This is a genomic window from Roseivirga seohaensis (genome assembly GCF_001592945.1).
Classification (GTDB): domain Bacteria; phylum Bacteroidota; class Bacteroidia; order Cytophagales; family Cyclobacteriaceae; genus Roseivirga; species Roseivirga seohaensis.
The window spans coordinates 1-57,545 of sequence record NZ_LRPB01000046.1 but is presented as its reverse complement, the minus strand read 5'-3'; the positions used below and the strand labels follow the sequence as shown (position 1 = coordinate 57,545).

Here is a 57,545-nt window from a genome sequence, read left to right as displayed (position 1 = left end):
GTGGCAATAAGGGTATAGAATATGACCCAATACGGTTGAAAAACCTGAGTTAACTGAAAAATCAGAATGGAGATAAGAAGCGTAGTCATTAGCAAAGGCCACCTGAAGTAGGTTTTGAAATGACTGAACACAATTTTTCGATAAGCCCGAGCATAAGCCTTGTGTCGTTCCCACACAATTTTCTTCATGCCATCCTCTCCGCCAAAGTCCTTTAAAACCTGTTTCAGGTGAGCGTTAATGTCCTGGCTTTTGTCTGCTCTCGCCTCGTATGAGCTGGCTATATGATCATAAAATTCAGCATACAACTCCTCAAAGAGCAGTCGATGATCTTTCATAAATACCGAAATGATCTTCTCTTCTTTTGCTGTCATGCCACCTCCAGTTTAAAAATGAACTGCTCTTTTAGGAGCTTAAGGTAAGTGAAGCCAAGAAGTAAAAATAGAGTAGACAAACAAACATTAACGATAGGGTAAGCACTTAAAAATCCTTTGACCATGTCTTCACCAAAAACATGAGGGATCAGGCCATTCAAAGATAAATTCAGAAGTGCTACTGGGAGATGGACGAAAGTCATCAACCAAGCGTTCAAATTACTACTGGTATAAGGGAGTTTTCGTCTTTTACAATTGCTGTAAAAACTGATTTGCCCATAGATAACCACAACGAGGGGAATTAATAAGCCTATAGCTAGAGAGAAGATGGTGATGAATTTTGTACCTAATAAGTCAGTACCAATTTGAATGAGAACAAATGAAACCATGACTAGACCAATAGCTGGCCAACCGAATAGGCTCAGGAAAATCTCTTTAGATCGTTTCCAAATCAGACTCTTTCTAATTTTATTCTGCTCATTTACAATTTTCAACATGCCCTTTGTTCCACCAAAAGCTGGCTCTGATATCTCACGAATATAAGTGCTTAGTTCAAGCGTTTGATTCTTCTCAAAGCCAGTGGCAATATGATCATAGAACTCTTCAAAGGGTTCTTGGTCTTTTATGCCTACATCCTTGAGGTACTTCACCAATATGTCGTGCTGTTCGGTAGTTAGGCTCATCTCACGGTTAATTTAAAAATGAACTGCTCTTTCATAAGCTTTAAGCAGGTAAAGCCATAAAGTAGCGCAATGGCGCATAGTGAAGTGTTGAACCAGAGATTTTCAGTTGCAAAAATCTTGAAGGCTTCTCTTCCTACAAGTACTGGTATTAAGAAGTTTCCAAAAATATTAATGAATGTAAAAGGCAAATGGATGAACAGCCATAAAGAGCTATTCAGATCAGAATTTCGATATCCTTTGTTTTTGTTTCTACAATCTTGATAAAAGCTAATGGTACCATAAGCAATGATTATATATGGCAGAATAAGGCCTAACCCAACAGTTATAAGTATTGTGAATTTTGTTCCGAGTTGAATAAAGCTGGTTTGGACGAGAATGAAGCTTACCATTACAATACCAATTGCGGGCCAGCCAAAAAGGCTAAAGAAGATTTGTTTAGCTCTCTTCCATATCATTCTTGTTCGTGCTTTTCTTTGGTTTAGCACTATTTTTTTGATCCCTTTTGTTCCTCCAAAAGAAGGTTGAATTACTTCTCTTAAAAAAGTATTTACATCTTCTGGTTTGTCTGTTTCTATTGCTGTGGCAATATGATCATAAAATTCCTCGAAAGGCTCTTGATGTCCAATGCCCACGTCTTTGAGGTACTTCACCAATATGTCATGCTGTGCGGTGGTTAGGCTCATTGGATGATTAGTTTAGGTGTCAGTTCTTCTTTAACCATCTGAAAACAACTAATAGCCCATATTATATAAATGACTAAACCTGATATTACTAGAGGGAGCCATTTTATGAGGCCCGCATTTAATTCAGAAATGTTTGTGTCTAGAAAAAGTAAGTTATGCAAGTTCAATGTTAGCATACCTACAATACTTAGTCTGTGCAACTCTTGGTGTTTTAAGGATGACTTGAAATTAGCGCCATTCTTTTTGCAGCTGCGTTGAAACCTGTAACCTATAATAATTGCGTAGAGCACGGGGGTGGCGCTCGCAACACTTAGAATAGCGGAGAAAGCATACTTAGGCACAGTAGTATTGAATAGGGTATAAAGCAAAAAATACAGAGAAATTGGAACAAGCATGTTAGGCCCTTTAAAGTAAAAGGCCATCTTTTGTCTTAGTACTCTTCTATAATGTCTTGTTAATGATTTAGAACCTTCTTTTAGCATGGTTTGAATTCCTTTTGTTCCACCAAATGCGGGCTCGGCAACTTTTCGAATATAGACTTGCAAATCGTCTGCATCGCTTTTCTCAAAAGCTGTAGCAATATGATCATAAAACTCCTCAAAGGGTTCTTGAAGGTTAATGCCTACATCTTTGAGGTACTTCACCAATATGTCATGCTGTGTAGTGGTTAGGCTCATGTGGTCAGCAGTTTGGTTTTGAAATCTTCCTTGATCAATTTTAGCAGTGATACTGAAAAGAGGGTAGAAAAGGCCATTAAAATTGTTGGAATAATAGGCAGTTGATTAAAGTACTTTTCAAAAAGAAGTATTTCACGCATACTTGTACTGAAATAGAATAAATAATAGGTGCTCAGCGCTGTGAAGCCACCAATCTCACTTATGGCACTGTTTCGCATATTTCTATAGTACCCTGGTTTCTGTACCTTAATATCTCTCTTAAATTTTACTTGATTCAGTAAAATGATGGCGTAAGGGGTGAGTAGGGATATCATAACAAATGTGTAGATAATTATAGGGGTGTTTGATATTTCTGCAATTCCCAAAAGCACAAGAAATATTAATGCAGTGTAGATTACAGAGGGCCATTTAAAATAAGATAGCGCTATGGCTAAAAACTTTTTGGTGACTTGCCAGTGAATTCCCTTTTGGTGTTTCTTTATCACCTCTTTAAAGCCGGTTACACCGCCAAACTCAATATGTAGGTGGTGCCAAATATGTGTTTTAATCTCCAACTCAGGTTCTTTTTTGAGCCTAGCTTCATAGGAACAAACAATATGATCGTAGAACTCCTCGAATAACTCTTGAGAGTCAATGTCTAAATGCTGAAGGTAGAAGACTACCTGTTCGTGCTGCTCTACCGTTAATTTCATCCCATACCTAATTTAGGGTTCAACAACTTTTGTAAATTCAACAGAAACTCTTCCAGTTCGGCCACTTTGCTTTGGGCTTCGGCATTACCCTCTTTGGTAAGGGAGTAGTATTTTCGGATGCGATTGTCTACCTTTTGTGTTTCGGTAGAAAGCATTCCTTCGGCTTCTAATTTATGAAGGGTAGGGTATAAGGCGCCTTCCGTGATTTTGAATTCACCTGCGGTAATTTCTTTTACCCGTTGCGTGATTTCATAGCCGTACATTTTTTCGTTCTCTTCCAGCAGCTTGAGAACAATGGTGGCCAGACTTCCTTTTAATAGTTTACTCGATGACATGCACAAGTATACATAATTTTCTTATGCATAAGAAAATTGGGTATGTTTTTTTTGATTATCAAAGACTAAATCGGAGACAAATTTGAGAGGTTTGAACTATCCCAAAGTTTCGAGGTGTTTCACAGGATTCGCCTGCTGAACGTTTGTTTGGATCACTTACAACAGAACCAAAAAGTATGAACCAATAAATCACTCTAAGTCACCCTGTAAGGGTCTTTTCAGTAACATAGACAGGCTTAATTGCGGAGCTCCTAACTGGTAAGTCAGTAATTATTTATGTTCCAATAAGCTTTCAATCTCACCTACAAATGCTGCATTTCCGATTTCCTTAAACTTAGAAAGAAATTTTTTTGGTTTATACCTTTGAGCAAAGCAATATCCTTTATTGTCGGTAATGTCAAACGAGTCCACCATAATGGCATCATATTTTGCCCCTTGAATTGTTAACATTCCATCATAAACTAAGACTACACAATCAAGCTCATTGGTCAAGTTTGCAATGTGTTTTCTTGCTTGCAGTAAGGAGTGTTCTAAGGTTTCTGCCAAAAACCTTTTCATTTCAATTTCTCCTTTAGTTTGAATCATTATAAATGGAATTAAAGGGCCGTCTCCATCTTTTATTGAATAGATTCCGTGATCTAATCCTTTAAAAGCTAACTCCATTAGTTTCTCACTTGCGGTTATCTCTGCCATAGTGTTTACTTTCCATGTAATTTATTAAAAGTACTTATTATGTTGACAGTGTGAAATTTTTTTGCTTCGGGCGTATGTGAGTTGAAAGGAAAGGGACACTAGAGTCCCTGTTTAATATGACGTCACAGGTTCGGAGAAGCCGCGACAGGAATTCACTCTCCTGATTAAGTTTACTAGAAGTTAAACTGCTTCTTTTCTTTCCCTGAGGTTACGAAGGGTCTAAATTGATTCTGCTAGAAAATACAGATGCTTTCAGTTTCGCTTCAGCATGGTGCTCCAAATGACACTTAAAATCAAATCTTCATCTCAGGAATATCACCTTCGATGATTAGTTTGCCTGCGGTGGCTGCTTTGATTTCTTCTAAAGTTACGCCAGGGGCGCGTTCTAAAAGTTTAAAACCTCCTTCGGGAAGTACATCCAAAACCGCCATATCGGTTACAATCTTCTTAACGCAACGCAAACCAGTGATGGGCAAACTACATTCACTTAAAAGTTTAGAGTCTCCACTGCGGCTGCAATGCTGCATGGCCACTATAATATTGTCGGCCGAGGCTACAAGGTCCATAGCCCCACCCATTCCTTTCACCATTTTACCTGGAATTTTCCAGTTGGCAATGTCTCCATTTTCAGACACTTCCATAGCGCCTAAAATAGTAAGATCAACATGGCCGCCTCTAATCATCTCGAAGCTCTGAGAAGAGCTGAATAGCGCAGAGCCTTTGGTAGTGGTTACCGTTTGCTTGCCTGCATTGATCAAATCTGCATCTACTTCATCTTCTTCCGGAAAAGGGCCAATGCCTAATAAACCATTTTCAGACTGAAGCACAACGCTGATGTTTTCAGGAATAAAATTGGCTACAAGGGTGGGAATGCCAATCCCCAAATTGATATAAGTACCATCTTGAACTTCCTGTGCTATTCTTTTCGCTATTCCGATTTTATCTAACATAATGATTTGAAGATTTGAGGATGTGTTGATTTGGTGATAACATAATTTGAAAATTTGAGGATGTGTTAATTTGATAATTATTCACTGAATCAGTTTTTCCGATTATTTTCAAATCATCAAATTAACCAATCATCAAATCACGGATCTTTACTGCTGGATATTATTTTTGAGATAATCTTCGAGATAGAAACTAGGTCTGTTTTGATTGTTTCATCAAAAGGATAACTAGGAGTCATTTCACAAAGTTTTAACCAGTACATTGTTTCGTCCGCTTCTTTTGCGGCAATTTTGAATTTATGAATAAAGTCTCTTTTGCTTTCGCTGTTCTGTGCTTCGTAAGTATTTGCTCCAATACTGGTGCCTGATTTTAGTAACTGATTGGCGATTACTCTTTTCCCTTTGCTTTCTAGAAGCTCAGTGAATTCGATAATTTTAACTGAAAATGCTAAGGTCAAATCCACTATCAAGTTTGGTTTATCATTCCTCATTTTTCTGGTCTTAAATCTTCAAATCACCAAATTATCACATCACCAAATCATCTAAGCCTAGTCGTTCTCTGTTCAATTCTTTTCTCGTAGTCCTTTCCTTGGAAAATGCGCTGCACGTAAATACCGGGAGTGTGAATGTGATTCGGATCCAACTCGCCAGGTTCTACCAGTTCTTCAACTTCGGCAATGGTGATTTTACCCGCTGCAGCCATCATTGGGTTGAAGTTTCTGGCGGTTCCTTTAAAGATTAGATTACCAGAAGTATCGCCTTTCCACGCTTTTACCAAAGCGAAATCAGCCTTCAACCAGTTTTCGAGTAAATACATTTTACCATCGTATTCTCTAGTTTCCTTGCCTTCGGCCACTTCGGTACCGTAACCTGCTGGTGTATAAAAAGCAGGAATTCCAGCCCCACCAGCCCTGATTCTTTCGGCCAAGGTGCCTTGTGGAATAAGGTCTACTTCCAATTCTCCAGAAAGCAATTGCCTTTCGAATTCAGCATTTTCTCCTACATAAGAAGAGATCATTTTCTTTACCTGACGGGTTTTAAGCATTAAGCCAATCCCAAAATCATCAACACCAGCGTTATTAGAAATACAGGTCAATCCGTTTACTCCCGTTTTAAGCAGGGCAGAAATACAGTTTTCTGGAATACCACAAAGCCCAAAACCACCCAACATCAATACTGCGTTGTTTGGAATGTCTTTTACAGCTTCATCAGCATTAGCAACTACCTTATTGATCATGATTTTTTGCTTTATAATTTGACAAACAGGCTTTCACAGCGATTTCATCTTGCTTCAGTTGGTTTTTAAGTGCTTCTACCGAACTGAATTTTTCTTCTCTACGAATCAAATCTATAAACTCTACACTAATTTCCGAATCGTAAATATCTTCATCAAAATCGAAAATATGTACTTCGATGGTTTTGTCATCGCCACCAATGGTTGGGCGGTTGCCAATGTTCAGCATACCGTCTCTTTTGGTGTACTTGTTACAAACCTGAACGGCATAAATGCCATCGGCTGGAATAAGTTTATAACTTTCTTTTACGTGAATGTTGGCGGTAGGAAAGCCAATGGTTCTTCCAATTTTTTGTCCGTGCACCACCATTCCTGCTACAGAATACGGACGGCCAAGATATTCGTTGGCGGTTTTTACATCTCCTATTTCTAGTGATCTTCTGATTTTGGTAGAAGAAACTCCGATTTCGTCAATGTCTTGTCTAGGAATTTCTTCCACTTCGTAACCGTATTTGGGAGCAAATTCTTGTAGCTCTTTCAGTCCACCATCTCTGTTTTTCCCAAAGCGATGGTCGTAGCCTATAATTAGTTTTTTGGTATGAACACGCTCAGTCAGAATAACTCGAATGTATTCTTCGCTGCTCATTTGGGCAAATTCTTGGGTAAAAGGGATTTTGACCAAATGGTCTACTCCATACTTTTCTAGAACGGTAGCTTTTTCAGGAAAAGTGGTCAGCAGTTTTAAAGAATTATCCCAAGGTTTGAGCACTTGGCGCGGATGTGGCCAGTAGGTAATTAACACTGTTTCTCCACCAATTCTGTCGGCTTCTTCGCGCAAGCGAGCAAGTATTTTCTGGTGGCCTACGTGTACGCCATCAAAAGTACCGCTGGTGACTACTGCATTGCGTAGTTCTGTAATGTCGTTTGTTCCGAGATGAATTTTCATTCTATCGTTTTCACGTAGTTTATAAAGTCTTCAAGTTGCCAGGCTTCATCAACTGAATGTTCACCAATTTTAGTTCGCCTTAATGCACTTAAATATGCGCCAACGCCTAACTTTTCTCCAAAGTCATTGGCCAGTGTACGAATATAGGTACCTTTTGAACAGACCACCCTGAAGTTGACTTTAGGTAAATCTAAGCTTACTATTTCAAATTCCGAAATTGTTACTTGTCTTGATTTTAATTCTACATCCTTACCCGCACGCGCTAAATCATAAGCACGCTTTCCATCTACTTTAATGGCAGAAAAAATAGGAGGGGTTTGGGTGATTTCTCCGATGAAATTTTCGGTGTTTTGCTGTATTTCCTCAGCTGTTAAATGCGATATATCAACAGCGGGAGTTGGTTCAGATTCCAAGTCATAACTAGGGGTAGTGCTGCCCAACGTAAAGCTGCCCGTGTATTCTTTTACATCGGCCATATAACTTTCAATAGACTTGGTTTTTTTCCCTGTACAAAGAATTAAAAGTCCAGAAGCAAGTGGATCCAAAGTGCCTGCATGGCCAATTTTCTTAATCCCTATGTTGTACCTGACTTTCTTAACTACCCCAAAAGATGTCCATTCTAAAGGCTTATCGATTAGAATGACCTGACCGTTTTTGAAATTTTCTTCTTTACTGAGGGATGGATCTATTTCTAAAGATTTCGGCATTATATGAAGGTGTAGATTATTGCACCTAAACCAACGGCAAAGCAATAGAATGAGAAATATTTCAATTGACTTTTCTTCACCAAGGCGATCATCCACTTACAAGCTACAAGGCCTGCGAGAAAAGCCGCTAAAAAGCCAACAATAAGTGAAGCACTTTCAATTTGGCTAGAAGCGATATCGCCACTCAGCATGTCTTTGGCTACTTTTCCTAGGATTAATGGAACCACCATTAGGAAAGAGAAACGAGCGGCTTTTTCTCTGTCGATGCCCAAAAGTACGGCAGTAGAAATGGTAGCGCCAGAGCGCGAAATGCCCGGTAAAATAGCAATGGCCTGTGCAATACCGATAGTGATTGCGTTGGGCATTGATACAGCTTTGTCGGTTTTTTTGGCTTTGTCGGCTAAGAATAGAAGACCAGCAGTAAGAATAAGCATACAGCCCACCAATAACAGTTGTCCGCCAAATAGCGATTCAATTTCTTCATCGAAGAGCACGCCAATAACGGCTGCAGGAATCATTGAGGCTACTATTTTTAAGGAATACTTGAACTGGTCGTTGTTCTTGAACTGGAAAAGGCCCATGACCAATTCACCAATTTCTTTTCTGAAAATTACAATGGTACTTAGGGCAGTGGCAGCGTGTAGCACTACTGTCATCAATAAACTTTCTTCAGGAACACTAGTGTCGCCTAAAATGGCTTTTACTATTTCTAAATGCCCACTACTACTTACAGGCAAAAACTCTGTTAACCCTTGAACGATGCCAAGAATAATCGATTCAATAATGGTCATTAATCGTTCTTATCTTTCTTGAAAATGGCAAAAAACTCAATAATGAAACCCGCAAGAATAATGATCGGTCCTAAAGTAAGCCCAAGAAAACCTTGGCCTTGTGGGTTGCTTTCTAAAGACATAACGATAAAGCCCAAGAGCAAAACGCCTAATCCAATGAGCATCCATTTGTAGTTTTCTTTCCCGAAGGCGAAGTTCTTTTTATTTTCAGACATATTAGTATAGTTCGTCTAGTGACATTTTTAAATACTTATTCATGGCCCTATAGGTGCTGATAAAGGCAATGAAACTTCCAAGGATAATGAGTAAGCCGTAAAGGGCCAAGATGAAAACTTCTTGCTGAAGTTCTACTAACCTTTCTATTTTGGTATTGGCAAATTGAAGCAGTCCATAAAGCAATAGCGATGAAACAACTCCTGCTATAGCACCATGAAAAATTGCTCTTTTTAGAAATGGTTTTTTAATAAAACCACTGGTAGCACCCACCAATTGCATACTTCTGATTAAGAATCGCTGAGAGAAAAGAGCGAGCTTAATGGTATTGTTAATTAACATGACCACTACAATCAGAAGGATTGTGGCAAAGCCCATCAGGATCAACCCGATGTTTCTAAGGTTTTTGTTGATGGAATCTACAAGACTTTCTACAAAAGTGACTTCATAAACACCGCTAATGGTTTCGATTTTATTGCCGATGCTATCAAGTTTAGCATTAGTTTGAAACTCAGGAGCAATGTTTACCACCAAGGCATCGCGCAGTGGGTTATCGCCTAAGAATTCAGAAAAATCTTCACCTGTGTCTTTTACGAACTGCTCGGCCGCATCCTCTTTCGAAATAAAGGTGATTTGAGGTTTGTCTTCTTTTTTGAGCACGTAAGGGCTTGTAGAAATCTCGCGCTGAATGCGGTTACGCTGATTTTCTGACGTGTTTTTGTTGAGGTATACCTGAATCTCAATATTCTCCTGAATCACCGAAGTGAGACGGTTGGTATGTAATAGGAGCATTCCGAAAAGTCCAACCACAAATAGAGCCAAGGTCACACTAAAAATGACACTGCCATATTGGTATGAACCAACCTTTTTCTTCCTTCTGACTTTCTTTTCTTGCTTATTCACGATTGCTTAAACTCGTTCAAAAATAGTAATTTATTCATTCAGAGAACTGTCTATTCCAGTTAATATTATTTAATGTGATATCGAATTGTCGGGCGAAGTGGAAGTCTTTGCTACAAACGGGTAAGACCAAAAATATGTCTGATAATTTTGAGCTCTATATTTAAGCCGATTATTTCGCAATGATTAAAGGTCTTGGCAGATTTTTTGAATACGCACAATCTTTGATCATAGCCTTCGTGTTTTAGAACAATAGATCGCTTGATGAGGTTGAAACAGAGTTATTACCTATGAAATTAATTGCTACCATATTTTTTTTAACGATGTCTGTTTTTAAAGCACCATCCGATACTGCCGATGCCATTTTGGGTGTTTGGTGGACGGAAGGAAAGAAGGCGAAAGTGAGGATTTATAAAGAAGCGGGTCGTTATTCTGGTGAAATTATTTGGCTGAAAGCAAGTGCCAATAGCGATCATGTCATCCGTGACGCTAATAATGAGATTGAAAGTTTGAAGAAAAGGCCACTCATTGGTATTGATTTGATCGAAGGTTTCACCTTCAAAGATTCAAAGTGGGTGGAAGGAAAAGTATACGACCCTGAAAAGGGAAAATCATACGATTGCATTCTCAAACTGGATGGCGACCAATTGGAGGTGAGGGGTTATATGAAAATGCCTATGTTCGGTAAATCGGTGTATTGGAAAAGGGTGAACGAGGCTGAATAATCAACTTACCAAGAAGTAGGTTTATAGTCTTTCAAGAATTTTCCGCACCAGTGTTTGCCCGTATTAATTCCATCAAACAAAGGATCCATTACCCTGGCAGCGCCATCTACAATATCTAAAGGTGGCTGAAAATCATGGAGTTCTTCTTTTCTTCTGGCCAATTCTGCTGGGTCTTCGTCTGTTATCCAACCCGTATCTACCGCATTGGTGTAAATTCCAAATTTAACCAAGTCCGATGCCGAAGTAAGCGTCATCATGTTCAAAGCGGCTTTGGCCATATTGGTGTGCGGATGCCGCGGTTCTTTATGGAATTGGTGGAATTTACCTTCCATGGCCGATACATTAATGATGTGCTTTATTCCAGTGTTTTCCTTTTTCATCAGGTTCACCAAACGGTTGCACAATACAAAAGGGGCAACGGAATTCACCAATTGTACTTCCAGCATTTCGTTGGTGTGCACTTCACCTAGCTTCAATCGCCAACTGTTCGTTTTTCTTAAGTCCACCTGCTGTAAATCCGCATCTAGTTTCCCTTCGGGGAAGACTTCTTTAGCAGTAAGTGAATTGTCGATGCTATATGGGATTTGGGAGAGCTGAGCCGAAGCACTGAGGCCAATGCCCAATTGTTTGCCATGCCAGCTCACAGGCAAGTTCTTGTTTTCGCCTTCGGCAAAGCCAGCACTTAAAGTTCTTAATTCTTGTATGCAGTCATTGTGATCAGCCAAAAGGTCTTGAGCGAAAGGTGTTAATTCTTCAAATTTGAGCCTTTCATTGGGCATTAAATGCGCATAAAAACCAGCAGGTCGTCTCACGGTTTGTGCCGCATTGTTGATTAGAATATCTAGCCTATCGTAAGTCTGTTCTATGAAATTGCAGAAGATTTCTACGCTCGGAATATGCCTTAAATCTAAGCCATGAATGTTCAAACGATGACCCCAATCTTTGAAATCGGCTTCTTTAGAAAAGCGCAAAGCCGAATCGATAGGGAAGCGGGTAGTGGCAATTACGGTAGCGCCAGCCCTCAGCATCATTAAAGTAATGTGGTAGCCGATTTTCAACCTAGAGCCTGTGACCAAGGCCACTTGGCCGGTGAGGTCTGCGGTTTGAAAACGTTTGGCATAATTGAAGTCACCACATTCTTTGCACATGGTGTCGTAGAAATGGTGAAGTTTATTGAAAGTGGTTTTGCAAACGTAGCACTCTCTTGGAGATTCCAGCTCAACTTCTTTCTCATGCTCTTTGCCCGTGAGGTCAATCATAGTAGGGGCAATGAAGATGGAGGCTTCCCGCGCACTTCTAATACCAGTGGCGTTTCTTGCTTCCTTATCTTTGGCTGCTATTTTCTTCTTGATTACTTTTTTAGCGCCTCTTTTGCGCTTCAAAAGTTCTTCTTTACTCGGACGCGAAAAAGTACCTGCCGCTATAATCAAAGCCAGTCGTTCTTCTTTGGGAATATCGAAGATTTGGTTGGTATTGTTATTTAGACTCTCCAATACCTCAATGCACTGGCGAATCTGTTCTGGACTTAATTTGGTGGGCTCCTCTTTCGCCATGTTTGTTGCTTAGTTCAGCAAAAGTAAGATTATAAGCGTTGATTTTCATTCATAGGAGAGTGAATGATTTCAATGGAAGGAAATAAAAAGCCCTCCAAACTAATCTTGTTTAGCTTTGGAGGGCTGATTTTGAAGATCGTTATTCGCTTCTAAGGCTCTTTACTGGGTTTGCTCTGGCGGCCTTAAAGGTTTGTAAGCCTACGGTAAGCCATGCAATGACGAGCGCAGCAAGGCCAGCCAATAAGAAATACCAGATTTCAAGATCGATATGATAGGCGAATTCATCCAACCATGATTTCAGTAAGAAATAGCTTAAAGGAAGCGCAATCAGAATGGCCAATACAATCATTTGGTTAAAATCGACAGAGAGTAACCTAACGATGTTTGAATTACTGGCGCCCAAAGCTTTTCTTACGCCAATTTCTTTAGAACGTCTTTCTGCGGTAAAAGCAGCCAATCCAAAAATACCTAGGCAAGAAATGATAATGGCTATTCCTCCAAAGTATTTAGAAAGTGTAGCAACACGTCCTTCTGCAGCATATTGAATCGCGTAATCTTGGTCTAAAAAGGTGTAATTGAAATCGAAGCCAGCATTGTATTCTTTATAAAGCTTTGAGATTCTATCAATGGTATTGCGCTCTTGTCCGGGTTCAATCCGAACCAAAATGTTCATCATTCTTTGGTCTTCTAATTTGAAGAACATTGGGGTGATTGGTTCGTGTAAAGAACTGAAATTGAAGTCTTTTACCACACCAATAATCTGCATGTCTTTGCCCCAAAGCCTTACGATTTGCCCTATTGGATTGGTCAACCTCATTACCTTAACTGCCTCCTGATTTATGATGAGTTTAGAAATGTCTGTGGTTAGTTCTCTAGAAAAACTTCTGCCTTCAATAATATCTACTCCAAGCGTTTCTATAAAATCATAAGTCACCGTCATATTGCCGAACCGGGTTTGCACTGCCTCATTTTTTTCTGGCCAGTGCACATCGGTGGTGTAACTTCCTCCACTAATAATGGTATGTTGCGTGCCGCCCGCATTGATTACCCCAGGGGTGTTTTTCAGCTGATCGAAAAAAACATCTAGGTTCTCCGTCACTTTGCCTTCGTTGGCAAAGAGAATCAGGTTTTCCTTATTGTAGCCTATGTTTTTGTTCTGAACGAATTCAATCTGTTTTGAAACCACCAATACGGCTGCAATAAGTACTACAGATAAAGTGAACTGAAAAACAACCAAGCCTTTTCTGACCCAAAGTTCACCCAATGAATTCTTGATTTTCCCTTTAAGAATGGTAGTTACTTTGAATCCCGACAAGTAAAGCGCAGGATAACTTCCTGCTATCAATCCAGTGATTACTAGAATGGCGAAAAGCAAAATGAGCAAATTAGAACTGAGTTGAAAAACGATCTGCTTGCCCGTAATCACATTGAACTGAGGAAGAATAAGCACCACCAACACCAAGGCTACTAGAATAGAAATGAAGGTCATGAGAAATGCCTCTTCTAAATACTGCCAAATTAGGGCTTCGCGTCTGGCACCAATGGCTTTTTTAACGCCAATTTCTTTGGTTCTTCGTGAGGCTTTGGCCGTAGAAAGGTTCATAAAGTTGATGCAGGCAATCAGCAGAATGAAAATTGAAATAATAGAGAAGAGTCTTACATATTCTATTCTACCACCCGATTGTACACCATTTTCATAATTGGAGTACAGGTACTTATCGGAATAGGGGCGAACGAACGGAGTTACATTAGATTTAGGCGCTTTCTCTTTTACAAATGGCGTAAGCTTTTGATTGAGCTGGTCAACATCTGTTCCTTTGGCCAATTTGACATAGGTAAGCGCATTATAATTGCCCCAATGTTTACCTTCGCCCAGTATATCAGCGAAGATATCGAAGGGTAAAACAAAGTCGAATTCTTCTGTTGAATTGGCAGGTACATCTTCGAAAACTCCCGAAACCTGAAGGTCTTTGCTGAATTCTAGCACTTGCCATTTTACGTTTTTGCCCATGGCTTTTCCTGGGTTTCCAAATAAGCTTGTGGCCAAGCTTTCAGAAATAGCAATCGACTCTTTATTTTCTAATGCGCTTGTGGCTGAGCCATAAATCAGCGGAAATGTAAAAAGCTCGAAATAGCGTTTTCCGGCAAATCTGCCCGAAGCTTTAATCGTTTTCTCAGAAGTCGTTAGTGGCATTTTACCGAACCAAAAGGAAGGAGTGGCCTGTAAACCAATTTCTATTTCTGGCACTTCTTGCTCCAAGGCTTCGGCCAGTATGGCTTGTGTGTCTTCTTGCGTATTGAGCGTGCCCGACTCTTCATGGTGAAGCATGACTTGATAAAGCTGGTCATCGAGCTTGTGGAATTTGTCTACGCTGAGTTCATCGGTTACCCAAAGGTAGATGAGTAGGGTGCAGGCCAATCCGGTGGAAAGGCCAATTAGATTGATTAGAAATGCGCTTTTGTAGCGCAGAAAATTTCTGTAGCTGACTAATAAGTTGTGTTTGAACATACCGTAATAATTGAGTTTTTGATTTCCTTCTAATTTTCGGATCATGCTGGGCCTGAACAGCTTTAGCACGTCTTTCTTGAATAATCTTTTTGCCTTTTGTACTCCGTGGTTTTCAGCATTCACCTCAAACCGTTCTAATAAATCACCTTCAATGTCTTCTTTGTACTCCGCCCTACAGAACCACCTGAAGAACCTGAGCCAAAACTTTGAAGGCTGAATATTGTCATGTGACCGCATGACGATTAATCGTTAAGTGCTATTTCTGGAATGGCTTTCCACAAACTCAGGCGCTGCTCTTTGGCTTCGCGAAGTGTGGTTTTGCCTAAACTGGTTACCGTGAAAAACCGTTTTCTTTTACCGCCCCTCATTTTTGTAGCTTCGCCAAATTCAGAAGTGAGAAAACCTTTGTCTTCCAATCTTCTTAATACCGTTTGCAAAGCGCCAATGCTTACCGAGCGACCCAAACGCGACTCCATTTCATCGATAATAGCTACTCCGTAGGCTTCGCCATGCAAAATGGCCACGGTTAAGAGCACGATTTCTTCGAATTCACCAAGGTTATGTTTACCCATTGCTTTATTATTTACCTTAAATGTAGTTAATATAAAAAAGGAAGCAAGCGGAGTAGTAAATTATTTTTACCTTGATTGTAGTTTATATTGATTGTGTCCTTTGATGAGTGAGAAATCCGTAATTCAATATTCGCACGCATGTCCGCCCTCCTTGCCTACGCGAAGCTTCTGCAAAGCGAGGTGGGGCGGTAGGTGGGGGATTTTAAATTAAGTACAGTTAACAGTCTATTATATAAACCACCGCCCTGAACCGTCACTGTGAGGAATAAACCGAGCGATAGCTAAGGTTTGTGACGCGACAGTCTGTTCGTTTTATTGAGTGATAATCAGGACAGAGTCCTGAACTATAATCGTCACAGGTTCGGAGAACCTGCGACAGGGGGAAAGCCTCTAATAGCGTTGTCAAGGTAATTTATTACGCCCCTACAGGGCTTAAGTAGGAGAGGTGGTTTTTTACGAAGGGTTGCGCCCTTCGTTTGGATATGGCGCCCTTTCAGGGTTTTGTGAAGCTGAATGCTTTTGCTCTTTATGTGTTTTAAGAAGCTAGGTTTTTTTGAACTGAAAGCCCTGTAAGGGCGAGATATTGTAGGGACGGGCGTAGCCCGTTCCCTGTTAGCACAAAATCAAATAAGCCCTGTAAGGGACGAACATCTTTAGTTCTCGAGGTCAGGATTAAAAGTAGTGTGCGAATAACGGACTAATGTAGTAGATCTACTGGTGAAGAGTATTGACAGTAGCGATAATCCTCGTTGTAAACGATGGTTAGTGAGGATATTGTTCTGAAATAGGTTTAAACAATTAGGCATAAGAAAGAGGATCAGAGGTGAGGCTTGTATTTACAAATTACCCACTTTTTACTAATTTATATGTTGATATTTAAGTTTCGGTTTGATCATTTTAAGCGTTGTGGTTAGGGTTTTCTATTCTGTATCTAATAAACCTTCTGTTTTCAATTTCTAATTCACCATCTTCTTTAAATCCTAGCCGTATTAGGCCTTTGGTTCTTGTTCTTGTAGGAGGAAATAATACTGTTACTGATTTTAGCTGCATTTCATTAAATGCTTTGTCTATAATTTGATGGTATATGAATTTCCCTAAACCCCAATAGTCTGGATGTAGTACGAGAGCCAAGTCTACTTCTCCTTTTTCTGGCTGTAATCCACCCCAGCCAGCGAATTGGCCATTGACAATGAAAGCCCATGGCCCGTAGCCATTTTCAGCCCATAACTGTTCTTTACTAGCAATGAATGCATCACACATACTTTCATTAAAATATTCTGTCAGCAAGGGCATTTGTCGTCTTACCAACTGATTATTCATTAATTCAATAATCATAGACTTTTTTACTTCTGAAAGTCGCTTCAACTCAATTTTCATGGTTATGGGTTTATATAAAGTAAAAGTATATAGTGTAACCTGTGTATTACATTTTTCTTTAATCTAGTGTTGGTCTGTTGGTAGAACCGAAAGCTGCTCCTGACATTCAGTGTTTTCAATGGAACAGGAAATCAGTTCCGAAGCAGTAGCTAAAGCTAGTTTATTGGCGCTTATGATTAGCAATGGTTTTAAAATCAGGACTTTAACGCTTCTTTTCATTGATTTAAAAAACATTAAGGTATCGGGCGTTTTAGTCTAACACCAAATACCTTAAATCATTCACCTAATTATTATTTACTCAACTTTGTCCAGTTCATATTGGCTTTCTCTACTAGCTCTTTGTGATTACCAGTAATCCAAAGTTGTTGTGCATCTACTTCCAAATCATATAGGAACAAGAAGTATTTCCCGTCTTTTACTACGAATTTATTTGGATCAACCCTGAATTTTGCACCAACTGAAACACCAAAGGCACAATATCCACCGTATTGAGGTAAGTATTTTTTTGGATTTGATTCGAAAGATTTCTTTTGAGCCTCGCTTGTAAAATAATACGCTAGTCCATCATGGGTAGCTTTGTGTTCTTTTAGGCCTTTTTGAGCGATACCTAAATCCAAATACGAAACAGGGCTATAACCTTGAAGTGCTATTTTACTGTCATCAATATTGTTGGCGTTTTTATTCTGAGCACTGACATTTGTACCTAGTACCATCATCATTACTACTACTAAAATGTTAATCGACTTTTTCATTGTTTCTAAATTTTATTGAATGTTTGTTTTAAATGCTTTTTCTGATTGAAAACCTGTCCCCCCTTTTTAAAAGTAAATGGTTATAAAACTGGATGTTACCTTGTTTGATATCACAAAATCCACTCAAGTGAATTCATTCTTTATCGATCTTATTCGGAAGAATTTTTTGACATGCTCACAGTGGTTTCATGTTTTACCATATAGATTGGTGCAAACCTTATTTGCTTCTTTTCCTTACTATAAATAGTTAGGTTTCTGAAAATATTTATCTTCTATTTATCGCGAATGGGGGTGTTTTTTAGAGATTAATTACCCTTAATCTATTTCACTGGCTTGTTCAGGTTTATGCAAGCTCACCACTGTTAAAACGGCTGCGCCATTTATCCAGAAGTAGTTGGCGTCTATTCCGCTGAATGAAAAGAGAAAAGGAGCGGTAACAAATACAAGTCCTACCAGTGCATCTACTATGAGATGCCATTTGTATGGAACGATTCGGTAAACACCTAATCGATGGTCTGTAAGCAGGGTTAAGATAAAAGCTGCAATTCCTGTAGCTACAGACAGCAGTAAAGCGAATGAGTTTGAATTTCCCAAGCCAAGTATGAATGGTAAACCTATAAGTGCTAAAGCTACAGGGTAGTCCAGAAAGGCGTGCATATTCTTAGTTACGAATCTCATACCAACCTAATTTAAGCTTTGAAATATTGTTCTTCTATTACCTGCCCGTTTTGCCAAACAGTTCTAAGAATCTCGTGCCAAAAAACCTTACTACCGTCTTTCATGTCAAAGTCGAAAGTAAATTCAGCAAAAGAAATATCTCCAATCAAGGCAGCATTATGCATGATGATATCATTCACTTTAGCAATTGCGTTGGCAAAACCTTTCATTTTGACTAGCATTTCCTCTTTGTTGTTTGTTACAGTACCATCAAAGTCCAAGGTTTTTACATTCGAAGCAAAATACTTTTCTGTGGCTTCTACAATTTGCCCTTTTCTTACCAGCTCGTTTTTGGCTGATAAAATTTCATTTAAAGATTGTTCCATTTTTGTTTTTTTGAATTGTTTGTCAATATCGACATGACAAAAGTCCAGCAATTCAAAAGCAATAAATATGAAGTAGTTTAAGAAATAAGGTTGATCTAGTTCAACTATTTTTTAGTTCTCTTATTTCTGATTCTGGATAAAAACTCGGTGGTCATTCCTAGGTATGAAGCCAACGCGTATTGAGGTACGCGTTGAACGAAATTGGGGAAATTCAACAGAAAATTCTCGTATCGTGCTTCCGCAGACTGAGTAAGGTTGAAGAGAATTCTTCGATGTTCAAAGGCTAGGCCTTTTTCTGCTATTATTCTAAAAAATGTTTCGAACTTATGGTTAGATGCTTTTAACTCTTGTTCTTTTTCGAATTCAATTTGTAGGATGGTACTGTCTTCTAACGCAACAATAAATAGAGTTGCAGGGTGTTGGTAGATGTAACTATTGAAATCTGAAACCCACCAATTCTCAATGGCAAATTGAAGTGTATGTTCCTGTCCTTCAGCCGATACAATATAACTTCTGAAAGCACCTTTTACTACAAATGACCTATGGCTATTTGTGAAGTTAGGCTGAACAATAAATTGTCGTTTTTTTATATTCACCTCTTCAAAACAAGACACAAACTGCTCTGTTTCAATATCGTTTAGTGCGACAATTTTTTGCACATAATCTATAAGTTGTCTTTTACTCATTATTCAAAGGCGTCCGCAATTAAAGTGTTATACTATGGAAATCAAGGCTGTGTAATGAAACAAAAAGTGCAGTTATATTCAAATAGTCCCTCTTAAATGTGTTACGGTTAGTCAGCCCAATGTCTTTGGAGGTCAACAATACTATCGTTTACTTCAAAATTAGCTATGTTAGAAATTTATAATTGGCAGCCTTGCTCAATATATTCGATAGGCAGAGGTGTTTTGGTTGTTCAGTGGTCAGCGAGACGTAAAGTAAGGTTGGTACTACACTCTACATCATCTTATAAAACCAGCTTATTTTAATTTTTGATATTTAATGAAAAATTAACAAATCTGTATTTGGCTATATTATTACGGTAATGTAGCTTTGGCGCCTAATGAAAAATCTGCGTTTAGGGTATTTTTTAGCAATTGGCATTCTAATATTGAATGTCTGGGGCTATCCATACGCACAATTAAATCAGGATTCAGTAATATGCTCCGAAGTGCTGAATGAAAGCACTGAAGTTATACCTCTCGTTGCTCAAGATCATCAGTTTTTTCTTTCAGAAGCTCCATTGTCAGACTTTGAAAAAACTTTCAATATTGATGTTGTTGAAACTGAGATTGAAGAAGAGCTAACCTCTTCAAAAAAGCACCTTGCAAGTAGCACATATATGGCGGCTATTTTGTGCTTATTGTTGCTTGGCTTTTTCTCTAGCCGAAGGGTAAAGAAGGTAACTTTTACACAGCGTTTTTCCTATTTAACTTCCCGCCACTGGTATATTGTATATCAGGTTTTTCGCATATAATACTTATTTCTAGTAGGTTAGGTTGTTGTCTAATAGCCCGGTCTAAAATTCTATAACTAAGTGACCTATAAAAGTCACAAGAGATCATTTTGTGCTTGTAAGCACATATCTCAAAAGAAATACCCTTAAAATCTTATTGTTTTTAAATCCCAAAATTGTGATGAAGAAAATTCTCATGCTTACGAGTTTGTGTGCATTGTTGCTATACACAAGCTGTGAATCAAAAAAGGAAGTTCATGAAATTGAAACCAAGTTTTCAGTAACAAGTCCTGCTCGCATGGACACTTCCATAACCAAAAATTATGTAAGTCAAATTCGCTCTATTCGCCATATTGAGTTACGTGCTCAAGAAAGAGGCTACTTGCAGAAAATTTATGTAGATGAAGGTCAGTCTGTAAAGCAAGGTCAACTGCTATTTAAGATTATGCCTAAGCTTTATGAAGCCGAATTACAAAAGGCTCAAGCTGAGGTCAATTTTGCAGAAATAGAATACCAAAACACTAAAAAGTTGGCCGATAGCAATGTGGTAGCTCCAAATGAGTTGGCTTTGGCGCAGGCCACACTAGAAAAGGCCAAGGCCGAATTGTCATTGGCACAAGTTCATTTACAATTCACAGAAATTAGAGCTCCGTTTGATGGAATCATTGACAGGTTTCATGTTCGCGAAGGAAGTTTATTAGAGGAAGGCGAGCTGCTTTCAAACTTCTCTGACAATAGCCAAATGTGGGTGTATTACAATGTACCAGAGGCTGAATACTTAGATTATAAATCTCAAATACAGAGTATTGAGGCCGTTAACGTAAAACTCTTAATGGCCAATAATAAGCAATTCGATCAGGCCGGAGTTGTAGAAACGATAGAAGCTGACTTCAATAACGAAACAGGAAATATTGCTTTCAGAGCAACATTCCCCAACCCGAATGGCCTATTGCGCCATGGCGGAACAGGCAACGTATTAATGAGCGTTCCACTGGAAAACGCACTGCTAATTCCTCAGAAATCTACATTCGAAATTCTAGACAAAAGATATGTATTCGTGATAGACGAACACAATGTAGTTAGGTCTAGAGAAATTAAAATTGCGGCTGAAATGCCCCATGTATTTGCGGTTTCAGAAGGCTTGTCAGAAAATGATAAAATCCTTCTAGAAGGCCTACGTTTGGTTAGGGAAAACGATGAGATCAGCTATGACTTTGTGCAGCCAATGGCAGTACTGTCTAATCTGAATTTATACGCTGAATAATCTACCTCCTAAAAATCAGAAAAAGATGTTTAATAAAATATTACACAGACCCGTCTTCGCAATTGTGATTTCGGTCGTTATCATTTTCATAGGTGGGCTGGCCATTAAGCAGCTGCCTATCTCTCAGTTCCCCCAAATAGCACCAACAACGGTTAGTATATTTATTGCTTACCCTGGCTCTAGTGCCGATGTTTTGGTAAAGTCTACCCTCATTACTTTAGAAAATTCAATCAACGGTGTTCAAGACATGCGCTATATGGCCACAGATGCTACAAGCGCTGGAGAGGCTACCATAAACGTAGTTTTTGAACCCGGTACAGACCCCAATCTCGCGGTTATCCGAGTGAAAACTCGGGTAGACCAAGTAATGCCGTTGCTGCCAGAATTAGTACAACGGGAAGGGGTAATCATTACGCCCATTCAGCCAAGTATGCTGATGTATGTTAACCTGTATGCGGACAATGAAAGTATGGATGAGAAGTTCCTTTACAATTACGCCAACGTTCAGATGATCCCCGAAATAAACAGGATTAAAGGGGTTGCCAGATCGCAGATTTTGGGTAGTAGAACTTATGCCATGCGTATATGGCTGAACCCAGATAGAATGCGCGCCTATAATATTTCTGTGGAGGAAGTGATGGAAGCCTTGGCAGAGCAAAGTATTATTGGTCGACCAGGTAGAATTGGCCAAAGCTCTGGTATTGCAGCCCAATCGTTAGAGTATGTGCTTACCTATAAAGGCCGATTTAACAAACCTGAGGAATATGATAATATCATCATTCGGGCTAATTCTGAAGGGGAAAGCATTCACTTAAAGGATATTGCTAAATCAGAATTGGGGAGTGAGTTTTTCGATATCTACTCTAATTTAGATGGGCATCCTTCTGCCGCTATTGTATTAAAGCAGAACTATGGAAGTAATGCGAGTGATGTAATTGCCGAGGTAAAATCGAAATTGGAAGAAATGAAAGCCAATTTCCCTCCCGGAATGGACTATAAAATTAGCTATGATGTATCTCAATTTTTAGATGCATCAATTGATAAAGTACTCCACACTTTGGGCGAAGCCTTTATTCTGGTTGCTGTGGTGGTTTTCGTATTCCTAGGCGACTGGCGATCTACTTTAATTCCCACGTTGGCTGTTCCTGTTTCGTTGATTGGTGCATTTTTCGTTATGCAGTTTTTCGGTCTTTCCATTAACCTAATTACACTTTTTGCGCTGGTATTGGCCATTGGTATAGTGGTAGATAATGCCATTGTTGTGGTGGAAGCTGTACATGCCAAAATGGAAGAGAAAAACCTTTCGCCTTATGTGGCTACACAAGAGGTATTGCATGAAATCAGTGGTGCTATTATAGCCATTACCGCGGTAATGACAGCCGTTTTTGTTCCGTTGGCATTTATGACTGGTCCAGTGGGTATTTTCTACAGGCAGTTTTCTATTACCATGGCTTCGGCAATTGTGCTTTCTGGTGTGGTGGCGCTTACGCTTACTCCAGTACTTTGCGCTATAATCCTTAAGAATACACACGGCCAGCCAAAGAAAAAAACGGTATTGAACAGGTTGCTCGATGGATTCAATAATGGCTTTGAAAAAATAACTGGAAGGTATACTTCATTGTTAAGGCGAATTGTAAACCGAAGAGTAGTGACTTTCGGTATTTTGATAGCGTTTTGTGCGGGAATTTATTTAGAAAGCAAAGTACTTCCTTCAGGCTTTATTCCGGGCGAAGACCAAGGTACTATTTATGCGATTATCCAAACTCCTCCGGGCTCTACCTTGGAAAGAACCAATCAAATATCTCAAAAGCTTCAGAAAATCTGTGAAGAAATTGATGGGGTAGAATCGGTTTCTTCATTGGCAGGTTATGAAATTATGACCGAAGGAAGGGGCTCTAATGCAGGTACTTGTCTTATCAACCTCAAACCTTGGGGAGATCGAGAAGAATCTGTAAAGGAAATCATGGAAGAGTTGGAAGAAAAGTCGAAAGGGCTTGGTGCCGTGGTAGAGTTTTTCGAGCCACCAGCAGTACCTGGCTTCGGTTCTTCGGGTGGTTTTTCTATGCGTTTGTTAGATAAAACTACCAATACCGATTACCAAGAATTTGATAAAATCAATAAGCAGTTTATTGAGGATTTGGGCAAGCGCGAAGAGCTAACAGGTCTGTTTACCTTCTTCGCTGCCAATTACCCACAATACGAATTGGTGATAGACAATGAATTAGCAATGCAAAAAGGGGTTTCTATTAATGATGCTATGGAAAACCTCAATATTTTGATTGGTAGTACTTATGAGCAGGGCTTTATCAGGTTCGGACGTTTCTTCAAAGTTTATGTGCAGTCAGACCCACAATTCAGAAAACTTCCTTCAGATGTATTAAAACTCTTTGTTAAAAACGATCATGGAGAAATGGTGCCTTATTCAGCCTTTATGAAAATTGAGAAGAAGCAAGGGCCAAATGAGGTAACCCGTTATAATATGTATAATTCAGCCTCTATCAGGGGTTTACCTTCAAAAGGATATACTACTGCAGATGCTATTCAGGCAATCAATGAGGTGGCCAAGGAAACCTTACCTAAGGGTTATGATATTGCTTGGGAAGGACTGTCATATGACGAGGCCAGTAGTGGAAATCAAGCTATTTACATTTTTATCATTGTATTAGCCTTTGTGTATTTTGTATTGGCAGCTCAGTACGAAAGTTTCCTTTTACCACTTGCGGTTATTCTATCAATTCCAGTGGGGGTATTTGGTTCGTTTTTATTGCTCAAATTGATGGGCTTAGATAACGATATCTATGCACAGATTGGACTGATTATGTTGGTGGGTTTACTTGGAAAGAATGCTGTATTAATTGTAGAGTTTGCTGTGCAGAAACATAGGCAAGGTTTTACAATTCTTGAAGCAGCTATTGAGGGAGCAAAAACGCGTTTCCGACCAATTTTGATGACTTCATTTGCTTTTGTGGCTGGTTTGATTCCGCTTGTAATAGCCACTGGAGCCGGTGCAATTGGAAACAGAACAATTGGCGCTTCGGCATTAGGGGGTATGATGCTCGGAACAATTTTCGGGGTAATTATAATTCCTGGGCTCTACTTCATTTTTGCGAAAATGGCAGAAGGCCGTCAATTGATTAGAGATGAACACGACAGACCATTAACCGAAGAACGATTTAAAAATGCGTAATAGATTGAAATATAAACACATAGTTGTAGCCAGTGTGTTGATGGCCTTTTCGGCTTGTACGGCTCCAGAATTAGCGCAAAAAGTGGCTAATACAGATGTGCCTGATCGTTATTACAGCGATCAGGATACCACTAACACCGCCAATATGCAATGGCGAGAATACTTTACTGACCCCTACTTGGTATCATTAATTGATACTGCTTTGAGCAATAATCAAGAATTGAATATTACTCTTCAAGAAATTGAAATTGCAAGAAACGAGGTAAGTGCGAAGAAAGGAGAATACTTGCCTTCGGTGAATTTAAGAGCGGGAACGGGAGTAGACAAAGTAGGACGATATACTCGTAATGGTGCGCTTGAAGCCAATACTGACATCGAACCAGGCAGAGAATTTCCAGAACCGCTAGGCGACTTTATGGTTGGCGCTTATGCCACTTGGGAAGTGGATGTTTGGCGCAAACTGCGTAATTCTAAAAAGGCAGCTTTAACGCGCTACCTCTCTTCTGTTGATGGGAAGAATTTTATGGTCACCAATCTGATTGCAGAAATTGCCAACTCTTATTATGAGTTACTAGCATTAGATAATCAGTTAGATATTGTCAAACAGAACATTGTAATTCAGACTGGTGCTTTGAAAATAGTAAAGCTGCAAAAAGAGGCTGCTAGAGTTACAGAACTGGCGGTGCGTAAATTCGAAGCTGAGGTATACCATACTCGTAGTTTACAATTTGATATTCAGCAGAAAATCATTGAGACAGAGAACAGGATCAACTTTTTGGTGGGGCGATACCCTCAATCAATTGAGCGGGACTCTAAAACTTTCAATGATCTGTTGCCTAAACAAATTCATTCAGGAATTCCTTCGCAATTGCTAGCCAACCGACCTGATATTAGGCAGGCAGAATTAGAGCTAGAAGCTTCGAAATTGGATGTGCAAGTAGCCAGAGCTAGGTTTTATCCTTCAGTAGGAATTACTGCTGGTGTTGGACTTCAAGCTTTTAACCCAAGCTTTTTGCTTAAAGCCCCTGAGTCATTACTGTACTCATTGGCAGGTGATCTTATGGCGCCTTTGATCAATAAGAATGAGATTAGGGCCACTTATAATAATGCCAATGCAAAGCAAATTCAGGCTGTTTTCAATTATGAGAAAACGATTTTAGGTGCTTTTGTTGAGGTAGCCAATCAGCTTTCAAACATTGAAAATTTAAAGCAGAGCTATGACTTGAAGGCGAAAGAAGTTGATGCGCTTTCACAGTCGATCAGTATTTCAAATGACCTTTTCAAATCAGCAAGGGCAGATTATATGGAAGTATTGTTGACACAGCGCGATGCATTAGAATCGAAGTTTGAATTGGTTGAAACCAAAATGCAGCAAATGAACGCCATGGTTAATATCTATAAGGCGCTAGGTGGTGGTTGGAATTAATATTATTCTCATTAATAAATGAGTCCATAGGTCATAAATAGCAAAAAGGCCATTCTAATTGTTAGCATGGCCTTTTCTTATGCTCTATTTTATTCTGAAGTATTATTCCAAAATCTCATCTAAAACATCAAAAGCTTCTTCGGTACTGCCTACAAAACGCTTGATGATTTTTCCTTCGGGGTCTAGAATAAACTTAGTTGGAAAACCTGCTACATTGAGTTTTAGCACAAGATCTTCGGTTTCGTTTTGGGCCAATACCTGTTGCCAGTCGTAGTCGTATTTATCAAGAAACTGAACCATCTTTTCCATGCTGTCTCCGCTGTTGATGCCCAAGATGACTAACTGATCTTTGTATTTTTCTTGGTATTCTTTAACGGTTGGCATTTCGGCAATACAAGGCGCGCACCAAGTTCCCCAGAAATCTACCAATACATATTTTCCTTTTAAACTGTAAAGCTCGAAAGTCTCGCCATTTGGTGTGGCATTACTGGTGAAGTTCGGAATGATTTTTCCTTCCATAGTGGATTCAATTCCTTCTACTCTTTGCGCTACAGCCTCGTAGTAAGTGTATCCTTCTAAGCTTTTATCGAAAGACTTGAAAATTTTGATCGCCTCATCTTGCGAAACTTGGCTACGCACCATCATATCTGACAAATACCAAGCAGCAGCTTGTGATTTAGGGTTTGATGCCACAAATGCCTTTTTCATTTCGTCCACTTTCTCGTTCAGAAGATTCATAGAATCGGTAAGTATATCATATCGTGGGTCGGTATCTTCTAGTTTGTTTTGTTCTAGCTGCATATTCACAGCTTGATTTAGTAGGGGAAATATTTTACTGTTGATGCTCGCCAAATCGTCATTAGCTGGAGTTCCGGTAGGGTAGGCGTTTACAAAATCGGTCACCTCTCCTTTAAACTCGATGTAATCTCCGGGAGCTGCTAAAAAAGCAAATTGAGAAGATTTGGCTGGGTAATAGCCTCTGTCGGTTCTTTTAATAGTGTTTTCTACATTTGGCCAAAAAACGATAAACTCGGGTTCACTGATTTTTGCAGTGTAGGTAAACTTTCCATTCTCCACAAAAATGGAGTCAGAAACTCTATTCCCCTCGGCATCCTTATAGCTTCTAGTCATAAATTCGGTATCAAGCCCTTTTAGCGTTCCCGTTACTGTAAAGCTATCGGGTGCTACTTTTACTTCTGGCTTACAGGCAAAAAGTACAGCAGTGAGTAAAAGTAAGGAGGTGGTTTTTTGCAATAGGTTTTTCATATTAGTTTCTAAATAAATAAGTCAATTTTTAAAGCAGTTCGTCAATCATTGTGCGTACTTTCTCTTCTGAAGGGCGAGGAGCAAAGGCGGTAACAATATTAAAATTCTCGTCAATAAGCAAGTAGCGTGGAATGCCGTTGATTTTGTAATCGGCCAATTCTGCCTGACTGATTAAATAGGTCTTTTCCGTCCAGCCTTTCTTCTGAATGTAGTTTTCCCAGGCCTTAACATTTGTGTCAATGGAAACGGAAAGAAACTCGATGTCTTTTCCTTTGTAGTCTTCTTTTAGCTGTTCATAAGCTGGTTCTTCCGCTATACAAGGCCCGCACCATGTTGCCCAAAAATCGACATAAATGACTTTGCCCTTGTATTGAGAAAGCGGGTGCTTTTCACCGCTTTCGGTGTTCATTACAAAATCATAAGCGGCATGTCCGGGGTCGAGGCTATTGTAAGAAGACAGGGTGTATTCAATGGCGTTTTGGTAGTCGGGGTTTTTCAATTCGGCCATTACGGTTTTCGATTGAACTACAATGCTGTCTACTAATCCCGCATTTTTGAGAGAGTATAAAAAGGATTCTGTTTTCTGGAATTCTTTCATTTCAGGGGTTAAAGTAAAATCGGTGAAAAAGCCACTACTTCTGAATTTCTCGTTACCGAATACTCCTAGCATATCTCTGAAATTAGGATGTTCCATGTATTTATTCTGGTCTAAGTTGGCTGTTTTTTCATTCAGAATTTCTTTGGCTGGCGTCATGGCCTTAATCCAATTTTCATCACTAAACTCAAAGTAATCTTTAAAACTGGCGTAAATAGGGAAACTTTCTAGGGTGTTGATGTAGTCTAAATCAAGTCTCAGTTTTTCAAATTCTATAAACTTCGCGGAAGCATTTTTCACGTTTTCTAGTTTGGCTAATCGGGTTGCATTTTCTGTTTCGGCCAGTTTAACGATATCTTGCACATCTGGAGATTTAACCTCTCTTCCGCCCGAAAGGTAGGAACCACTTTTTGGAAAGGGAACGTCCATTAAATAGCGGTTTACTTCTGCACCTTTGCCTTCAAAAGTAGCCTTGTTCGGATCCATATAATCAAGGCTCACCACCAAGCTATCGCCAGGGCTTAAGTAGAGTTGATTTCTTCCCACACTAAAATAACCCTCTTCTTCCAATACAAAAGAAGTAGAGAAACGATTATTGGCATCTACAGAAAGCTCAACGTTTTGAATGCCTGTTAAGCTTGCTAGGCTGCCTCTGGCGCTTAGGGTTTTGGTGGCGTTATTAAAATTGATAAGCTCTCCTTGAATTACTACTGTTTTTGGGGGCTCTTCTTTTTCGGATAAACAGCTAGTGAAGATAAAGAAGGTGAGTAGGAACAATAAGGGGAATTTAATATGTCGCATAGAAGATTTTTAACTAATTGATATCTCAGAATTAGCTTCAAGTTAATTGTTTGCTTCTGTTTATCAAGTTTGATTTGTAGTAGGTGGTAAACTTGAAGTTTGACTTTCTTTATAATATGTACATAGGTGTCAAACCGTTGAATGATTTCAATAATCGAAACTCCTTTATCGTTTTCTGCTGTATTTCCGCTTTACTGTGCAGGTTTCGGTGCTTCCTGAATTCAGAAGCTCCGTAGTTGTAATTACCAAGTTGGGTCCGGTTAATACGTAAGTAGAGTTGATGTCAATACTATTGGGGAAAATGGGAGGGCTAAAAGTTATTTTTTCGCTTAGGGCTATGAAGGTACCTTTCTGTTGAAGTTCACCATTTACAGTGTATTCATAGCTTGAGTTTATTAGTGTTTTTAATTCAATATGCTCTTCTTGACTACCGCTAGGGAAGGTGCTGCCTTGACTACAGACGGCTTCTTCTTCTGTAAAGACCCAAGTAGTGAAAAAATCAGGATTTGTAATATGTGTTATTGCAGGCTCATTATATTGACAAGAAGCGGTAAAGAAGCAGGCCATCGCTGATAATAATAAGTATATAGGCTTCTTAAATCTAATCATAGACGTTTTGAAAACTCATTATAGTTACGAAAGAACTAAGTCTTGAGCTGTGAGTTTTATGTTTAAACAGTGTCAAGGGCAAAAGGTTGCGAAATGTAACGCCAGCCATCAAAAGAAAAAAACACTGGTCAGACCACACGAAGTAGTCTGACCAGAAGTAAGTATGGTTATTCTGACCTTAAACTTTTTACGGGGTTTGCTATGGCTGCTTTAATGGCCTGAAAGCTCACCGTAACAATAGTCACCAAGATGGCTCCAGCCCCAGCTATGGCAAACACCCACCAATACAATTGGGTTTTTACTTCGTAGCCATCTAGCCAGCCTTGGAGAACATTGTAAGAGACTGGAATAGCAACAAAGCAGGAGATTATAACCAGTAAGGTAAAGTCCTTTGAGAGCAATTTCCATAGGTTGATTACACTGGCACCAAGTACTTTTCGAATGCCAATCTCTTTGGTGCGTTGTTCCGCAACGAATGCCGAAAGCCCGAATAATCCTAAGCAACTGATAAGAATCGCTAGCAATGTAAAAAAGCTTGCTAGGCTACCAATTCTCAGTTCTGCATCAAATTTTCTGTTGTAATCGTCATCTGCAAAGTGATAATCGAAAGGTGCTTCGGGAAGTATTTCTTTATAAACTTTTTCGATTGCAGGTAATGATTGGCTCGCGCTTACAATTGGGTTAAGCCTGATGAACATATAACTCATATAGTCTTGTTCCTGCTCTAAAAACATGACCGACTGATCTGTTTGTTGAAAGGGTGAGCCTTTAATCATGTCTTTCACCACGCCAATAATTGTATAATTTTTGGCTTCTCTCCATCCGGGGTTGTACCTAACTATCGTTCCGATAGGGTTATCAAGGTTCATTTCCTTCAAAGCAGATTCGTTGATAATGATGGAATTTTTATCCGTTTCTAAATTTGGGTTGAAGTCTCGTCCAGCAATAAACTCCATGTCTACCGCATCAGCATATCCGTTAGAAATAGTGATTGTGTTGAATGACTTATCGTAGTTGGGATCCATTCCTTCCCAAGAAAAACCATGGTTCCAGCCAAAGGTGCTCGTTACCGAGTAATCAGAAAAACCGACAGCTTCGGCCATGCTTGTGTTAAGAATTTCCTTCTTTAATAGTTCCTTTTGATTTCTAAAGTTAGGAGATGCTGGGGCTAAGGTAATCATGCCTTTGGGCGAATAGCCTATAGGTCTGTCTTTGGCGGTCTGAATTTGGTTGTTCACGGTTATGGTGCCAATGATTAAAGCAATTGAAATAGTAAACTGAAACACTACAAGCACTTTGCGAGGAATGGATGCGCTTTTTCCAAACTTAAGTCCACCTTTAAGCGCCTTGAGTGGTTTGAAACTAGAAAGATAAGCCGCAGGGTAGGAGCCCGCAACGAGTGCTGTGAAGAGTATAAATCCGAGACTAAGCAACCAAAACTCAGCTATATTCCAAGGTGCAACAATGGCTTTTCCTGCGGTTTCATTAAACCAAGGTAATAATGCTTTAAGCAGCAAAAGTGAAATTAAGAAGGCCGCTAAAGTATAAAGTAATGACTCAATGTAAAATTGAGAAATGAGCTGTTTTCTCATTGAGCCTAATGTTTTTCTAATCCCCACTTCTTTGGCCCTTTTTTCAGAGCGAGCGGTGCTCAAATTCATAAAGTTGATGCAGGCCAAAAGCAATACGAAAATACCGATGGCGCCATACAGCCTCACAAATTTCATTTCATTACTCAAAACGTTCTTTCCATCTTTCCATTCCGACCTTAAATGCCAGTCTTTCATAGGATGGAGAAACAAGGTTTGACCTGATTCTTTAGCCCAATCATCATAATTACTCTTCACTTTTTCAGCAATGAGCGCTGAAAGTTGATCTTGGTTAACATTGTTGGCTAGCTTGATATAGACATCAATATTGTAATTGTTCCAAACATTAAAGGCTTCAGGTGTTTCTCCGAGTAATAATGATAGACGGGAAAAGAAGGTGGCATTACTGAACTTGGAGTTTTTTGGCAGGTCTTTATAAACTCCGCCCACTAATAAATCAATAGAAGAATTGAGTTGAACGTTCTGTCCAACTGGATTTTCTTTACCAAAGAGTTTTGCTGATAATGACTCAGAAAGCAGAATCGACCTTTTCTCTTTGAGCCCTTGAGTTGTTCCGTAAATCATTTCTAGACTCAAGGCTTCTGGGCCTTCTGGCTGAAGAAAAACTCCTATCTGTCTAAATTTCAATTCTCCATTTCCGATTACCGGTGCTTGAGTTCTCGACCTAACCATAAACAGACTTTCAATCTGATCGGGAAAGGATTCTCTAATGAGTGTACCCATTCCGGTTGTCAGTGAATTGCTTACTGAAACACCTCCTTCTCCGTTGTCTTCTGCCCGCAATACCTGAACAATTTGATCATAGTTTTTATGGTATTTGTTGTAATTGAGTTCGTCCTGAGCCCAAAGGCCAATAAGCATGGCTACTACCATGCCCATGGCAAGACCAAAAATGTTAATAAAAGAGTAGCCTTTGTTTTTGAGCATTTGTCTATAGCTCACTTTAAAATTGTGGTTGAACATAGTATTTGAGTTTTTGAATTTGATAAACCGAAAAGCAAAAGGACGCATATAGTTAATGACCTGAAACCAATAGTTGCGTTTTGCTTTTCGGGGTGAATGTTGTTTTAGTGTTGCGTAGAATTTTTCGTCCAAATCGCCCAAAACCTCTTCTGCTAGTTCATCTTTTATAAACCAGTTGAGTAGCTTTTCAGCGAAGCGAGGAGGGGTAATATGGTTTTTAGTGTTTTTATTCATGTTCCTAGGAACAATTTTGTTATTCAGCTCTTAGGGCTTTAACTGGGTTTTGGCTGGCTGCTGAAAAAGACTGACCTATAACAGTGAGCATTGCTAGAATACTTGCCGTCAAGCCAGCTCCAGCAAAAATCCACCAGCTTAATGGTGTCTGATTGGCAAAGTTATCGAGCCATTTTTCCATTAAGTACCAAGCAATTGGCCAAGCTATTATAAAAGCAAGCAGCACCCATTTCATAAAGTTAGTACTCAGCAAAGCAATCACTTGTCCCGTGCTGGCCCCTACAACTTTCCTGATTCCAATTTCCTTAATGCGTTTTTGGGTTTCGTATAGGGCCATGGTAAACAGCCCTATAGATGAAAGAATTACTGCGATCAGGGTAAATATCACAAAGGTTTGGGTTAACTTTTTTTCCCGTTCATATTGCGTGTTCAGCTTATCTTCCAACACGGTATATGTGAATTTTTGGTTTGGATTAAATGTTTGAAAGAGTTCAGAAACACTCTCTATCGTTGCTTTAAAGCGTTCTTCCTGTACTTTAAGTGTAAAGGGGTTCTCAATATTTTCGAAATTAACCATAACGAGAGGAGCTATTTTTCTTGATAAGTGCTCATAGTGAAAGTTTTCTACCACACCAATCACTTGATAAGGATCACCTTCTCCGCCCCAATAGCTACTTGCCAATTTTGCATCTTCAAGGTTTTCAATTCCCCAAAACTCCATAGCGGCTTTGTTAATCACCACTTTGTTTTGTCTTTGAACATCTAGAGAGTCCGAAAAAAAGCGCCCTTCGATTATTTTAAGACCAACAGTTTCAGCGTAATTCGCATCTGCACTTAAAAGCTTGATTTCTGAGTATTCATAATTACTGTTTACCAACTTCCAAGGCATTCCAGAAATAGAATTATCAAAAGGTGTTTTCCCTTGAGAAAAATGCTCTACCCCAGGAATCTTGGCCAATTCGTTTACCACAAAGTCGTAGTTCTTCTTCTGTTCTTGGCTCTTTTCATAAAACTCTTTATCATCTCCAGAGTATTCTACCCTGTCGAAGAAACCAAAACTGACTAGGTTCTCCTTATCAAAACCAAGGTCTTTGTTTTGCATGTACTTGAACTGTTTGAAAATTACACCTGTAGCAATTATAAGTGCGATGGCAAACACATATTGAACTGTAGTGAGCACCTTTCCGGCTTTAAAGCTCTTAATGTTATTCAGCTGACCTGATAGCGCTTTTACGGATGATATTCTAACTGTTTGAAGAAGTGCCACAAGCGTTGTAGCAATTATGAATACAAATGTGGCGGCACTAATTAAGCCTAGAACATTCAATTCATTCATGTCAAGGGTTAAGTTTAAGAAGTTGAGATATGTAGGTTTAATTACGAGGAATAGCACATAGGTTACTATTATGCTAATAACCATATAGACTAGTCTTGAGGCGACCAATTCAAAAACAAAGTCTTTCTTTTCGGCTCCATGTATTTGTTTGATACTTTTTGCCTTGAGTTGAGAAAAAGATAGTGTCGATTGCATATTGGTGAAATTCAAGATGCTGACAAGTAGAATGACAAGAGCAACCAAGCGCATAGTGTCTAGTTCATAGGCCTGACCGTGTTTGCTTAAAAGGTCAGTGTTTAATTGCTCATTGAAGTAGGTATCACTAAATGCTACCGTTGATAGGGTGCTTTCTTTGAACTGCGGATGGTTACGGCCTAACCCAGCAATTTTCTCATCGAAGGCATTTTTGTCGAAAGAGTTGTTCACAAGTAAAAACTCAATGCCTGCTGTACCCCAGAAACTTTGTGCGTGTATGGGTAAAATAAAGTCGAAGGTCATGGAGCTGTTGGAGGGGATGTCTTCCAATATTCCAGCAACCTGAAACGAACCTCGTTGGCTTATTTCAATTAACTCCCCAATTGGTTCAGAATCTCCAAAAATCCGCTTAGCCATCGATTGGGTTAAGAGAATATTCGAAGGTTTTTTCAGTACTTCATTCGGATTTCCGTCAATTAGTTTAAAGTCAAAATAGTCGAAGAATGTACTGTCCGTAATCATTCCACCACCTCTGTAAATCTCATTGTTATATGATAATTTGAGTCTGTTGGGGCTCATGTAAATGGTTTGTACTGAGCCCTCTATTTCTGAATACTTACTATAATCCGCTTTGAAAAATAAACTCGTATTGATTGGCTCATATTCGTCTACAGCGCTTTGCTGAATCACTGGGATATACAGTTTAGCATAATTGGTGTGGAACTGGTCGGTGGTTTGTTCGGAATTGACCCAGAGATAGATCAGAAATGTACTGAATACACCAACTACTATGCTTGTAAGGCTGGCAAAGCTGATAAGTGTATTTTTTCTAAATAGCCTAAAGGCTAGCTTAAAGTGAAGTTTCATAGGACTAATTGTTGAGTTTTTGTTTTTGAAGAATTTAAAAGCAAACGGACGCAGATAGTTAATGACCTGAAACCAATAGTTGCGTTTTGCTTTTCGGGCTGAATGTTGTTTTAATGTTGAATGGAATTTCTCGTCCAAATCGCCCAAAACCTCTTCTGCCAGTTCATCTTTAATAAACCAGTTGAGTAGCTTTTCAGCTAGGCGAGGAGGGGTGATATGGTTCTTGGAGTTTTTCATTGTTTATGAATCGTCATTGCGAGAGAGGTCCTTTTGCGCTAGCAATGGAGCGACCGAAGCAATCTCATAATCGTTATCCCGAGATTGCTTCGTCACAAACTTCCGCTACCGCGAAGCTTGTTTCTCGTAATGACGCCTAGATGTTAAAATTTAGTTTACTGCCAGCAAAGGCCGGAAACTGATTCCAAAGTGATACTTTAAAATCTCTAGCCTCTTGTAGCGTTCTCTGACCAGAGGCTGTAATTGTGTAAATTCGTTTTCTTCGTCCACCACGTTCGGCAGTAGATTCCCCCATTTCTGATTCTAGAAATCCTTTTTCCATTAATCTGTTAAGAGTGGAGTGCACCGCCCCAATGGATACGGCTCTACTGGTTTGCGATTCAAACTCTTCGGCAATTTTAAAAGCGTAGGCTTCTTTATCTAAAATACCAACCAAGAGCAGAAGTGTCTCTTCAAAGTCTCCTAAGCGTGTTTCTTTCATAACTTACTAGATTGTAGAACAAATATAAGAAACAAATTTAAATATGTTCTACTTTTTAGTAAGTAATAAATTGAACGAGTGCTAACTTGAGTAATTAAGTGTTATGTTAAAATTTATTTTTACTATAAAAAATTTAACCATAGTAAGGTCATTTTTTTTGTTAGGTGTTTTATTGTTTTGAAATTATTCTGAATCCGAGTACATTGAACTTAGTTATACGTTGTTTTTATTTTTTGTGTAATTCTTGTTTTCAACCTTATCTAACCCTTATGAAATCCAAATTGACCATTTGCTTCATTCTAATTTGCCAGAGTTGCTTGGTGTTTGCTCAAAAGGCTTCGGGCATTGAAGAGATTAGCCAGTCGCTGGAAAATTACGATACCTCTTTTCCCTTCGAGAAAGCCTATGTTCATACCGATAGAAAGTACTATTCGGCTGGTGAAATGGTATGGTTTCAAGCCTATTTGGTTGATGGAAAAACGCTTGAACCCTCTGGGTTGAGCGGAAGTATTATGGTGGATCTATATGATTCGGAACACAAGCTTATAGCGCAACGGAAAGTCTATTCGAATGGAGGTTTTGGTAATGGTGACATTAAACTACCGAGTGACCTGAAAGCTGGAGTTTATATTCTGAAGGCCTACACTAATTGGATGAAAAATTTCGATGAGGGATTCATGTTCGAAAAGAAATTACTGGTAATGGATGATTCATGGGCACCAACAGAAGTGAACAGTAGCGATATAGACGTTCAGTTTTTCCCAGAAGGCGGACACTTGGTAGATAACGTAAAGAGCAGAGTAGCCTTCAAAGCCATTGATGTTTCTGGTCGAGGGGTTTCTGTTTCGGGTCAAGTGACTGACGAATCGGGTAACGCCATTACTGACTTTACTACTGAACATGACGGAATGGGGACTTTCTCATTCACACCAGAAATGGGGAAGAAGTACAGCGCTAAAATTGAAGGCAGTTCAACAAGCTTCCCTTTGCAAACGGTGGAAGATAGAGGTTTTGTTATTGAAGTAGATAACAGTAATATGAACCTTTTAAAACTGAAATTGAGGTCTAATGAAAACACGAATAAAGCGCAAAACTATAGCTTAATCATTCATTCTAAGCGCCAGTTAATTTATGCCCTAGAACTCAAACTTACAGAAAGTGAGAACCTGATTACCTTGCCTAAAATCCACTTTCCTAACGGTATTTCGCACATTACTTTATTCGATAGCGAGTCGAATGTTGTTTTGGAGCGACTCATTTTTGTGGATAATCCCAAAGGAAAAATCACAGTGAGTACCGATCAGGAAACTTATGAGCCTAGAAGTAAAGTAACTGCTAAGATCGATGTTAAAGAATCGAACGGAATGCCTGTTGAAGGTTTGTTTTCTGTAAGTGTTTTGGATCTAGGGCAAACGCTTGACAGAGCACCCAATCAAACCATTTATTCTGATTTATTCCTCACTTCTGACCTTAAGGGCTACATCGATAACCCGATGTATTACTTTGACCCCAACAGTGAAAAGGCAAAAGCACACCTGGATTTGGTAATGATGAGTCATGGCTGGACACGTTTTTCTTGGGATGAAATATTACAAGGTTTGCCCGAGCCAGAATACCAAGTGGAAAAGGGGCTGTCTATATCTGGAAGGTTGATGAATACATCAGGAAAGAAACCACAGGCTGAAGGTGAAATTACCATGATTAGTCAAACAGACAATATGGAATTATTCAATACAACTCATACAGATGAAGAAGGAGTGTTTAGTTTTAATAATCTTAGGTATTCAAATACCGATAATGTGATTTTGCGCGGCACGGGGCGCAAAGGAGATAAATATGTGAAAATTGTGTTGGACAGCACTACGAATACACCTGCACTCAGTTCGGACTTTAAATCACGTTTTGAGACGCAAGAGATTAAACCAGAAGAGATTACAAGCTATACAGAAAAAAGTAACTTCCGCAAATCCTATGTGGTTACCTATGGTTTTGACTCCCTTATGTTCAGAGATCTAGGTTCTGTAACAGTAGAAGGGAAAAAGCGAGGAGAAACTGTTTCTCGCTTGGCCAGCAGTACTTATGGCTTAAGTAATTATGTGATAAATTTCAATGATATTAACATAAAAACCTATATTAATCCACTTGATGCTTTAGAAAACAGAATCCCTGGTTTTAGAACCAATATTGCTGGTAACAGTGGTAGCGAGGATAATATAGGGACATTCGATGGTGCCGGTCGTATGACCAATTACATCACAATCAGAAACCCAGGAGGAACAACTAAAGAGGGACAGGGTGGTACAGGCAATGATGGTATGCCCCGTCTTTTATTGGATGATAAGCTCATTACCTATGATCAAATAGTTTCTATGGCACCCAGCATGATTGACAGGGTAGAGGCTTATTATCAAGAAACGAGAAACGTGTTTAATACAGCTGATTTAGGTTGGGTATTGGCATTTTATTCTAAAGAAGAGGGAGCCAAAAATGTAATCACCAAAAGGCTAAAGAATGGCTATGATAAACCGAGAGAGTTTTATGCTCCAAAATACGATGTAAAGGAACCTGTGCATAGTCAGCCAGACCGCAGGGTAGTGCTTTTCTGGAAACCGATGTTATTGATTGAAGATGGTGAAATTACATTTGACTATTGGAATAGCGATATGGATACAGAAGTGATGATTGATGTTCAAGGGCTTTCAATGTCTGGTGAGCCTTTTCATCTGGTGAAAAGCTATAAAATCGAAAAGAAATAAGCATGGTTAGATTTAGATTCTTGTTCAGCTTAATGCTCATTATGAGCAGCTTGACTTTAGTTTCACAAGAAGGCTTTGGCCAAATTAGAGTACTGAAAGGTAGGGTAGTAGAGAAAGAGAGTGGAAATCCCATCAGCTATTGTACGGTTGCTTTGGTGGGTACATCATTGGGAAGTATAACCGATCAGGACGGCTATTTTGAGATTAAAGACTTGCCCAATGAGACCCTCAATATTGTGGTTTCTCATATCGCTTATGAAAATAGAATATTGGTGTATGACCCGAAAAGGCTTCCTGAATCCTTAATTATAAAGCTCGATCCAGCAGTAGTTGAACTTGATCAAGTTGAGATAAGCACGAAGGGCAAAGGTAGAGTTGCACGGAAAAGACGAAGAGAGATAGGCGACTTTTACAATATGGTTTTAGGCACTGGCTATGATGACAAGGATATTGAACTTACAAATGCAGAAATCATCGACCTAAAAGACTTGACTTCTAAAAGCACTATCTACAGTGCAAACTATGACCTCAATTTTGTTAATCAGCACCTTGGCTATCAGATTGACTACTACAACTTTGCATTTTATATGGCCGATAGAGCGAAATCGTTTTTTGGTTACCCTGTTTTTACAGAAATGAGGCCCGAGAATGAGGAACAACAAAAGCAGTGGGTAACTAACAGAGAGAAAGCTTACTACGGTTCATTAACGCATTTTTTGCGTAGTTTGATAGAGAATAAAGTGACAGAAGAGAATTTTTTAGCAAGCCTTACCAACTATAACCCTTCGTCATTCGATTCAAAAAAAATGAGTAGAAAGACCGAAGTGATTCGAATCGATTCAACAGGGTATTCAGAAGGAAATGTCCACTTGATCTATCATAAAGAAAAAGAATTCTACGAGTTGAGCTTTGATGGCGTAATTGAGGTTTTTTACGTGGGACCCGGAACTGAAGAGTTAGAAACCACGCCTTTGAGTTACATAAAAGTGATTGGAACAAGGGCCATTGTCTACCCAAATGGTATGCTGAAAGACCCACTTTCTATTATGACTTATGGCTATTTGGGTAATAAAGGTGTGTATGAAATGCTGCCGTCAAACTATTTACCCAAAAGGAAGTAACGGTGAGAGAAATGGATTTTTTAGAATAAGTCTTCGTTACCCTAAATATCATAAACAGACCCTTCCCCAATGAAGTGAACTTTGTTATTTTATCCCTTGAAAAGAACGGCTTTTCCAATATCATTGTAAGCGAAAGCCAGATATGTTAAAACAGCATTACCCATTCGATCCTTCCATAAAGCATCATGTACTGATAGCACTTGGTTTGGCAGTATGGGTTTTTGTGTTTCTCTTTTTTACCGAACCGCTTGATGTAGGTCAGCTTTACTTGAATGAAAAGCTGACTTATCTGCCGCTCTATGGTTTTTTTGGTTCTGTTTGTTATCTCATTTGCTTGCCATTTCAGTATTGGCTGTCTAAAAAAGTAGGGCATTGGCTTGTTTGGTCCGAACTTACTTTTATGTCTTTCGTCATCATTATCGGTTTTGTGGCTACCCGTTTGGTGTACTACTATTTGGTGGTGGACTCTGACCCATACGCCTATACCATTTCTTATTTTGCTACTGCCATTTATTTGCCCGCTGCACTCACGGTTTTCCCTATGGTCGCCATAGGCCGTTGGTCTTTTGGTAAATACAAAGAGAAGCGTTTAGAGAACGATAAAATCGAAATCAAAGGTACGGGGAATTACGAGAGTTTGCGTCTGCAATTGAACGACCTTATTTGCATTCAGTCGTCTGATAATTATGTGGAAGTGACTTTTGACGAAGGAGGAAATTTAAAGACTCAGCTGATCAGAAATAAGCTGACGGCTGTGGAGGAGCAACGTCCAGAATTGATCCGAACCCACCGTTCTTTTTTGATGAATCCTTACCATTTTAGGCAGTGGAAAACGGGAAACCGTAAAGTAAATGTAATGCTTACAGGCGACCTTGAAGTACCCGTTTCAAAAACTTATCAGGCTGCAGTAGAAGCAGCCGTCAATTCCACCACAGAATAGTGTGATTTCGCCACAACCCTAATTAAATAGGTTTAAAGGCCGATTTCTGTTTGTACGTTTGAATCAGTCAAACACATAAATACACGCAAAACAAACAGACATGAAAAATTTAATGACCCTAATTTTCCTTATTACTTTAAGTTTTAATCTTTCGGCACAAGCCAATTGCGACTGTAAACCAGAGCTAGATTTCGTCTACGAGCAAATGCAGACTACCTATTCTTTCAAAGACCAAATCAAGGGAGATCAGAAAGAAGTTTTTGAAAGCCTTTATCAGAAATTAAGCACTCAAATGGCCGAGCCAATGAGTCTACCAGACTGCTTCTGGAAACTCAATCAGTTGATGTCATTAGTGAACGATAAACATGCTGAAGTCTTTGAAAAAAAGCCTGATTTTGAAGCTGAGAAAATATACGATTCGGCATTTGTAAAAGCATACCGAGCCACCGATGCTTTCCTCAATTTCCCTAAAGCAACAATCGACCTTGATGTCTTAGCTGCTGAGCTAAAATTGAAAGCTGCCAGCGATATTGAAGGTATTTACAACATTGGTAGTGTGATGAAAATGGGTGTTTATCGCATTGATGATACCGACAGTTTAGTGGGCGTGATTTTACAATCGCAACTTGGTACTTGGGCACTAGGACAGGTTTTCGCTTATTTGAAAGAGACACAGCAAGTGGCTCATTACGATATCGCTTTTTACAATCAAGTTTATAAGCATTTGACATTCGCGAAAGCTCAATACTTTGCCAATGGAATGCTTTTCTCTAATGTGATCAAGGAAAATGCGGGAGAGAACCATAGCTTGATCAATGGGGAAGAAAAGGAGGGTTATGTGCTGTCGAATTTAACAGATGATGTGCAATACGTTTGGTTGAATAGCTTTAACCGCAGGACTATGGCGACTAAGCGCGATGCACTGATTACACAAATTGAGAATGAGCTTAAAGCCCCAAACTTGATCATTGACTTGCGTAACAATGGAGGAGGAGCAGACAAGATCTCGCTTCCGATTTTGAAAGCATTGAAAAAGAAGACAGAGCATATTTATGTGATCACGAATTTCTATACTGGATCCAATGCGGAAATGACTACTGTGCGCTTAAAACAACTTTTTAACGCAACTCAATTAGGACAAAGGACTTATGGTGCCATTAGTTATGGTTCTAACTATGGCAAAACCTTTCATTCCTCTTCTGGGCTATTTAGTTTTTACCCTACGGATATGAGACAAAGGCAATTTATTGAGTACGAAGAAATAGGGGTAGCACCAGATATTGCTTTAAAGGCCGATACTGATTGGATTGAGCAAACGCTCAACTATATCAAAACTCAAAAGCAATAATTTTAAAGAGACCGGGTCAGATGTGTTTGACTGCTGTCTAATCCAAAAGAGGCCGTTGAAAGGCGGTCTCTTTGCTTTCTTAAACAGCAAAGAGGTTACTTGAGAGATACTGAAACAAATTCAGTATGACACTCCGAACAAGCTCAATTGAACTGTCATCCTGAGCTCGCAGGATCCGTTAGCTACTCAGTTAAAAGCAGAGGGGCGCTAAAGAAAGCGGACAGAGTTCTTAATGAATAGATTGTCAAAGGTGCTGCCAGCAGATAAATCGGAGAACCTGCGACAGGAAGGATTCAATATTCCCTTAAAGATTCACCATTGCTGAATAATGATGCATACTTGATTGTCCCTAATTGCAAATTCTTTTGCTCCCCAAGGGCGAAGTGTGACTTTACTAAGATTTGGATGCAAAAACTCGGGATATGATGAACTTATCTTTTTGTATATCTCGTCAATACTATTTGTTACAAGTCTAAACTCGGGATTATGTTCCTTTGCTAGTTCTTTATTTTCAAAAAGGTACATTTGTAACTCACCCTTTTCGATCACACAAAATGGACTTTTTGACATCAATTCTTCATGTCCAATGCTAAACTCAAGGCAATCAATAAATAGTTTTAATCCGTCTTTGATATCCAGGTAATAGACATTGGGAACTAACTTGGCAAATTTCATAATTGATTTAATTTGGATTGACTTCTGCAAACATATAGAAATAAAGATATTCTTTATTTCTATATGTAGGGCTTGATTACAATCAAGAAATTACTTCATTCTAGCACTTACCCTCAATGTTTCAGGAGCCACTCCTAGGTATTAGGCGATTAGCATTTAAGGATAGCGATTTATCCATTGGGGGTTTTTCAATGGAAGTTCTTCTGGATTTATTGCTATATAATCCAAAAGACACCGTTGAATGACACTTCGAATAGGCTTTATTGAACCGTCATCCTGCCCGCGAAGCTTCGGGGCGTTTCAGTATCCGTGGGCTATTTTTTTTAGATCCTTCGCTTCACTCAGGATGAAAAGCAGGGTGCATATAACTTGCTCTATCGTCACTCAGCTACGAATCTCTTTTTCAGAAGTATAGATTGAATGAGTAAACTGTAAAGTCCCATCACTTACTGTCACTTTGAGGTTGAGTTTGAAAAACGAAACCGCGAGAGTCTGTTGGTTTGGAGAGGAGGTGCTAAGTACATATGCTTCGATTTGGTCTTTTGAATGGCTCCGAATCTTAAAAGAGACCGCTCAAGGGTGATCTCTTTGCTGATGAAAATTAAGCATTTCAACAAATGATTTGTTCTCGTATGTCCTTCAATGATTGATTAATAAGTAATTTACCATCTCTAAATATTTCTTTCAGCTCACCTTGTTTTTCTTCCTCCCATGAAACACGGTCTATTAATTTAAAGCTTCCATTTTCTTTAACCACTTTCATCAATCCTCTTGCAGACTTTTTTGTGCCATCATCTGTAACAGGGTCTTTGTAAATCTCCCTTCCTTCTCCATTAACTTCACCATAGGTGGCTTTCATGGCGAAACCAAAAGTATCTCTAGTGTTATACTGATAAGTGAAAGAGCCAACTCCTAAAACTACATTCGTGGATGCAAAACCTTTTGATTTTAAGTTTTTACAGATTTTTTCAGCCCGCTCTAAGGTGATGCTGTCTCCGTAAATTGCGCCAATGTGAGGGTCTAATTCTTTATATCCTTTGTGATTCACTTTGCCTCCAAATTCATCCCAAAGCAATTCTATTACTCCTTTTTTCTCCGATTCGATTTTTCCCTCAGGATTTCCGCAAATGATTTTCACAGGGTCACCACTATCCGGGCGAATAACCAGCTTTCCATCTCTAGCCAAAACTTCACTTTTCAGTCGAGGCAGGAAGTTGGTCAACACTTTCCATAAATCCCATGTGTCTGATACTATAGAAACTATTCCATTGGGATACACCTCAGTGATCAATCGTTTAAAGGTTTTAAATTCACCTGTGTCTGTACCCATACTCATTACTGAATGCTCTGTGGCGGCTACAGATCCACCTATTAGTTCTGTGTCAGAATCTGCTCCATAATATTCTTCTAAGAAATCGATGCTAGGGATGGTGTCGGTACCTCTAAAGCTTAATAAGTGGGCAGCTCCACTTACGGTTGCAGCCTCTAATCCAGCCATTCCTCTCATGGAAAAATCGTGGCCTTGCCAATCTACAAACTCAGGAGTAGAGCTGGTTTCCTCCGCAAATTTATCTAGGATTCTTCTGTAGGCTTTTGCAATAGTTGCAGAATTGCAAGGCATCCATATCGTAGTAGAAAGCAAGGTTTCAAAGTAATTAGTAAGCCAAAAGAACTCATCAACTGTGTTGTACATGGTAAACATTGGAACTCTGAGAGGTACTGAAGAGCCTTCTGGAAGCGCTTTGAAAATCATGGGTATATAGCCTAGATCATGAAGTCTGGCAATGTGGTCGGTTCCCACGGCATTAGGACCTAAATAGTTATTGATCCTTCGTGCATATTTTTTAAGCACTGGCTCTTTGGCTTGACTGAAAAAGTCTTTTTCAAAGTCTTCGATCACATACTTTTTTAAAAAATATTGAAGACCAAAGAAAACTACTTCGTCTATATTCTCCAGTCTACTCATTCTGGGCGTCCAGTTAGAGTAAACCAGTGTAGTGCCAGTAGGGTATTGCCTTCTGTGATCTACTTTATATCCGTCTGTGAGTAGAAGTGGGTTCATGACGTTTGTGTTTAAGGTTATTGTGTTAATTATTGAGCGTGTCGCTTTTTAAAATATCACTATTCAGTTTAAGCTGTGTAAAGTTTTTTGCTTGATGGATGGTTTTGAACGAGTCCGTAGTATAAATATGATCGAAAACTGTGCTTAGGGCTTCTAACCCTTTGCTGAAAATGCCATGGCTTACGGCCAAATAAAGTTTTCCTGCATTCTTTTCTTTGAGGGCTTTTGCTAAACCCATAAAGGTGCCACCGCCATCGCATATGTCATCTACAATTAGACAAGGTCTATTATTTAAGTCATGCGCATACACTTGGAAATTCGTGACTTCTCCCGTGTTAACATTTCTGGATTTTGAGCATTCAACTACTTTATTTTCCTTAAGGCTTGAAGCCAATTTGTATATTTTCTTAAGTGCTCCACCATCTGGAGAAACAAGTAAAAGTTCTTTAGGAAGTTCTTCCATTGCCTTTTTAATAAAATCTGTGTTGTCGATTACTTCACAATTATTAAGTAATGCAGGAGTTACTTCTGAGTGAGGGTCAAATACTATAACCCGATTATAGTTTTGAGCATTGATGATGTCAGTATAAATTTTTACCGTCAATGGTTCACCTGCAGTCATCATCCTGTCTTGTCTTGCTGCTGGGAAATAGGGGATTACAACATTGATCTTGGTGATTCCCATTCTTTTGAGTGCATCAGTGGCAATGAGCAACTCTCCAAGCTTGTTGAAGCTCGTGATCCTGTGAGAGATAGTTATTTCCTTGGAACTCCCTTCAATTGGAGCAATTCTAATATGTGACTCACCTCCTGGGAAGGTAAATAGATTGAAGTTTATCTGTGGCAGATCTGGACAGGGAGAGAAATGAGGATCAAGATTAAGAATCATATTTGCGTATTTTGTACACAAATATGTGTGCTAAATTTTTAATGTCAAAAACTATTTTGTGTTATTTTTACGCAAATTTAATATCGAAGTGAAATCCAGACGATTCTAGTTGACTATATTTCCTTTTGTTGAATCTATAAACAGCCCCTGGTCGTCCGCTACCAGTCTTTCTCAATTCACCTGTCTCTTCAAGAAGCCCGAAGCTCAGTATTTTCTTTCTGAAGTTTCTTCTATCTATTTCTTTTTGAAGAATTGTTCGGTACAAGTTTTCTAAATCAGAAAACACGAACTCATCACCTAGCAAATCGAAACCAATCGGTTTATAATGAACTTTAGATTGCAGTCTTTCTAATCCTTTTTTAATGATTTGGTTATGGTCGAAGGGGAGTTGGGGTAGCTTATTGATTTCGAACCAGTTTACATCTGAGGCATCAGTGTTGGCTTGAATATCGAGTTGTTTAGGGTTTGCCAAACCCAAGTAGGCAATGCTAATAATATGTCCTCGGGGGTCTCTATTTACATCGTCACCAAAGGTGAACAACTGCTCTAAGTAATCAACAGTAACGTTGGTTTCTTCTTTTAACTCTCTAGCTACTGCCACAGAAAGCGGTTCATTGTCTTTTACAAAACCTCCAGGTAATACCCATTTGCCTTTCATGGGGCCATACTTTTGTTTTATCAAAAGAATAAATAGGCTACCATTCTCATATCCGAAAACAACTGGGTCTACAGCGACTTTTATATTTTGAGAATCCATATGTGTCAAATTTACGCAATAGGTGATGAAAATCACACATCCCCCTTGAGGTTAATTGAAGTACAGATATGGAGCAATGTATGATTGGTTAAAAGCTATCGCTCAAGCTAAATTAGGGCAATATTTTGACTGCTGTCTAATCCAAAAGAGACCGTTGAAGGGCGGTCTCTTTAATTTTGTTGGTGGTGTAGTGAAACCGCAAAGTAGCGCAAAGCCTCATCACTTACCGTCACTCTGAGTGTTTTTGAGGTACGAAAAAACCGTTCCGAATTCTCGGAAGAGTCTGTCTGTTCAAAGTAGTGCTATCAACTTACAGATTCTTTCGGTCGGTTATTTCTCTATCGAGCAATAATCTCTCTCAGAATGACGCTCCGAACAAGATCAATTATAACCGTCACTCTGAGGTTGAGTTTGAAAAACGAAACCGCGAGAGTCTGTTGGTTCAGAGTGGAGGTGCTAAACAAAGCGGATAGAGTCCTTGATTAATAGTTAGTCATAGGTTCGGAGAACCTGCGACAGTGGGGGTACGAAAAAACCGTTCCGAATTCTCGGAAGAGTCTGTCTGTTCAAAGTAGTGCTATCAACTTAAAGATTCTTTCGGTCGGTTATTTCTCTATCGAGCAATAATCTCTCTCAGAATGACGATCCGAACAAGCTCAATTATAACCGTCACTCTGAGGTTGAGTTTGAAAAACGAAACCGCGAGAGTCTGTTTGTACTGAGGAGAGGTGCTAAAGAAAGCGGACAGAGTCCTTGATTAATAGTTGGTCACAGGTTCGGGGAACCCGCGACAGTGGACTGTAAGGGTTCGTTCATTCTTTTAGAATTAATTCCGCTACTCGTCTTTATTCAAATATTGTTTGATGAAGTAATTAATTCGGTCGAGAACATAAGTAGCTTTCTTTTGATATTTGATCATCATTTCATCTTGCCCGCCTAACCCGATATCTTCCTTATTAATTTCGTTAAATTTCTTGTCCCTTGCTTTTAACCATGATAACTGAGCCGTTTTTAAATCGCTTTTTTGCTCTTCGGTCATGGGTTTTCTAATATGGTTGTATACCACATTCAGCATACTGTCAATTTTAATATAGTAGTTTCTTTCACAGTCAAGCATAAATCTGCCCTCGTCTAAACATTTCTGATTTATTTCTGCTAAATGTTCAAGGTCTTTACCGAAATCTTGCGCTTGCAGTATTACGGTATTAAGCAATATGGATAGACAAATGATTTGTTTCATTATTTATTTAAAATAAGCTTCTTAATTCAGGTTACGGACATTTACGGCTACCGTTGAGCGGGCTTGTAGTACTCACTTTCCAAGATAACTAATTTCGATAATTATGCATCAAAGGGAGAGCGCTCTTTTTGAACGAATATGGTTTGTTGGTACTTTGGTAAAAACCGTTCCGAATTCTCGGAAGAATCTGTTTGTTCAAATTAGTGCTATCAACTTACAGATTCTTTCGGTCGGTTATTTCTCTATCGAGCAATAATCTCTCTCAGAATGACGCTCTGAACAAGCTCAATTATAACCGTCACTCTGAGGTTGAGTTTGAAAAACGAAACCGCGAGAGTCTGTTGGTTCAGAGTGGAGGCGCTAAAGAAAGCGGACAGAGTCCTTGATTAATAGTTAGTCACAGGTTCGGAGAACCCGCGACAGCGGTGGATAAAACACTATGCAATGGTTAGGTTAGCTGTGTACGCATTTTAGTTTTTATAGGAGTGTCTTTTTATTCTTTTTCAGTTTTAATAATGTGTACAGTCCCAAATCCCTTTTTGGTACTAACTGTGAAATACCAAACATTCATTAATCCGTTTAAAAAGACTGGTTTTTCGTCAGAATCTTTTCTAAGTAATTGCTCTTTAATTTCCTTAATTGTTTTTAATCCAAGTTGGCCTATTTGTTTTTGCTCCTCATGAATTCTGTCAGTCCAGTCCTTTATTGAGGTTTCAAGATTATTGGATTTCACTTGAGTTGTGTATGTGCCTCCACGGAATTCCATTATGTATGTGTATATGTTTTCCATTCTTTAATGAATGCTAGCGTTATATATGCGACAAATTTGTATCGTAAATTACCCATCTAATTTATCAAAACTTCCTTAAAACACACCATCAATTTTAGCGCTGAAGCTTTTCACCTAAACTGTTTTGGCTTTAAGTTTTCACTTGCATTTGCTGCGATTTCTAAAACTCTCTTTTGTCTGGTTTCTGGTCTTTTCGCAGAGATTACCCAGTGCAATAAAATCTTTTTAGCGGATTTACTTAGGCCATCAAAGTAGTCTGTGGCGCCTTTGTGATGGGCCAATGCTACTTTTAAATCTTCTGGAATAACTAGGGCTTCAATTTCATCTAAGAATGTCCAAGAACCATTCTGTTTTGCGGTTGCTATACTGGCCAAACCAGCTTTGGTCATGAGGTTATTTTGGATAAGTTGGTCCACCTTTTCTTTGTTTACTCTAGACCACATGCTCTTAGGCTTTCTTTTGCTGAAATACTGCATGTACCTTTCTTCGTCAATGGTTTTTTTGGTGCTGTCTATCCACCCAAAGCAAAGGGCTTCATCCACAGCTTCGCTCCAAGTAAGAGAATTAATTTTTGTGGATGTCCTAAAATAAACCAGCCAAACAGACTGTTCAGACGTATGGTTTTTCGCCAACCATTCGCGCCATTCTGCTCGGCTTTTAGGACAATAGGTTTCTGTTTTTTTATTACTCATTTAAAATTGTCTATTGCCTTATATGGGTTAACTGTTCATTGGAGCAAACCTAAACCCAACAAGTGACAACCCTATGTCAGTAGTTCATTATGGTTTTTTTCGTTTGTAATGCAACTGAATTAACCCCGTTTCAAATGTTTTAGCAGTTACAAATTCAAGCAGTTGTTCGGGGCGTCCATCCTTGAATAACCTTGTCCCATTTCCTAACAAAACTGGAATGATTGAAATAATAAACTCATCAATCAAGTCATTTTTTAGAAGTTCGTTGATTACTTCTGCACCTCCATCACAATAAATATTTTTACCATTTTCAGATTTTAGTTGTTTAACCAAATTTGTCAAGCTTCCTGTGTAAAAGGTTGTTCTTCCAACACTTGGTCTTTGAGTTCTTGTAATGACATAAACATCTCTTTGTCCATTGTCGTAATGAGATGAACCGATTTCTTTTATTACATAATCATAGGTTTTTCTGCCAATAATCAGCGTGTCGATGGTGTCTGTAAATTGCTGATAGCCATAGTCTTCCCCCTCTTTTTCTACTAGCTTTAAGAAACTAAGGTCGTCATTTGGTTTTGCAATGTAGCCGTCTAAGCTTGTGGCGATGAAGAGCGATATTTTCCGCATTTGTCTTGAGTTTTAATGTTTCTGTAAGTTAAAGTCGATAACCTCGAGTTCTTGGTTACATCATTAAGCAATCACTATAATCAGTAAGCATATGAAAGAGTAAGCCGATGCTGATAATTCTGAAGGGCTTTTTGAAAAATAGAAGGACAACGTAAAAGCCCATGGCATAATAGGTATGCAGAAAATGAAAATTAATGCTGCATCGGCCAGGGTCAAAAATTGGGTTGGCGAATAAGTGATCTAAATCTACAAGCATAGTCGCCAGTAAAATCAAGTAAGTTTTCTTCCAGTCCTTTTTAAAAAATACCAGAGCAATCACCAAAGGAAATCCAAAGTGTAAAAAGTAGTGAATTAATGATTGCATAAAGGCAATGGGTTAAGAATACAAATGATGTTGAGTATCTTCAAAAATATCGTGTTGCAATAATCACTAAAATCATTGAGGTATAAAAAATGAAAAATCGAACCTCTGTTTTATAACTATTCGGTTTGTCAGCCTTAATTTACAACCCCACCCGTAAGGTAAAAGGCGGTTAGACTAATGGTGTTGATAATCATATGCGCTAGTATTACGGGTATAAGTCTCTTTTTTGATATTAAATACATTGCTCCAAAAATCAGTGCTATAAAGGCTGTTGTAATTATTCCGGCTAAGCCTTGATAGCTATGGAGCATTCCGAAAAATACGGAATGAACAATTAGTGAAACTACCCAGCCAATCTTGCTTTTGCCAAAAAAGTCGGACAAGCGATTGAGTAAAAAGCCACGCATCAGTAACTCTTCTCCAAGGGCGGCTCCAATCCAAACCACGGTTACAAGGTATAAAATGAAATAAACTGGTTTGCCAAGAAAAAATTGAAACCTGTCGGCTACATCAGTCGGTTTTTCTAGCCCATAATGGGAAAGGATAGGGTCAAGAATAAGGCCCATAACTAGAAATACACTTATTACGGCCAATAAGGCTAAACCTATATTGATTGCCCATTCTCTTTTACCTTTTGGTAGAGTCAGACCATATTTTCGCCATTTTTCTTTAGGGCGCTTCATAAAAATTGTGGCGACAATGATTCCACACCAAATACCAATTGAACCAGCTCCGTTGATTCCGAAATAGTCGGCAATGGACTTGATTCCAACCATGACGATTAACACAGTGATGATTTCTAATAATATTTTGACGTTGAAGGCACTTCTAGGTTCTTGGGTCATTAATTTTTGGTTTTCTACAATAGTTCAGGAAGGATAAAATCGTTTTTGACGGATTATTTTTTCGTTGCTGTTAGGCGTTCAGTTCCATTGAAATAGACAAAGCTGTTTTTGGCAGCATTGAAAGTAAGGTGTTTGTTTGGAAACTGACCTTTTAGGTGAAACTGGGTTTCTGAAATAGGAGTGATCTCGAAAATGTAGGCTCCCTCACTTCTTAAAATCAGCTTACCTTGTTCCAAAATTATTTCATCAACTTGCCCATTTTCGTATTGATAAAAACCTTCGTATTGCTTTAGGTTGTTTTCCGAAATGGAAAAATTAGAGACTAAATCAGCTGAAATGGTTTTGTTAATGGTACGTAGTATCGATTCGCTAGAAACATTTTTGCTATCGTTAAAAACAATGCTCAACTGCTTAATCTGTTGGTCGTTCGCAATCTCTTCAGGGCTTTTCCCTGTTTCATAGAGTTGAGCAATTCTATCGATCCATTTTTGTGAATTTTGTTTATACGCTTTTAGGTCGCTTTTACTAGAAATCAGTTCACCATGGGCCGAAACTATTGTTGTTTTTGTGTCACCAATTGATAATGCTTTATCTAAAATCTCAATATGACCTTTTCCGCCACCACCGTAATAAAAATGTGGAAATGAGTTGGTCATGTAAGTGTCGCCCATAAATATGGTGTTGCTGTTTTTGAAGTAGATCAGCGCATCGTCAAAAGTATGAGCAGCAATGTGAAGTAACTCGACTGTTTCATTTCCCATTTCTAAGGAGAAAGAGTCTTTGAAAGTGAGGTCGTGTTTCGCTTGTGAATATTGGGCATTCTCCTGCGAAACTATGGTAGCCCCTAATTCAGCAAAAAAGGCGTTTGCTCCACTATGGTCTGGGTGGCTATGTGTGTTTAGAACATATTTGATTGGCTTTTCTGAAAGTTGCTGTATTGCTTTCAGTAAATTTTGATGGTTACTTACACCAGACATTGGGTCTACCAAAAGCAATCCATTTTCACCTATAAATACCCCAGTATTTGTGTTGTAATTGACCGACTTTAAAACATAAAGATTGTTGGTTATTTTTTCTTGTGTAAAACCCACCAACAAAACTTTTTCTGTTCCTGTTGGTTGATTGCAAGCACTGTTGAATAGTATGGTTAAAAATATAAGGTACTTCATGTTTTCTTTATTTTACAGTTAGTTGGAAGGTTAGGAATGGGGCCTGAACTCCTTTTATTTTCCAATCATAATATCGTATTCACTTGGTATTTCAATTCCGTTAAATCCATTTGTTAATCCATAAAGTATGGTTAATGATAACAATACTCCAAAAGCCAGAATTACAGATGATTGCTGGAGCGGCTTTATTCCCAAAATGGCATTCTTGAATTTTTGAGCATGAATTGCAGCAATGTGACCAAAAAAGGAAATGATAGCCAGTCCGTAATAGGGTACAAAGAATAGGTTAAACGGAAAGGTATTTAAGCCTGCAACTCCAAAATAGATGTTCGTGTCGAGTTCTAAAACTAGCCTTCCCAAGAACACAGCAGCAAGGTGAAATATAAAGAAAATAGCCAAGTACAGGCCGCTCCATAATTGCAGTTTCCCCCAAAAGCTATTGGTAACTTTTCTCCTTTTTAAAAACAGTTTAAAACCAGTAATGATTTGTACAAGTACGGAGAGTAATAAAATGGTTTCAGCAAAAGCATTTCTATATACCACACGGAATTTCTCCATAAGCTCTATGTGTTCTTCTACTCCAAAGAGGCTGTAAGTATGATTGAGGAGGTGGAAAACAATGAAGATTGTAATTGTTAATCCTGATATAAAATGTATTCGCCTTGTCATTTTTCAAATGTCAGGCTAAATACCGATGCAGCATTTGATCTATATCAAATTCGACTTTGTGATTTACGGATTCTGCTTAAAGTCTCGAGAGTGATCCCGATATAGGAGGCAATATGTGTCAAAGGTACTCTTTGGGTAATGTCGCTGCGAAGTGATATGATGTTTTGATACCTCTGTTCTGCAGATTGAAATTGGATTGCAACGATTCTTTCTTGCTGTTGTAGCATTGTTTTAATGGCTACATTTTTAGTTAGTCTTTCAAAATCGTGGTGTTTGTTGCTTAACTCGTCCGCACTTTCTCTTGATATTTCAAGTAGAATGGAGTCTTCCAGTACTTCTATATAATGCGGGCTTGGAACGCCTAGAAAAAAGCTTTGAATAGAGCTGATAAAGTCACCTTCGAAAGCAAACCAGTCTGAAATGTCCTTACCGTCAGTTAAATAATAAGCTCTTGCACAGCCTTTTACAATGTAGAACGATTTGTCCGAGTACTGTTTTTCCTTGACCAGAATCGTGTTCTTAGTAGGTGTTACGAACCTTGATTTATTCAGTAAATCACCTTTACATGTTGGTGTTAAAGGAGAATATGAATCACTTATATGGTTAATGACTTCTGCTTTATTCATAGAGTACTGGCTCACAGCGCTTGTGCAGCCCATTTATAAAATAAAATTCAACCCAACCCATTTACGGATTACAGATTGATTTCTAAAACTAGCATTTGTTTTTAATTCGTTTAGACTTAAGAAGGTATCAAATATGATTTGTTACAATTCTACTTCTGTATTTTTATTAAAGATGAGCCTCTCACATTAGGGGATTAAACGATTTTTTGATTTTAAATTTGGCAACGACATAAGTTGCTAACTTAGAACCCATATCACCATCAAATTTTTTGAGATGAAAAGAAGATCCTTACTTCAAAAACTCGCAGTTGGCGCAATTTCCTTACCCTTCATTGGTCGTTCTTTAGACGAGTATTTGCCTAAAGAGAGTATTGCAGAATGGAAAGGAGAGTTCGACCTAACCAAAACTCAAGATGAAGCATTTTGGAAAGCCTTTAAGAAAACGCACTACGATGTAAGCGATAAGTGGATTAATCTTGAGAATGGTTATTTTGGGGTACAGCCAAAAATGGTGGTAGACGCTTACGTGGAATCCATTAAAAAGGTGAATAGCGAAAGTTCTGGCTATGCACGTAAAAACTTTAATCAGGACATGTCTGCTGTAATGCACACGCTGGCTAAGTTTTCGGGAGCAGAGCGTGAAGAATTGCTGATTACCAGAAATGCCACGGAAGCGCTGAATATTCTGATTCAAGGCATCGACTTTCAACCAGGTGATGAAGTGATTTTTAGCGAACAAGACTACCCAAGCATGATTGAGGCCTTTGAAATGCTTGAAAAGACAAAGGGCATTACAATCAAGCGAATCGAGCTGCCGATGATTCCGGAAAGTGACGCACAAATTGTAAGCTTATACCAAGCAGCCATGACTAACAAAACACGCTGTATTTTGGTGACACACCTGGTTCATTTAACAGGACAGATTATGCCAGTAAAGGCCATTGCCGATATGGCTAAGCCTAAGGGTGTTGAGGTAATTGTAAATGCTGCACACAGTTTCGCTCACCTCGATTTTAAAATTCCAGATTTAGGCTGTGATTTTGTGGGCGTCAACCTGCATAAGTGGTTCAGTGCACCCATAGGCATGGGGCTTATGTATGTGAAGAAAAGCAGAATTAAAGACCTCAGTCCAATGTTTGGTGATGTAGGCCAGCGCGAAGACAATATTAACAAGCTGGGCCACTTCGGAACGCTGTCATTCCCCACTTTGCTTACAGTGCCCAAAGCCACTGAATTTAATAATATGGTGACCATCCCTGTGAAAGAAGCACGACTTCGGTATTTGCAAAACTACTGGACAAAGGAAATAGGAGGGATTGCTAATGCTGAATTGCTTACGCCCACGGAAGCAAAAAGAAGTTGCGCCATTGCTACCTTCAAACTACGTAACCTAGATGCCGATGAAGTAATCAAAAGGCTTTATGATGACTTTGGCGTATTTACCGTTAAAAGGAATTTACCAGAGAATGAAAAAGCCATCCGCGTAACCCCAAATTTATATAGCTCAACTGCCGATGTAGATCGACTACTGGAAGGTATTCAGAAATTGAGCAAAGGCTGATATACGCCACCAGAGTATATTTTGAACCACAAAGAACGTTGAGAAACGCAGAGTATACTCTAGCTCAATCGCCTGCTTTAAGTCATCCTGTAAGGATCTTTTTCAGAAACACAGAAGGGGTTTACTTGTGGGGCGTGAAAGGATTCCTACGGAATGACTCACATCTTGGATTTACAGCATTAACGGACAGAGTCCTTTGGTTTATAAGGTGTTACAGGTTCGGAGAACCTTCGAAAGTAATTAATGCTATTAGTTTTTCTAGGGAAGTCTTGATGCTTTCTGACTCACTTTTTTTGAGCATTAACTCAGCCTTGGTTTTCATTCCGCTATAGTTTGCGCTAGGGTATAGTTTGATTAACTCTGAGAAATATTTATCAATTCCACCAGCAAATTTCACTTTCCCTGCTTCAGTGAAGGCATTTTCATTATTTACTTCATCTAAATAGAATAGGTAGTTATTTATCAAAATATTGACATTAGAATTAATGCTACTCTTGACTTGCTGAGCGTCTGGATCATCTGCACTTTCTTTGAGTAGATCATTCCCCAGTTTGAAGTATCTCAGTTGAAGTCCTAAGCCAAAATGCCATACAGCCAGCATTTCTATATCATAAAGATATTTGTCTTGTCTGTCAGTTGCGGTATAGATGCCAGACATGTCCTTCCATTCGGCAAAGAATTTTTCGGCAACTTCATTTCTATGTTTTAAACCTAATTCATCGTCTTCAAGAACAACTTTGTAATTCTGTTCATCAGTAAGTTTTTCAACGATAATCTTATTTTCTGGATTGTCGAACGTTGGAAGTTTTTCATCACTTTCATAATTAAAACGCAATTCTATTCCTACTTTATCGTAGTCATTTGGGTCCCAATACCTCTTATCAAGAGGGAATTGATGATTTTTAGAGTTGCAGCTTGTTAGTATTAGGTAGCTTACTATAAAAAGGAAATGTTTGACTTTAATCATTTAAAGTAATTTTAGCTTTTTTAAAATCGGCCAGTAAATTTAATAAACTGTCGATTTCTTTCTCATATCTTTTTTGTTCGCTCAAAATATAGCTATGAAAAGTGTTGTAGTCGTATTCTTTTTGAAAAGCTCTTTCCTCTTGTTTTGCATTTTTAATTATTTTCTCAGCTTCTTCTCTTTCAAAAGAACTAAGTTGAGATATGCTCTCTTTGGCCTTTCGCGCAAATAGCTCCGTTATTTTTATGTGGTATTTTTCATGGGTTAAAAGCTCTTTGCTGTTCGTGTTCGTTTTATAAACGAAAGAGCGTGACGGGTGAAATAAAGACCAAACGGTTACATAATTATCGTCAACCTCACTTTCAATGGATGTAACTACGTAGGCAAACCTTTTACTTCCATAGAGTGATTTCTTAAAGAACTCCAGGCCCCGAAAGTTCTCAAATGTTATTTGATCGTATTTATCGAAGGTTAATGGCCTTTCATAATTTAGAAAATTGGTGTGATTCAAAATAGCTAATCCAATGAGTGTTAATGCTAAAAATACAAGGCTATATTTTAGAGGAGGAGAGAGCTTCATTTTGGCCGATTATGTTTTTTAATAGATCCTAGATTCAATTACGTCCTTATTTGAAAGCATTATCAGTCATGGCTTGAATTTAGAAATTTGATTGGGTTTTAGTTAAGAAATCTTATGGATTATTGCATTCACGGACAGAGTCCTTTGGTTTATAAGGTGTTACAGGTTATGCCAAAGGGCAGATGAATCAGAGAACATGCAAAAGGAAGCTTCATTAGACTTTAAACAAAAAACCCTAAATAGATTTTCGCCCCACCCAATTCTTTTTCAAAAAAAGAGTTGCCATTTCGAAAATGCATTTTACCTTTGGGGCAATGTTACATAGCAGCGCACATCATTATTACTATTACTACCCGAACGATCGGAACGGCAGCGCTATGTAAATTGTATAGAAACAATTAATCAAACATATAAGACCCGATTCCGCAAGAATCGGGTTTTTTGTTTTTTAGCCCATTCCAGCGGAGTCCTTAAAAAGGAAAGAATGAAACAGATTTATGAGAATTACACAGCCGAAGACCAGAAAGTTTGGGGTATCCTCTTCGACCGACAGTTTCCTAGTTTGCCTAAAGCCGCAACTACCGAATTTACCAAGGGTTTAAAGTTGGTGAACTTCACAAATGAAGGAATTCCAAACTTTGAAAAAACCAATGAGATACTTCGTGGTTTAACAGGTTGGGAGATTTACGCAGTGCCCGGAATTGTAGAAGATGGTCTTTTCTTTGAGCTTATGGCCAACAAGAAATTCCCTGCCACTACTTGGGTGCGGAAAATGAGTCAGTTGGATTACCTGGAAGAGCCAGATATGTTTCACGATGTATTTGCACACATTCCATTACTCACCAATCAGGCTTTTGTAGACTTCCTTCAGGCCATCAGTCAGTTTGGTCACGAATGGATCGAAGATGAATGGGCAATTCATTTATTGTCAAGAATTTACTGGTATACCATTGAGTTTGGCTTGATCAGAGAAGAGGGTGAAGTGAAAATATACGGAGCAGGAATATTATCGTCTGCGGGTGAAACTAAATACTCGTTGAGCGATGAGCCCAACCACTTTGAGTATGACGTAGATAAAATTTTAGAAACGCCTTACAGAAAGGATAAAATGCAAGAGAATTACTTTATTATTGAGTCGTATGAGCAATTGTACAATTCTCTGCCAGAGATTAAATCTAAAATTGAAGCGAAATTAAAACAGAGAAAAGAAGCGGTGGTTTAAACCGCTTTTTTCATTCAAAAATATGAGTGTAGTTATTGTAGATTATAATGCGGGCAATGTGCAGTCGGTTACTTATGCTTTAGAGCGTTTGGGCGTTTCTCCTGTGCTCAGTGCCAATCCGGAAGTGATTCGCTCTGCAGACCGCGTCATTTTTCCAGGAGTGGGCGAAGCCAGTACTGCCATGAGGTTTCTGAAGGAAAGAAAGCTGGACGAAGTGATTAAAGACCTAAAGCAGCCCGTTTTTGGCGTTTGCTTGGGTTTGCAGCTTATGTGTGCTCATTCCGAAGAAAACAATACCGATTGTCTTGGTATTTTCGATGTGCAGGTAAAAAAGTTTGAACCGACTTTAAAAGTGCCTCAGATGGGTTGGAATAACCTAGAACATACTACTGGGCCTTTGTTTAAAGGAATAGAAACTGATAGTTATGTGTATTATGTACATAGCTATTATGCAGAAACAAGTCCGTATACCATTGCTACCACTGATTACGTGAATACGTTCAGTGCGGCTTTAAATAAGGATAACTTCTATGCATTACAGGCCCACCCTGAAAAAAGTGGAAAAGTAGGAGAACGCATCCTTCAGAATTTTCTAGATATCAAGTGAATCGGTTGATTAGGGCAACAGTGGGGCAGAAAATCAGGGAACAGGTAATCAGTAAAAAAAGATAACCCTATCTCTGGATTTAAGTTTTTCCTAATTGACTATTGACTATTGACT

General features: G+C 38.9%; 57 protein-coding genes (1 of these 57 running past the window's edge). 12 read left to right on the top strand and 45 right to left on the bottom strand.

Annotated features, from left to right (window positions below):
- The 15 genes from AWW67_RS13060 to AWW67_RS12990 all read right to left on the bottom strand — a co-directional run.
- A protein-coding gene (locus AWW67_RS13060) for a hypothetical protein (protein ID WP_062302294.1) crosses the window boundary here: on the bottom strand, nt 1–371 show its 5' portion. 310 nt of this gene lie to the left of the window's left edge; 371 of the gene's 681 nt are visible here — the first part of the coding sequence; its start codon is at nt 369–371; the stop codon falls past the left edge of the window.
- Nucleotides 368–1,054, bottom strand: a complete 687-nt coding sequence (locus AWW67_RS13055; protein ID WP_062302293.1) for a hypothetical protein — start codon at nt 1,052–1,054, stop codon at nt 368–370. Before AWW67_RS13055 ends, AWW67_RS13060 begins: the two co-directional genes overlap by 4 nt.
- A complete protein-coding gene (locus tag AWW67_RS13050; protein ID WP_062302291.1) occupies nt 1,051–1,737 on the bottom strand; it encodes a dimerization/docking domain-containing protein in 687 nt (228 codons plus the stop codon). The genes AWW67_RS13055 and AWW67_RS13050 overlap by 4 nt, the downstream gene beginning before the upstream one ends.
- Nucleotides 1,734–2,414, bottom strand: coding sequence for a hypothetical protein (locus AWW67_RS13045; protein WP_062302290.1), 681 nt, complete (start codon nt 2,412–2,414; stop codon nt 1,734–1,736). Before AWW67_RS13045 ends, AWW67_RS13050 begins: the two co-directional genes overlap by 4 nt.
- The gene (locus AWW67_RS13040; protein WP_062302288.1) at nt 2,411–3,106 is read right to left on the bottom strand and encodes a hypothetical protein; all 696 of its coding nucleotides are present in this window, start codon (nt 3,104–3,106) and stop codon (nt 2,411–2,413) included. The genes AWW67_RS13045 and AWW67_RS13040 overlap by 4 nt, the downstream gene beginning before the upstream one ends.
- Nucleotides 3,103–3,441 (bottom strand): PadR family transcriptional regulator, encoded by a 339-nt coding sequence (locus AWW67_RS13035; RefSeq protein ID WP_062302287.1) that lies wholly within the window; start codon nt 3,439–3,441, stop codon nt 3,103–3,105. The genes AWW67_RS13040 and AWW67_RS13035 overlap by 4 nt, the downstream gene beginning before the upstream one ends.
- A gap of 270 nt (nt 3,442–3,711) precedes the next feature.
- Complete coding sequence (locus tag AWW67_RS13030) at nt 3,712–4,134, bottom strand: hypothetical protein (protein WP_062302286.1); 423 nt, start codon at nt 4,132–4,134, stop codon at nt 3,712–3,714.
- Between the two features lie 293 nt (nt 4,135–4,427).
- On the bottom strand, nt 4,428–5,084 hold the full coding sequence (locus AWW67_RS13025; protein ID WP_062302284.1) for a 3-oxoacid CoA-transferase subunit B: 657 nt from the start codon (nt 5,082–5,084) through the stop codon (nt 4,428–4,430).
- 137 nt (nt 5,085–5,221) lie between these two features.
- The gene (locus AWW67_RS13020) at nt 5,222–5,572 is read right to left on the bottom strand and encodes a four helix bundle protein (protein WP_062302283.1); all 351 of its coding nucleotides are present in this window, start codon (nt 5,570–5,572) and stop codon (nt 5,222–5,224) included.
- Between the two features lie 47 nt (nt 5,573–5,619).
- A complete protein-coding gene (locus AWW67_RS13015) occupies nt 5,620–6,318 on the bottom strand; it encodes a CoA transferase subunit A (RefSeq protein WP_053225034.1) in 699 nt (232 codons plus the stop codon).
- Nucleotides 6,308–7,261 carry a bifunctional riboflavin kinase/FAD synthetase gene (locus AWW67_RS13010; protein ID WP_062302282.1) on the bottom strand — a complete coding sequence of 318 codons (954 nt, stop codon included), beginning with the start codon at nt 7,259–7,261 and terminating at the stop codon, nt 6,308–6,310. Before AWW67_RS13010 ends, AWW67_RS13015 begins: the two co-directional genes overlap by 11 nt.
- The gene (truB, locus tag AWW67_RS13005) at nt 7,258–7,968 is read right to left on the bottom strand and encodes a tRNA pseudouridine(55) synthase TruB (RefSeq protein ID WP_062302280.1); all 711 of its coding nucleotides are present in this window, start codon (nt 7,966–7,968) and stop codon (nt 7,258–7,260) included. The genes AWW67_RS13010 and truB overlap by 4 nt, the downstream gene beginning before the upstream one ends.
- Entirely contained in the window at nt 7,968–8,759 is a 792-nt protein-coding gene (locus tag AWW67_RS13000) for an undecaprenyl-diphosphate phosphatase (protein ID WP_062302279.1), read from the bottom strand. Before AWW67_RS13000 ends, truB begins: the two co-directional genes overlap by 1 nt.
- Entirely contained in the window at nt 8,759–8,974 is a 216-nt protein-coding gene (locus AWW67_RS12995; RefSeq protein ID WP_053225030.1) for a DUF3098 domain-containing protein, read from the bottom strand. The genes AWW67_RS13000 and AWW67_RS12995 overlap by 1 nt, the downstream gene beginning before the upstream one ends.
- A gap of 1 nt (nt 8,975) precedes the next feature.
- Nucleotides 8,976–9,875, bottom strand: a complete 900-nt coding sequence (locus tag AWW67_RS12990; RefSeq protein ID WP_062302277.1) for a cell division protein FtsX — start codon at nt 9,873–9,875, stop codon at nt 8,976–8,978.
- Between the two features lie 320 nt (nt 9,876–10,195).
- Here AWW67_RS12990 and AWW67_RS12985 point away from each other — a divergent pair, with 320 nt between their 5' ends.
- A complete protein-coding gene (locus AWW67_RS12985; RefSeq protein WP_176700053.1) occupies nt 10,196–10,597 on the top strand; it encodes a DUF2147 domain-containing protein in 402 nt (133 codons plus the stop codon).
- 5 nt (nt 10,598–10,602) lie between these two features.
- Here AWW67_RS12985 and AWW67_RS12980 read toward each other — a convergent pair whose 3' ends face one another.
- The 9 genes from AWW67_RS12980 to AWW67_RS12945 all read right to left on the bottom strand — a co-directional run bounded on the left by AWW67_RS12980 (nt 10,603) and on the right by AWW67_RS12945 (nt 19,089).
- Nucleotides 10,603–12,150, bottom strand: coding sequence for an SDR family NAD(P)-dependent oxidoreductase (locus AWW67_RS12980; RefSeq protein ID WP_062302274.1), 1,548 nt, complete (start codon nt 12,148–12,150; stop codon nt 10,603–10,605).
- A gap of 139 nt (nt 12,151–12,289) precedes the next feature.
- On the bottom strand, nt 12,290–14,896 hold the full coding sequence (locus AWW67_RS12975) for an ABC transporter permease (RefSeq protein WP_221405269.1): 2,607 nt from the start codon (nt 14,894–14,896) through the stop codon (nt 12,290–12,292).
- 5 nt (nt 14,897–14,901) lie between these two features.
- Nucleotides 14,902–15,231: a PadR family transcriptional regulator gene (locus tag AWW67_RS12970; RefSeq protein WP_062302273.1), complete on the bottom strand. Its 330-nt coding sequence runs from the start codon at nt 15,229–15,231 to the stop codon at nt 14,902–14,904.
- An 897-nt stretch (nt 15,232–16,128) separates the two neighbouring features.
- Entirely contained in the window at nt 16,129–16,608 is a 480-nt protein-coding gene (locus AWW67_RS12965; RefSeq protein WP_062302271.1) for a GNAT family N-acetyltransferase, read from the bottom strand.
- A gap of 63 nt (nt 16,609–16,671) precedes the next feature.
- The gene (locus tag AWW67_RS19090) at nt 16,672–16,827 is read right to left on the bottom strand and encodes a hypothetical protein (RefSeq protein ID WP_176700052.1); all 156 of its coding nucleotides are present in this window, start codon (nt 16,825–16,827) and stop codon (nt 16,672–16,674) included.
- A 71-nt stretch (nt 16,828–16,898) separates the two neighbouring features.
- Nucleotides 16,899–17,360, bottom strand: coding sequence for a YHS domain-containing (seleno)protein (locus AWW67_RS12960; RefSeq protein WP_053225023.1), 462 nt, complete (start codon nt 17,358–17,360; stop codon nt 16,899–16,901).
- 315 nt (nt 17,361–17,675) lie between these two features.
- Nucleotides 17,676–18,038: an SPW repeat domain-containing protein gene (locus AWW67_RS12955; protein ID WP_053225022.1), complete on the bottom strand. Its 363-nt coding sequence runs from the start codon at nt 18,036–18,038 to the stop codon at nt 17,676–17,678.
- An 11-nt stretch (nt 18,039–18,049) separates the two neighbouring features.
- Nucleotides 18,050–18,403, bottom strand: coding sequence for a hypothetical protein (locus tag AWW67_RS12950; protein ID WP_062302269.1), 354 nt, complete (start codon nt 18,401–18,403; stop codon nt 18,050–18,052).
- 104 nt (nt 18,404–18,507) lie between these two features.
- Nucleotides 18,508–19,089 carry a Crp/Fnr family transcriptional regulator gene (locus AWW67_RS12945; RefSeq protein WP_062302268.1) on the bottom strand — a complete coding sequence of 194 codons (582 nt, stop codon included), beginning with the start codon at nt 19,087–19,089 and terminating at the stop codon, nt 18,508–18,510.
- 377 nt (nt 19,090–19,466) lie between these two features.
- On the opposite strand from AWW67_RS12945, the gene AWW67_RS12940 reads away from it, so the two are divergent.
- The 4 genes from AWW67_RS12940 to AWW67_RS12925 all read left to right on the top strand — a co-directional run bounded on the left by AWW67_RS12940 (nt 19,467) and on the right by AWW67_RS12925 (nt 25,736).
- Nucleotides 19,467–19,880, top strand: coding sequence for a hypothetical protein (locus AWW67_RS12940; RefSeq protein WP_062302267.1), 414 nt, complete (start codon nt 19,467–19,469; stop codon nt 19,878–19,880).
- 160 nt (nt 19,881–20,040) lie between these two features.
- The gene (locus AWW67_RS12935; RefSeq protein ID WP_053225018.1) at nt 20,041–21,123 is read left to right on the top strand and encodes an efflux RND transporter periplasmic adaptor subunit; all 1,083 of its coding nucleotides are present in this window, start codon (nt 20,041–20,043) and stop codon (nt 21,121–21,123) included.
- 25 nt (nt 21,124–21,148) lie between these two features.
- On the top strand, nt 21,149–24,310 hold the full coding sequence (locus AWW67_RS12930) for an efflux RND transporter permease subunit (protein WP_062302265.1): 3,162 nt from the start codon (nt 21,149–21,151) through the stop codon (nt 24,308–24,310).
- Nucleotides 24,303–25,736 carry a TolC family protein gene (locus AWW67_RS12925; protein WP_062302264.1) on the top strand — a complete coding sequence of 478 codons (1,434 nt, stop codon included), beginning with the start codon at nt 24,303–24,305 and terminating at the stop codon, nt 25,734–25,736. Before AWW67_RS12930 ends, AWW67_RS12925 begins: the two co-directional genes overlap by 8 nt.
- Before the next feature lie 102 nt (nt 25,737–25,838).
- On the opposite strand, the gene AWW67_RS12920 is transcribed toward AWW67_RS12925, so the two are convergent.
- From AWW67_RS12920 to AWW67_RS12895, 6 genes are all read right to left on the bottom strand, one after another.
- On the bottom strand, nt 25,839–27,002 hold the full coding sequence (locus AWW67_RS12920; RefSeq protein WP_062302262.1) for a TlpA disulfide reductase family protein: 1,164 nt from the start codon (nt 27,000–27,002) through the stop codon (nt 25,839–25,841).
- Between the two features lie 28 nt (nt 27,003–27,030).
- The gene (locus AWW67_RS12915; RefSeq protein ID WP_062302261.1) at nt 27,031–28,398 is read right to left on the bottom strand and encodes a TlpA family protein disulfide reductase; all 1,368 of its coding nucleotides are present in this window, start codon (nt 28,396–28,398) and stop codon (nt 27,031–27,033) included.
- A 165-nt stretch (nt 28,399–28,563) separates the two neighbouring features.
- Complete coding sequence (locus tag AWW67_RS12910) at nt 28,564–29,007, bottom strand: hypothetical protein (RefSeq protein ID WP_141655455.1); 444 nt, start codon at nt 29,005–29,007, stop codon at nt 28,564–28,566.
- Nucleotides 29,008–29,174: 167 nt separating this feature from the next.
- Nucleotides 29,175–31,814: an ABC transporter permease gene (locus tag AWW67_RS12905; protein ID WP_062302258.1), complete on the bottom strand. Its 2,640-nt coding sequence runs from the start codon at nt 31,812–31,814 to the stop codon at nt 29,175–29,177.
- Between the two features lie 19 nt (nt 31,815–31,833).
- The gene (locus AWW67_RS12900; RefSeq protein WP_062302257.1) at nt 31,834–34,449 is read right to left on the bottom strand and encodes an ABC transporter permease; all 2,616 of its coding nucleotides are present in this window, start codon (nt 34,447–34,449) and stop codon (nt 31,834–31,836) included.
- A gap of 136 nt (nt 34,450–34,585) precedes the next feature.
- Nucleotides 34,586–34,930 (bottom strand): PadR family transcriptional regulator, encoded by a 345-nt coding sequence (locus tag AWW67_RS12895; protein ID WP_053225007.1) that lies wholly within the window; start codon nt 34,928–34,930, stop codon nt 34,586–34,588.
- A gap of 269 nt (nt 34,931–35,199) precedes the next feature.
- Between AWW67_RS12895 and AWW67_RS12890 the strand changes: the two genes are divergently transcribed.
- The 4 genes from AWW67_RS12890 to AWW67_RS18815 all read left to right on the top strand — a co-directional run bounded on the left by AWW67_RS12890 (nt 35,200) and on the right by AWW67_RS18815 (nt 41,095).
- Nucleotides 35,200–37,686 carry a hypothetical protein gene (locus AWW67_RS12890; RefSeq protein ID WP_062302255.1) on the top strand — a complete coding sequence of 829 codons (2,487 nt, stop codon included), beginning with the start codon at nt 35,200–35,202 and terminating at the stop codon, nt 37,684–37,686.
- A gap of 2 nt (nt 37,687–37,688) precedes the next feature.
- Nucleotides 37,689–38,807, top strand: a complete 1,119-nt coding sequence (locus AWW67_RS12885) for a carboxypeptidase-like regulatory domain-containing protein (protein WP_082794046.1) — start codon at nt 37,689–37,691, stop codon at nt 38,805–38,807.
- A gap of 142 nt (nt 38,808–38,949) precedes the next feature.
- Nucleotides 38,950–39,747, top strand: a complete 798-nt coding sequence (locus AWW67_RS12880; RefSeq protein WP_062302252.1) for a LytTR family DNA-binding domain-containing protein — start codon at nt 38,950–38,952, stop codon at nt 39,745–39,747.
- Nucleotides 39,748–39,847: 100 nt separating this feature from the next.
- A complete protein-coding gene (locus AWW67_RS18815) occupies nt 39,848–41,095 on the top strand; it encodes a S41 family peptidase (RefSeq protein ID WP_082794045.1) in 1,248 nt (415 codons plus the stop codon).
- A gap of 312 nt (nt 41,096–41,407) precedes the next feature.
- Here AWW67_RS18815 and AWW67_RS12870 read toward each other — a convergent pair whose 3' ends face one another.
- The 13 genes from AWW67_RS12870 to AWW67_RS12810 all read right to left on the bottom strand — a co-directional run bounded on the left by AWW67_RS12870 (nt 41,408) and on the right by AWW67_RS12810 (nt 52,497).
- Nucleotides 41,408–41,770, bottom strand: a complete 363-nt coding sequence (locus AWW67_RS12870; RefSeq protein WP_062302249.1) for a VOC family protein — start codon at nt 41,768–41,770, stop codon at nt 41,408–41,410.
- A gap of 610 nt (nt 41,771–42,380) precedes the next feature.
- Entirely contained in the window at nt 42,381–43,832 is a 1,452-nt protein-coding gene (locus AWW67_RS12865) for a nicotinate phosphoribosyltransferase (RefSeq protein WP_062302247.1), read from the bottom strand.
- A gap of 25 nt (nt 43,833–43,857) precedes the next feature.
- Entirely contained in the window at nt 43,858–44,721 is an 864-nt protein-coding gene (gene prs / locus AWW67_RS12860; RefSeq protein ID WP_062302246.1) for a ribose-phosphate diphosphokinase, read from the bottom strand.
- Nucleotides 44,722–44,788: 67 nt separating this feature from the next.
- Nucleotides 44,789–45,478, bottom strand: coding sequence for an NUDIX hydrolase (locus AWW67_RS12855; protein ID WP_062302244.1), 690 nt, complete (start codon nt 45,476–45,478; stop codon nt 44,789–44,791).
- 835 nt (nt 45,479–46,313) lie between these two features.
- The gene (locus AWW67_RS12850; RefSeq protein ID WP_082794044.1) at nt 46,314–46,718 is read right to left on the bottom strand and encodes a lysozyme inhibitor LprI family protein; all 405 of its coding nucleotides are present in this window, start codon (nt 46,716–46,718) and stop codon (nt 46,314–46,316) included.
- Between the two features lie 493 nt (nt 46,719–47,211).
- Nucleotides 47,212–47,508: a hypothetical protein gene (locus AWW67_RS12845; protein ID WP_062302241.1), complete on the bottom strand. Its 297-nt coding sequence runs from the start codon at nt 47,506–47,508 to the stop codon at nt 47,212–47,214.
- A gap of 110 nt (nt 47,509–47,618) precedes the next feature.
- Nucleotides 47,619–48,200, bottom strand: a complete 582-nt coding sequence (locus AWW67_RS12840; protein ID WP_062302240.1) for a YdeI/OmpD-associated family protein — start codon at nt 48,198–48,200, stop codon at nt 47,619–47,621.
- Nucleotides 48,201–48,287: 87 nt separating this feature from the next.
- Complete coding sequence (locus tag AWW67_RS12835; RefSeq protein ID WP_062302238.1) at nt 48,288–48,824, bottom strand: dihydrofolate reductase family protein; 537 nt, start codon at nt 48,822–48,824, stop codon at nt 48,288–48,290.
- A gap of 55 nt (nt 48,825–48,879) precedes the next feature.
- Nucleotides 48,880–49,188 (bottom strand): DUF6122 family protein, encoded by a 309-nt coding sequence (locus AWW67_RS12830; protein ID WP_062302237.1) that lies wholly within the window; start codon nt 49,186–49,188, stop codon nt 48,880–48,882.
- 134 nt (nt 49,189–49,322) lie between these two features.
- Entirely contained in the window at nt 49,323–50,033 is a 711-nt protein-coding gene (locus AWW67_RS12825) for a CPBP family intramembrane glutamic endopeptidase (RefSeq protein ID WP_062302236.1), read from the bottom strand.
- A 53-nt stretch (nt 50,034–50,086) separates the two neighbouring features.
- Nucleotides 50,087–51,202 (bottom strand): MBL fold metallo-hydrolase, encoded by a 1,116-nt coding sequence (locus AWW67_RS12820; RefSeq protein WP_062302235.1) that lies wholly within the window; start codon nt 51,200–51,202, stop codon nt 50,087–50,089.
- A gap of 54 nt (nt 51,203–51,256) precedes the next feature.
- A complete protein-coding gene (locus AWW67_RS12815; protein WP_062302233.1) occupies nt 51,257–51,871 on the bottom strand; it encodes a succinate dehydrogenase/fumarate reductase transmembrane subunit in 615 nt (204 codons plus the stop codon).
- A 44-nt stretch (nt 51,872–51,915) separates the two neighbouring features.
- On the bottom strand, nt 51,916–52,497 hold the full coding sequence (locus AWW67_RS12810) for a Crp/Fnr family transcriptional regulator (protein WP_062302392.1): 582 nt from the start codon (nt 52,495–52,497) through the stop codon (nt 51,916–51,918).
- 274 nt (nt 52,498–52,771) lie between these two features.
- Here AWW67_RS12810 and AWW67_RS12805 point away from each other — a divergent pair, with 274 nt between their 5' ends.
- Complete coding sequence (locus AWW67_RS12805) at nt 52,772–54,058, top strand: aminotransferase class V-fold PLP-dependent enzyme (RefSeq protein WP_062302232.1); 1,287 nt, start codon at nt 52,772–52,774, stop codon at nt 54,056–54,058.
- Between the two features lie 211 nt (nt 54,059–54,269).
- Here the strand turns inward: AWW67_RS12805 and AWW67_RS12800 are convergent, their stop codons facing one another.
- Both AWW67_RS12800 and AWW67_RS12795 read right to left on the bottom strand, forming a co-directional pair.
- Nucleotides 54,270–55,025, bottom strand: a complete 756-nt coding sequence (locus AWW67_RS12800) for a hypothetical protein (protein ID WP_062302230.1) — start codon at nt 55,023–55,025, stop codon at nt 54,270–54,272.
- Entirely contained in the window at nt 55,018–55,602 is a 585-nt protein-coding gene (locus tag AWW67_RS12795; protein WP_176700051.1) for a hypothetical protein, read from the bottom strand. The genes AWW67_RS12800 and AWW67_RS12795 overlap by 8 nt, the downstream gene beginning before the upstream one ends.
- A 484-nt stretch (nt 55,603–56,086) precedes the next feature.
- On the opposite strand from AWW67_RS12795, the gene AWW67_RS12790 reads away from it, so the two are divergent.
- Nucleotides 56,087–56,824 (top strand): phenylalanine 4-monooxygenase, encoded by a 738-nt coding sequence (locus tag AWW67_RS12790; protein WP_062302229.1) that lies wholly within the window; start codon nt 56,087–56,089, stop codon nt 56,822–56,824.
- Nucleotides 56,825–56,846: 22 nt separating this feature from the next.
- Complete coding sequence (gene hisH / locus AWW67_RS12785) at nt 56,847–57,431, top strand: imidazole glycerol phosphate synthase subunit HisH (RefSeq protein ID WP_062302227.1); 585 nt, start codon at nt 56,847–56,849, stop codon at nt 57,429–57,431.
- Nucleotides 57,432–57,545: the final 114 nt, after the last annotated feature.

Bases quoted from the DNA above. Each gene is read 5' to 3' on its own strand.
- AWW67_RS13055 (WP_062302293.1), bottom strand. From the start codon at position 1,054: ATGAGCCTAACTACCGAACAGCACGACATATTGGTGAAGTACCTCAAG.
- AWW67_RS13050 (WP_062302291.1), bottom strand. From the start codon at position 1,737: ATGAGCCTAACCACCGCACAGCATGACATATTGGTGAAGTACCTCAAA.
- AWW67_RS13045 (WP_062302290.1), bottom strand. From the start codon at position 2,414: ATGAGCCTAACCACTACACAGCATGACATATTGGTGAAGTACCTCAAA.
- AWW67_RS13040 (WP_062302288.1), bottom strand. From the start codon at position 3,106: ATGAAATTAACGGTAGAGCAGCACGAACAGGTAGTCTTCTACCTTCAG.
- AWW67_RS13035 (WP_062302287.1), bottom strand. From the start codon at position 3,441: ATGTCATCGAGTAAACTATTAAAAGGAAGTCTGGCCACCATTGTTCTC.
- AWW67_RS13030 (WP_062302286.1), bottom strand. From the start codon at position 4,134: ATGGCAGAGATAACCGCAAGTGAGAAACTAATGGAGTTAGCTTTTAAA.
- AWW67_RS13025 (WP_062302284.1), bottom strand. From the start codon at position 5,084: ATGTTAGATAAAATCGGAATAGCGAAAAGAATAGCACAGGAAGTTCAA.
- AWW67_RS13020 (WP_062302283.1), bottom strand. From the start codon at position 5,572: ATGAGGAATGATAAACCAAACTTGATAGTGGATTTGACCTTAGCATTT.
- AWW67_RS13015 (WP_053225034.1), bottom strand. From the start codon at position 6,318: ATGATCAATAAGGTAGTTGCTAATGCTGATGAAGCTGTAAAAGACATT.
- AWW67_RS13010 (WP_062302282.1), bottom strand. From the start codon at position 7,261: ATGAAAATTCATCTCGGAACAAACGACATTACAGAACTACGCAATGCA.
- truB (WP_062302280.1), bottom strand. From the start codon at position 7,968: ATGCCGAAATCTTTAGAAATAGATCCATCCCTCAGTAAAGAAGAAAAT.
- AWW67_RS13000 (WP_062302279.1), bottom strand. From the start codon at position 8,759: ATGACCATTATTGAATCGATTATTCTTGGCATCGTTCAAGGGTTAACA.
- AWW67_RS12995 (WP_053225030.1), bottom strand. From the start codon at position 8,974: ATGTCTGAAAATAAAAAGAACTTCGCCTTCGGGAAAGAAAACTACAAA.
- AWW67_RS12985 (WP_176700053.1), top strand. From the start codon at position 10,196: ATGTCTGTTTTTAAAGCACCATCCGATACTGCCGATGCCATTTTGGGT.
- AWW67_RS12980 (WP_062302274.1), bottom strand. From the start codon at position 12,150: ATGGCGAAAGAGGAGCCCACCAAATTAAGTCCAGAACAGATTCGCCAG.
- AWW67_RS12975 (WP_221405269.1), bottom strand. From the start codon at position 14,896: ATGCGGTCACATGACAATATTCAGCCTTCAAAGTTTTGGCTCAGGTTC.
- AWW67_RS12970 (WP_062302273.1), bottom strand. From the start codon at position 15,231: ATGGGTAAACATAACCTTGGTGAATTCGAAGAAATCGTGCTCTTAACC.
- AWW67_RS12965 (WP_062302271.1), bottom strand. From the start codon at position 16,608: ATGAAAATTGAGTTGAAGCGACTTTCAGAAGTAAAAAAGTCTATGATT.
- AWW67_RS19090 (WP_176700052.1), bottom strand. From the start codon at position 16,827: ATGAAAAGAAGCGTTAAAGTCCTGATTTTAAAACCATTGCTAATCATA.
- AWW67_RS12960 (WP_053225023.1), bottom strand. From the start codon at position 17,360: ATGAAAAAGTCGATTAACATTTTAGTAGTAGTAATGATGATGGTACTA.
- AWW67_RS12955 (WP_053225022.1), bottom strand. From the start codon at position 18,038: ATGAGATTCGTAACTAAGAATATGCACGCCTTTCTGGACTACCCTGTA.
- AWW67_RS12950 (WP_062302269.1), bottom strand. From the start codon at position 18,403: ATGGAACAATCTTTAAATGAAATTTTATCAGCCAAAAACGAGCTGGTA.
- AWW67_RS12945 (WP_062302268.1), bottom strand. From the start codon at position 19,089: ATGAGTAAAAGACAACTTATAGATTATGTGCAAAAAATTGTCGCACTA.
- AWW67_RS12940 (WP_062302267.1), top strand. From the start codon at position 19,467: ATGAAAAATCTGCGTTTAGGGTATTTTTTAGCAATTGGCATTCTAATA.
- AWW67_RS12935 (WP_053225018.1), top strand. From the start codon at position 20,041: ATGAAGAAAATTCTCATGCTTACGAGTTTGTGTGCATTGTTGCTATAC.
- AWW67_RS12930 (WP_062302265.1), top strand. From the start codon at position 21,149: ATGTTTAATAAAATATTACACAGACCCGTCTTCGCAATTGTGATTTCG.
- AWW67_RS12925 (WP_062302264.1), top strand. From the start codon at position 24,303: ATGCGTAATAGATTGAAATATAAACACATAGTTGTAGCCAGTGTGTTG.
- AWW67_RS12920 (WP_062302262.1), bottom strand. From the start codon at position 27,002: ATGAAAAACCTATTGCAAAAAACCACCTCCTTACTTTTACTCACTGCT.
- AWW67_RS12915 (WP_062302261.1), bottom strand. From the start codon at position 28,398: ATGCGACATATTAAATTCCCCTTATTGTTCCTACTCACCTTCTTTATC.
- AWW67_RS12910 (WP_141655455.1), bottom strand. From the start codon at position 29,007: ATGATTAGATTTAAGAAGCCTATATACTTATTATTATCAGCGATGGCC.
- AWW67_RS12905 (WP_062302258.1), bottom strand. From the start codon at position 31,814: ATGAATAAAAACACTAAAAACCATATTACCCCTCCTCGCTTCGCTGAA.
- AWW67_RS12900 (WP_062302257.1), bottom strand. From the start codon at position 34,449: ATGAAAAACTCCAAGAACCATATCACCCCTCCTCGCCTAGCTGAAAAG.
- AWW67_RS12895 (WP_053225007.1), bottom strand. From the start codon at position 34,930: ATGAAAGAAACACGCTTAGGAGACTTTGAAGAGACACTTCTGCTCTTG.
- AWW67_RS12890 (WP_062302255.1), top strand. From the start codon at position 35,200: ATGAAATCCAAATTGACCATTTGCTTCATTCTAATTTGCCAGAGTTGC.
- AWW67_RS12885 (WP_082794046.1), top strand. From the start codon at position 37,689: ATGGTTAGATTTAGATTCTTGTTCAGCTTAATGCTCATTATGAGCAGC.
- AWW67_RS12880 (WP_062302252.1), top strand. From the start codon at position 38,950: ATGTTAAAACAGCATTACCCATTCGATCCTTCCATAAAGCATCATGTA.
- AWW67_RS18815 (WP_082794045.1), top strand. From the start codon at position 39,848: ATGAAAAATTTAATGACCCTAATTTTCCTTATTACTTTAAGTTTTAAT.
- AWW67_RS12870 (WP_062302249.1), bottom strand. From the start codon at position 41,770: ATGAAATTTGCCAAGTTAGTTCCCAATGTCTATTACCTGGATATCAAA.
- AWW67_RS12865 (WP_062302247.1), bottom strand. From the start codon at position 43,832: ATGAACCCACTTCTACTCACAGACGGATATAAAGTAGATCACAGAAGG.
- prs (WP_062302246.1), bottom strand. From the start codon at position 44,721: ATGATTCTTAATCTTGATCCTCATTTCTCTCCCTGTCCAGATCTGCCA.
- AWW67_RS12855 (WP_062302244.1), bottom strand. From the start codon at position 45,478: ATGGATTCTCAAAATATAAAAGTCGCTGTAGACCCAGTTGTTTTCGGA.
- AWW67_RS12850 (WP_082794044.1), bottom strand. From the start codon at position 46,718: ATGAAACAAATCATTTGTCTATCCATATTGCTTAATACCGTAATACTG.
- AWW67_RS12845 (WP_062302241.1), bottom strand. From the start codon at position 47,508: ATGGAAAACATATACACATACATAATGGAATTCCGTGGAGGCACATAC.
- AWW67_RS12840 (WP_062302240.1), bottom strand. From the start codon at position 48,200: ATGAGTAATAAAAAAACAGAAACCTATTGTCCTAAAAGCCGAGCAGAA.
- AWW67_RS12835 (WP_062302238.1), bottom strand. From the start codon at position 48,824: ATGCGGAAAATATCGCTCTTCATCGCCACAAGCTTAGACGGCTACATT.
- AWW67_RS12830 (WP_062302237.1), bottom strand. From the start codon at position 49,188: ATGCAATCATTAATTCACTACTTTTTACACTTTGGATTTCCTTTGGTG.
- AWW67_RS12825 (WP_062302236.1), bottom strand. From the start codon at position 50,033: ATGACCCAAGAACCTAGAAGTGCCTTCAACGTCAAAATATTATTAGAA.
- AWW67_RS12820 (WP_062302235.1), bottom strand. From the start codon at position 51,202: ATGAAGTACCTTATATTTTTAACCATACTATTCAACAGTGCTTGCAAT.
- AWW67_RS12815 (WP_062302233.1), bottom strand. From the start codon at position 51,871: ATGACAAGGCGAATACATTTTATATCAGGATTAACAATTACAATCTTC.
- AWW67_RS12810 (WP_062302392.1), bottom strand. From the start codon at position 52,497: ATGAATAAAGCAGAAGTCATTAACCATATAAGTGATTCATATTCTCCT.
- AWW67_RS12805 (WP_062302232.1), top strand. From the start codon at position 52,772: ATGAAAAGAAGATCCTTACTTCAAAAACTCGCAGTTGGCGCAATTTCC.
- AWW67_RS12800 (WP_062302230.1), bottom strand. From the start codon at position 55,025: ATGATTAAAGTCAAACATTTCCTTTTTATAGTAAGCTACCTAATACTA.
- AWW67_RS12795 (WP_176700051.1), bottom strand. From the start codon at position 55,602: ATGAAGCTCTCTCCTCCTCTAAAATATAGCCTTGTATTTTTAGCATTA.
- AWW67_RS12790 (WP_062302229.1), top strand. From the start codon at position 56,087: ATGAAACAGATTTATGAGAATTACACAGCCGAAGACCAGAAAGTTTGG.
- hisH (WP_062302227.1), top strand. From the start codon at position 56,847: ATGAGTGTAGTTATTGTAGATTATAATGCGGGCAATGTGCAGTCGGTT.